The sequence below is a fragment of the Shewanella phaeophyticola genome (assembly GCF_025398315.1).
GTDB lineage: Bacteria > Pseudomonadota > Gammaproteobacteria > Enterobacterales > Shewanellaceae > Shewanella > Shewanella phaeophyticola.
Map to the genome: position 1 here is coordinate 2,018,499 of NZ_JAODOQ010000001.1, position 57,671 is coordinate 2,076,169.

Genomic DNA, 57,671 nt, shown 5'->3' on the forward strand with positions numbered 1-57,671 from the left:
GCTGTATTTACCAGAAGATCAACGCGTGCGTATTTGGTAATCAAATATCGACTTAGATATTTGCGTTATCAATCAAAAAAGCCAATCAGATAATGATTGGCTTTTTTACATTTGTAGCTGAATTAGCACTGTGATGCTGTCAGCCATTAAATGCCAACTTCATCAATATCATTGTATAATCTCGCGGATATCCATTGGAGTGAAATATTATCATATCGATGGTGAAAAGATTTCGTTTTGAGTAAGAAGATATTATGTTTGAATATGCCGAGTAGATATTGAGTAGTACGGAAGTCCATTATGACAGCACTGACGATTTTAGACGGCGGTATGGGGCGTGAGCTCAAACGTATCGGCGCGCCTTTTTCTCAACCACTGTGGAGTGCGCAAGCACTGATTGAATCCCCACAATTTGTAGCGCAAGCACATCAAAACTTTATCGAAGCTGGGGCGCAGATTATTACCGTCAATAGCTATGCCTGTGTACCGTTTCATTTAGGTGAAGGACTGTATGCCGAGCAAGGTGCAACACTTGCTGAAAAAGCGGCAAATATTGCACGTGAGGTTGTAGCTCAATCTCAACAAGAGGTACTTGTTGCTGGCTCAATCCCCCCTGCTTTAGGATCCTATCGTCCCGAGTTATTTGAGGCAAAGCGAGCCTATGAGATCTGTTCTACCTTATTTAACTCTCAAGATAAGCACGTCGATATCTGGCTTGCAGAGACAATTGCCAGTATTGCTGAAGCACAGGTGATAGCTAAAGTGCTAGCCAAGACCGATAAACCCTGTTATTTAGCTTATACTCTGATTGATGAAGTTGACCAGCCGGTTCGACTACGTTCAGGAGAGTTGCTAACCGATGCTGTTGCGGCATTGTTGGCAACCAATGCAACAGGGATTTTATTTAACTGTTCTATCCCAGAGGTGATCGAGCAAGCCATTAAGGATGTGGTACAGGTATTAGCGCAACACAATAAAACGCTCGCGATTGGTGTCTTTGCAAACAGTTTTACGCCAATCAAATCGGGGCATCAAGCCAATGGCACCTTTCAAACGTTACGTCATGTTTCTGAGAACGAATATCTTGAGTTTGCCAAGTGCTGGCATCAATTAGGAGCAACCATTATCGGTGGATGTTGTGGCATTTACCCGAGCCACATTAACACGCTGGCAAGATGGCGAGAAAGCCTGGAATAAAAAAGCTCACCAGAGCCTTGGTCAGAAGTGCACCGCCGCTTGCTGAGTAGTAAGCTGGTTTGAGTGGGGCTGGAGGCTAATACCTCCAGCTACCCTATATTTAATCCACTTTAGTTGCTTCAATAACGATTGAACGACAATCTCCAGTGACATAGTGCTATAAGCAAACTTTAATGATGAAAAATGATATGCTAAATCACAATGTTGGTATATCGATTCTATTGGGGAACCTTTGGTATTAAACCGTGCAACAATAAGTTTTTTACTTTGTTGAATAATTAACGCTGAATTTGATGATATCGCATTTTTAACGTCTTCTTGTAACGTCCCGACTTGTGGCTTTGGCGCGTTAACGAAAGTGGCAATTAAAGCATCTTTTACCATCAAAGGGTTCTGTTGTTCAACTTTCATCACTTCGTTAAGTTCGGGCTTGTCAGTAGATGAACATCCACTGATTAGCAATATTAATATCGTCCCTAAACCCAATCCAATTTTTTGCACAAAATACTCCTTAAAATAAAACGTTCAAAAACAGTGGTTAACCAAATCAATAATCTAAACTTCTATGATTAGTCACCATTTTGCGGTTCATCTCAGTAACGTTTGCATCATTGATGAATGCAAACCAACTTAATGACATTTATGACAGTCAAATAATACAGTAATAGACATTTATGACAAATCATATGCATTACCTATTGCTAATACATTACATCAACAATGACACTAATAAAAAAACGTAAATACATTATTCATATAAAACAAGTGGTTAGATATTTAATTAACTCATTTGTTGAAAAAACTCAAAGTTAGCTCAGTCATTGCTATTACAAAGTATGTTTGTAATCTAGTTTTCAGATTTAGACATCCTTAATTTAAAACCATTTGGAGTAATAACATGACTGAATCAATCATATCGTTTCCACAACTTAACCGCCCTGCACCTGCATTCAATACTAAAACAACGCACGGTATGCGTTCATTGAATGATTATAAAGGTAAGTGGTTAGTTTTATTCTCTCACCCTGCTGACTTTACTCCAGTATGTACTACTGAGTTTATGGGATTTGCACAACGAGCTGAAGAATTTGCGCAATTAAATACTGAACTACTAGGCCTATCTATTGACAGTATCCACTCTCACATTGCCTGGGTACGTAACATTGAAGAGAACTTTGGTGTTGAAATTACTTTCCCAATCATTTCTGACTTATCAATGGAAGTGGCCAAAGCATACGGCATGATCCAACCAGGTGCTAGTGATACCGCTGCGGTAAGAGCCACATTCATTATCGATCCAGAAGGTGTACTGCGTGCGATGGTGTACTACCCAATGAGCAATGGCCGTTCAGTCGATGAATTTGTACGCCTAGTTAAAGCACTTCAAACAAGCGATGCCAATGCGGTAGCAACCCCAGAAAACTGGCAGCCTGGTGACGACGTGATTGTTCCACCACCAGCAACAACAGCCGATGCAAAAGCACGTTTAGAACAAGGATTCGACTACGTTGATTGGTACTTCAGCAAGAAGTCTCTTTAAACCATTATTGCACAGGGGCTCCCCCGACCCCTGTGCATCATTTGTAAAGGAGGTTTGTAATGAACTCAACATTTAGCGTTCATGAATTTTTAGATGATGACAGCGAAACATTTACTTACGTGGTTGCAGATAATGCCACCCGTTTTGCAGTCATTATTGATCCGGTTTTAGACTTTGATTATAAGTCTGGCCGAACAGATACTCGCAGTGCTCAACGAGTGATACATTGGGTTAAACGCCAAGAGTTAAGTGTTAAATGGATACTTGAGACACATGCACATGCCGATCATTTGTCTGCTGCCAGTTATATTCGTGAACAAATTGGTGGGCAAATTGGTATTGGAGAACATATCACTCAAGTACAACAAACATTTAAAAAAGTCTTTAATTTAGAACGTGATTTTTTACCCAATGGCAGCCAGTTTGACCGATTATTCAAACATAACGAATTATTGCAAGTCGGCAATATGGCCATTCGTATCATGCATACCCCAGGGCACACTCCAGCCGATCTCGCTTATGTCATTAATGAGCAAGCAGCTTTTGTAGGTGACACTATCTTTATGCCAGATGTCGGCACGGCACGTTGCGACTTCCCTGGTGGTGATGCCAACACCTTATATGACTCGATTCAATCATTGTTTAGCTTACCAGACTCAACCGATATTTATGTTTGTCATGACTACCCTACAGCGGGTCGTAGCCATCAATTTAAAACTCAGGTCGGCGAACAGAAAGCACACAACATCCATGTTAAAAATGGCATAAATAAAGCAGATTTTGTCGAGCTTCGTCAAACGCGCGATGCCACCTTACCCATGCCAAGACTGATATTACCATCAATTCAGGTCAACATTCGTGCCGGTAATATGCCCGCACCTGAAGACAATGGCACCGTGTACTTAAAAGTACCAATCAACTTACTTTAAAACTAAGGTTGTCAATATGATACAAGCTGTTTTAGGTGCGTTAGTGATTGGCTTAGTATTGAGCATGCTGGGCTCTGGTGGCTCAATACTCACGGTGCCAGTACTGTTATACCTTGTGGGTATGCAGCCCGAAGTCGCAATTGCATCGTCACTTTGTATCGTTGCCGCCATCAGTTTATTTAGCAGTATCAGTTTTATTAAACAAAAGCTGGTTTCTTGGACGCATGTATTGATGTTTGGCCTTCCAGGAATGGCGGGTACATATCTCGGTGCTTGGATGAGCACGTTTGCAACAAGTCAAATTCAACTCAGTGTATTTGTTGCGTTAATGCTGATTGGCGCAGTGATGATGTGGCGCAAACATACTAACAGCCTCACTCAAGGGAAATTGGTTCTCACAAATGTATTACTGCAAGGCTTATTAGTAGGCGTAGTAACCGGGTTTGTAGGTGTTGGTGGTGGCTTTTTAATTATCCCCGCTCTGGTGTTATTAGGCGGTATTGAAATGACATTAGCTGTGGGCACCAGTTTATTAATTATCACCATGAACTCTTCTATCGGGTTTATTAAGTATTACAGCTTATTTTCAGCTCAGGGCGTGCAATTTGATTGGCCTGTTATCGCCATCATGATTGGCGGTGGCTTTATTGGCAGCCTAGCTGGAGGAAAAATCACTCAATATCTCCCCAAAGCGATTTTACAAAAAGTATTCGCCGTATTTTTAGTGGTAATGGCGACGTTTATTACCACTCAATCCATTATTTAGTTTCACGAGGTACACATGAAAACTGCACAACAATATATTAGTGAAGTTAAAAGCAACATTATTGAAGTCTCGACTCAACAATTGTTATCAGCAATGTTAAACCCAGAAGTGATTATTATTGATGTGCGTGAACATGAAGAGTTTTTGACTGGACATGTAGAAGGCGCGATTAATTTACCGCGCGGGGTGTTAGAAATGAAAATTCATGAGCATCCATCAGTGAGTCATCATTGTGAATGGGAATTAGCTTTGAACGAGTTAGCGAATAAAGAAATCTATCTCATTTGTCGTACAGGTGGACGTTCGGCATTGGCTGCTGCCTCATTACAAAATATGGGGTTTACCCAACCTATATCGGTTGCGGGCGGCATGATGCAGTGGCAACAAGATGGTTTTCCAGTGATACCGCATAAAGCATAGAAATGAATTGATAGAATGAGCCTTAATGGGCTCATTTTTTTACCATTGATTGACTGGAATTTTGAGAAAATAATTATCTTCGCCTTCAGGCGGTGGTAAGTGACCCGCTCTTATATTGAGTTGTATCGCTGGCAATAGTAATTGCGGCATGGTGGCATTGTGATGTTGCTGTTGATGTAACTTAACAAACTCTTGTAAATCAACCTTACCGCCTACCACTTTATTGGTGCGTTTTTGAGCAATGATTGACGATTCATACATCGGGTTTTGAGTATGAGCTAAATGTGGATTATGACCCACAAATACACGAGTGCTGTTGGGTAAAGCCAATATCTTTTGAATAGATTGATATAAGGTTGTCACACTGCAATTGGGAAAATCTAGGTTAACGGTACCGACGTCAGGTGACGCTATCACGTCCCCGACAAATATTGCATCTTCAATTAAATAGCTCACACATGCTGGAGTATGTCCAGGAGTGTGCATCACTTGAACATCTAAATGACCGAGTTTAATCAGTTCTTCATCGGCAAATAAGTGATCAAACTGCTCACCATTACAATGAAAGTTGTCATCGAGGTTAAGAATACGCTTAAACATATGCTGAACTTTAACAATATGCTCTCCTATTCCGCTATTACCACCTCGTTGTTGTTTAATATAACAGGCTGCAGAGATATGGTCGCAATGGGCATGAGTTTCTAAAATCCATTCAAGTTCATAACCATTTTTATCTAGATGCTCAATGATACTGTCGGCAAACTCAGTGGTAATTTTACCTGACGAAATATCAAAATCTAAAACAGGGTCAATAACCGCGCTTTGTCGTGAGGCAAGATCGGTCACCACATAACTAATTGACTGGCTGTCTTGATGATAAAATGGATCAATACGGATTTTACTCATGGCTTATACACTCACAACAAAATACACAATGTTTTTGCAAGTCCTCATTAGGCCTATTTGTTGAACCTGTTGAGGTGATGCTAACGTCAGTAAAATAGTAAATGATAATGCATCAATAAACTGCGGCTAACCTCGCAACAAAGAGTCTGCATAACCGCAAAATATTGATAAATGCTCTATGAGTCAAACATTTTAATCCCAGCCCGATAATAAATCGTAAACCTTGTTAAGGTTTTGCGGTGATACTGTGCTGTTGATTGCCAATGACTTTTTGCAATGAAAATGCACCGCATATATCGCCCAATTCAAAGTTTATCGCTTTATCATCTGGATAAGCTTGTTTAATCAATGTACTTAGCTCTGGAGTAATATTGCTACCATGGCAACCTAAGCACAGCTCTTGGGTTGGTATGGCTTTCATATACCTAAAGGTTGTGGTATCCCCCTTAGCAACATATTCGCTAGCCACAATGGGAGTGTGTGTTTGCGGCACACTGGCAGCTTTTATTTGCTCAAACTGATTTAATTGCGCTAACTCCCATGCATCTGGGCTGTTATTACTGTTTCTCATGCGTAAGCTGGTACGTTTTAAGACCCAACCATCAGTTGAGTTCTGTACTGCAATAGAAGGAGCAACAGATTGACAAACTGACACGCCTGCAGGGAGTCCACCTTGTTTTATTGCCGCTTGTAATTGCCCTTTCAACGCTTGGCTAAACTCAGCAATTTTTTGGTTCGCCTCTAGCTCAAGTTGTTGTTGCTCTGACAATGATTGAGCATTGGCGCTTAAGCTTGCCAATAAAGTCATCGTGCCTATGGTGATTAACTTAACCCGTTGACGCTTTACATTATGTTTATTTTTCATGACTCTTCATCCTCTTCTAGACGTGTTATTCCCATTAGTTTTAGGGCGTACTTTTCATAAAGTGGTTCGCTACTTCCACTCTTCATTTTCAATAGAAAATATTTTTCAAAACCTATTTTGGCTAAGTGCGCCCATTTTCCTGTTGCAAACCAAGACACATTGCGAGGGGCAATTTGTGGCGTGGCAATAAATACTGCACCGGTGTCGCCCATGTCGGCGATACAAACGGCATTCCAGGTGCCTTTATGTGTAGGTTCAACGTTATTAACGATAATACTGTGTAAATTATGTGCGATCGCGGTCATCATCGACTCAATCATATAGCCTGTTTTCGGCATGCCCGTTGGTACTGGTGTACTTTGAGCAGGAGGAATAGCAACACAAACGCCACCCGCAAAAATGTTACTGTATTTTGTTGAGCGCTGATGCTCATCGGTAATCACAAAACCTTTTTTATTACACAGCCCATCAACATTTGCCACTGCATCAATACCCACAAACGGAGGGATAAACATTGCATGATGAAAAGGCAGTGAATATTTAAAATCGATATTTCCTTTACGATCTAGCTCATCAATATGCATGATGTCTTTTTCGATGTAATCAACGCTGGCATTGCATATCCACTTTATATCTCGTTGGCGTAATGCTGATTCCAACATCGATTTAGAATCACCCACACCATCAAGCCCCAAATGCCCGATATAAGGTTCGCTGGTAATAAATTGGATGGGTACGTGCTTTCGTATGCCGGCATCACGTAATACCTTATCGAGGATAAACACATATTCATAAGCAGAGCCAAAACAGCTGGCACCTTGAAATGCCCCCACTAATACAGGCTCTGGATTAGCAATGAGTGCATCGATATTATCTTTACAGGACAATGCATGTTCAAGAGAGCACACCGACTGAGTAAAGTGCTCTGGATATGCCCCAGGAATTGTATCAAATGCCAATTTGAGTCAGAGGCAATCACCAAATAATCGTAATCGATAACGTCATGTTCAGCGGTGATCAATTGGTTATTGTCAGCATCAATTTTAGTGACAAAAGCACAGATAAAATCAATGTGTTTTTTGGCTAAATGTTTAGCAATAGGAATGCTTATCGCATCAGGCTCACGCCAACCAACAGCTACCCAAGGGTTAGAAGGAATAAAGCGGAAATTTTCTCGTTCATTGACCATCAACACTTGATGCTCTTGACCCAGCAGGTGTTTAATTTCATAAGCGGCAGGCATGCCACCTGTACCTGCACCTAGCACTACAATTTTTGCCATTGCACTAACACTCCCATTACCTTCTCTGTAAACGCTATTGTCAGCAGAGTGATGTAAGGTAAAGCTATACAAAGCTTGTGCCACGTCACAAAATAAAATTAATATCAATATTTACAATAAGTTAAAAAATGTTGCAAGAATTAATCTAAATCTGCTAGGGAAAACAATTGACAAAAATGACACTCAATGCCATTTTTGAAGATAAATATGACATTCTTATGTAAAAAGATCCTATCCTTATGAAAAACACTACCGTAGTACAGTCGATGATCAATGCAATTGATAAACCTGCCATCTTTATCACGCCAGATTATGTTATACATGCGGTAAATGAAGCCTACCTCGAAACCTATGACACTGAAGTCACATTAGGGCAAAGCCGTTGCCATCAGATATCGCACCACAGTAATGAGCCTTGCGACAAACACGGAGAGCAATGTCCCTTGCAGCAATGCCAAAACACTGCGCGAGCCGCAAATGCTGTGCATATTCACAATACAACTGATGGCAAATCGTATTGCGATATTTTGATGAAACCAATTAAAGACGATAACGGCAAAATCATGGGCTTTCTTGAGATTTTAGATGCTATTGACTATGCATCCACCGAGTCTAAAAAAGACACAATGATTGGCCAGTCAGCGCCATTTAAACAGATGCTCAATAAAATTAATCGGGCATCTCAGTCTAATATCGCCGTGTTATTACAGGGTGAAACAGGCGCAGGTAAAGAACTTGTGGCAAAAGCAGTTCACGCCGCAAGCGACAGAAATGACAAACCTTTTGTGGTGATTGAATGTACCGGATTGAGCGAAAGTTTATTTGAAAGCGAACTATTTGGTTATGAAAAAGGCGCCTTTACTGGGGCAACAACTACTAAAAAAGGCTTAATTGAAATCGCACATGGCGGCACAGTCTTCTTTGATGAAATTGGTGATATTCCAATGAATATGCAGGTTAAACTGCTCAGGTTATTAGAAACACAATGTTATCGTGCCGTGGGGGGATTAAAGCAAAAAAGATCCGATTTTAGATTAGTCAGCGCCAGCCATAAAAACTTACTCGATTTAGTCGAAAAAGGTGAATTTCGCCGCGACCTTTATTATCGAATAGCCGGTTTTCCTATTTACCTGCCCTCACTGCGTGAACGTCAGGAAGATATTCCAGTCCTCGCCAATCACTTTATAAGATTATCAGAATACAAACATAAGAAGTTTTCCAACAATGCATTAACGCTATTAAGCCAGTATCCGTTTCCAGGCAATATTCGTGAACTCAAAAATATCATTGAACAATCTGCGTTAATAGCAAACGAAGATATTATCCACAGAAGTGATCTGCCCGAGAGCATTACCTATTCTAAAACAACAACGGTTAATCAGGCTCAGGCTGTCGACACTGCAGTGATCAGTTTAGATGATGTTGAAGCAGAATATTTGTCTAAAGTTTGCCAACAATATCAAGGTTCGCCTGCTGAATTAGCCATCATGCTTAATGTGAGCGTACGAACCTTATACCGAAAATTGCAACGTTATGGCTTAAAACTGCCTGTAGCAAATTAGTTGTGACGTAATAAAGAATGTTTTTTCTGGCAACACCGCTTCATGTGCATGCCCTCTGGTCGCTCAATATCACTTGCATGATGTTCGTGGGAGTCGCAATGTCCACCATGACAACCACCTTCACCATGTTCATGATCGCAACAACCACCATTGGCTTGTTTAGCTAAATGCTTCATTGATGGTCTGCCTTGTGTCACCTCACTAAATTGCTCACATTGTGGTAAATGATCACTGGCTAAATCTTCAATGGCCGTACGACCATTTTTAACATGAAATACATTAAGTTGTTGATTCAGTATTTTAGACAGTAATTGTTGACCAATATTTCGCACAATAACCCGCTCTGCGCCATGAGTCACAATCAAATTCAATAGTTGTTTTTTACCATCACAGCCAGCAGCTAAAGCTGGGTTAGCAAAACGCGCTATCACTTCGGCCTGTTCATTAATAATAAGCATGCTATCTGCACGGCTAAAATGGCTGGCAATATGGTCATCTTTTATCGGTATGGCTGTAATCATTTTATTCTCTCTTGCAGTATTGGTACTGCTTTATTCTGTGAGTGTTATTCAGTTTATCAGTGATCGCTGGTTAATTAGCATGGTTGTTAATTAGCCCCAAATTACTGGCATATGCTATTTATACACCTATTAATGGCATATGCCAATTATATTTTATTAAGTGTGATCTTTGCCCATGCCTGCTGACTCACTAAGTCATAATTTAACGAGTCGCTTAACTGATTATGCCAATTAATGCTTCACAACTTAGCAGCCAGTGCCATGTTACTAAGTTAATGTCATTACCAGATTGACTTAAATAGCAATAGCTAAAAATCATTACAGTTAAAATGAATTAAAAATTAATTACTTTAGTATTTCGTTAAGTTCAATATAAATAAACGTTTTATTAACAATAACTTATTAGCTATAACACAAATTTAAAACCGTTTGCCAAGAGTGCTTTTTATGATCTAGATCAAATAAAGACTTGATAGTTAGAACCCTAATCATTAGGATCGTTATTAATTGAACGTTCAATTAATAACGTTTAAGCGATAAAAAGGGAGTTATTTATGCCAAGACCTGCAATGAAAAACGTCAGACAACAACAGCTCATCGATGCCACGTTAATGTCTGTCGAACGTCATGGATTACAGCACACCACCATCAACACGATTAGTGGTTTAGCGGGGATGTCATCGGGGATCATCAGTCATTATTTTGGTGGTAAACAAGGGTTAATCGAAGCCACGCTAAAATTCTTATTAGAAGAATTAAAGCAAGCCTTACTGGCAAAAACGTCAGGCAAATCGTTAACCGCTCCAGAGCGCTTGTCGATCATAGTCGAAGCCAACTTTACCGAGCTGCAACGTTCAAATGCGGCCACTAAAACATGGCTAAGCTTTTGGTCTCAAGCCATGCACGACCCTGGATTGGCAAGATTGCAAAACATTAATAACCATCGTCTTTACAGCAACCTGCTCTACTCATTTAAACAGTTATTGCCTAAGGCTGAGGCAGTAAATGCCGCCAAGCAAACTGCGGCAATCATTGACGGTTTTTGGTTACGAAGTGCGTTAAGCACCAACCCCTCTGAAGAATTTAAGCAAGCCCAGACGCTATCAAAAGCCTTTATAGAGTCTGTATTAGTGCAACACGGAGAAATTGAATGTCAGCGTTAGTCACTTATCAAAATTATGTGCATGGTCAATACATTTCAAATGGCAGCGGAGAAACCTTCGAAGTCATCAACCCTGCTACTGGCAGTGTGAGTTATTTAGTTGAAGTCGCCACCGAAAAAGTAAAGCAAGCCGCCATCGACAGTGCAAAAGCAGGCTTTGCTGTATGGTCAAAAATGACCCCAATGGAACGCAGTCGTATTTTATTAAAAGCAGTAGCCTTATTGCGCGAGCACAATGATGAGCTTGCCGCGGGCGAAGTACTCGACACAGGTAAACCTTGGCAAGAAGCTTCAGTGGTCGACATTGTCACTGGCGCAGATTCAATTGAATTCTTCGCGGGCCTTGCCCCCAGCATTGAAGGGAATCAACAACCTGTTGGCCAAGACTTTTACTACACTCGTCGCGAACCATTAGGCATTTGTGCCGGTATTGGCGCATGGAACTACCCATTACAAATTGCATGTTGGAAAGCGGCTCCTGCTTTAGCTTGCGGCAATGTGATGATTTTTAAGCCTTCTGAAGAAACCCCACGCGGTGCAATGCGTTTAGCAGAAATTTTCACCCAAGCTGGCGTACCTAATGGCGTATTTAACGTGGTTCAAGGCGACGGTCGTGTGGGTGCGTGGTTAACCACCCATGATGATATCGCTAAAGTGTCATTTACTGGTGAAGTTGGCACAGGCACAAAAGTGATGGCTGCCGCGTCTAGCACCTTAAAAGAAGTCACCATGGAACTTGGCGGTAAATCGCCGTTAATTATCTTCAATGATGCCGATGTCGAAAACGCAGTGTCTGCTGCCATGCTAGCCAATTTTTACACTCAAGGTGAAGTGTGTACCAATGGCACACGTATATTTGTGCAAAAAGACATGTACCCCACATTTATTGAACGCTTAAAGCAACGCACAGAAAACAATATTGTGTGTGGCGACCCCATGGATGCTGAAACTAACTTTGGTGCATTGATCTCACGAGGTCATCAACAAAAAGTGCTTGAGTATATCGCTATTGGTAAAAAAGAAGGCGCAACACTACTGACAGGCGGCACTGCGTTGCAACCAGAAAATGCGCCCCTTGGTTTTTTTGTTGCGCCGACCATTTTCACCGATTGCACCGATGATATGACCATTGCTAAAGAAGAAATTTTTGGCTCTGTGATGTCGGTGTTTACCTTTGAAGATGAACAAGAAGTCATTCAACGAGCTAACAATACTCACTTAGGCCTTGCGGCTGGCGTATTTACTCAAGACATTACCCGTGCTCACCGCGTAATACATCAATTACAAGCAGGTATTTGTTGGATTAATGCTTATGGCGCATCTCCTGCAGAAATGCCAGTAGGTGGTTACAAAATGTCGGGCATCGGCCGCGAAAACGGCAGCGAAACATTAAAAGCATACACTCAAATCAAAGCTGTTTATGTTGGCATGCAGCCACTTGAAAGCCCATTTTAAGGAGTGACGCAACGTATGTCTCATCAATATGATTATATTATTGTCGGTGCCGGTAGCGCAGGTTGTGTATTAGCCAACCGTTTAACTGAAAACCCAGACAATAACGTCTTGATTTTAGAAACCGGTGGCAGCGATAAAAGCATTTTCATTCAAATGCCTACTGCATTGTCTATTCCGATGAACACTAAAAAGTATGCCTGGCAGTTTGAAACCCAAGCAGAGCCACATTTAGATAATCGCCGTATGCACTGCCCTCGCGGTAAAGTATTGGGCGGTTCATCGTCAATTAACGGCATGGTCTATGTGCGTGGTCATGCGCGTGATTTTGACGAGTGGCAACAACATGGCGCTAAAGACTGGAACTATGCCCATTGCTTGCCGTATTTCAAAAAAGCAGAAACATGGTCATTTGGTGGCAATGTTTACCGTGGTGATAACGAGTCGTTAGGGGTTAATAACGGTAACGAGATGAAAAATCCATTGTATCAAGCCTTTGTTGATGCCGGGGTTGATGCCGGATATTTAGCGACCGACGACTACAACGCCAGCCAACAAGAAGGCTTTGGTCCAATGCACATGACCGTTAAAAATGGTGTGCGCTGGTCAACCGCAAATGCATATTTACGCCCAGCAATGAAGCGTGACAACTTAACTGTTGTAACGCATGCGCTGGTTCATAATGTCATTATGCAAGGCAAAACCGCTGTAGGTGTACGTTACGAGCGTAAAGGCCAAATGGAAGATGTAATGTGCAATAAAGAGGTTGTGTTGTCTGCAGGCTCTATTGGTTCGCCGCATATTTTGCAATTGTCTGGTATTGGCAACAAGCAAACCCTTGAAGATGCCGGTATTGAGCCTATACATCATTTACCTGGCGTGGGTCAAAACCTGCAGACACCACCTGGAGTTTTACTTTCAATTTAAGTGCTTAAAGCCAATTTCACTCAACGGCAAATTAGATCCATTGAATAAATTATTCATTGGTACCCGTTGGATATTAAATAAATCGGGCTTAGGAGCCACAAATCACTTTGAGTCTTGTGGTTTTATCCGTTCAAAACCTGGGCTTGAATGGCACCGATCTGCAATACCACTTTTTGCCTGCCGCAATGCGTTATGACGGTAAAGAAGCCTTTGCAGGCCATGGTTTCCATATTCACATTGGCCATAACAAACCTAAAAGCCGTGGTGCGGTAACGGTGGTATCAAAAGATGCCAAAGTTGCACCACAAATTCAGTTTAATTATTTATCACATCAAGATGATATTGAAGGCTTTAGAGCTTGTGTACGCCTCACTCGTGAAATTATTAACCAACCGGCATTAGATGAATACCGTGGTGAAGAAATTCAACCTGGTTTAGCCGTTCAAACTGACGAGCAAATTGATGCCTTTGTGCGCAGTGCGGTTGAGAGCGCTTATCACCCTTCTTGTTCATGCAAAATGGGCGAAGACGATATGGCGGTAGTGGATTCTGAAACTAAAGTCCATGGTATTAAGGGATTACGCGTTGTTGACTCGTCAATATTCCCAACAATCCCCAATGGAAATTTAAATTCACCCACCATTATGGTTGCTGAACGTGCCGCCGACATCATTTTAGGTAACAAGCCTTTAGCACCAAGCTTGGCCAAAGTGACTATCGCTAATGATTGGCAGCAACAACAACGCCAACAAGCACCAAAGAGAGCGTTGAGTTAATTAATATCATCTGTTTTAAGGGTTACTGGCCAACCTACATATTTGTAAATGGCCAATTTAAGCCAAGTTCAATCTATCAGGGTTTAACTATCGACAGCGATATTTAAGGCTTGAGGGCGTGATTGTCTTTAAAAATTGTTCTATGGCGAAATAAAAACATAAAACAAGGAGCTAACACTATGTTTGCAAACACTATAAAAGCAGGAGCTAAGTAATGACGACCTGGTTATCAATAGGCATTTTATTTACTTTTGCCGCCATCGCCTTTGTAATTTACCGTTGGGGTAATATGCAATGTATCGGGGTCACACCGGTACGTAAATTTACCTTTATCGCGATTTTATTTACTTCTGGTTTAGATGTGGGACTGATTATGTTCCCGCTAACGGAATTTGCTGGGTATGCAGATTTGGCTGCTAGTCCTGAATACGGTTTTACTAATCCACTTGCCATTGAGTTTGGCTTTTGGTCTGTTTAATTTGGGCTTTCTACTTTTTAACCTGTTTCTATTTTTGTGTGATAGAACCAAGAGTGAAGTTCTTTGAAATTCCATTAATTAAATTTATCAATAACCTCGTCATTATTGGTACCTGTGCGTTTACCGCTTACTTATTACTGTCTAATTTACCTTGGTATTTACCTAACCTTGGCGACGGTGAAACCATTGTCAGCTCATTCTACTTAATTGTATTTATGGTGATTGCCGCTGCAGTTTATTCAAGTACCAGCATTAAATATGTGCGCTACTTAAGTTTAGGCAGTACTTGGTTATTCTTTGGCTTAATCGCCATTATGTGGTCTGGGGCATTTTTGTCTGACGATTCAAGTGTCGGTGAGTTCTTTAGTACCTTTGCGCTAATTGGTGGTTATTTTTCAAATATGCACGAATTTGTATTACCGATGAATGATTACCATGAGTTTTACCTATTCTGGTGGTTTGCCTGGAGCATCATGATTGGCCAATTTACCTCACGTTTTGTGGGCGGCATGAAAACCTACCAAGTGTTATTAGCGATGATGATTTTCCCGTCTATACCCATTGCGATTTGGTTTACTGTACTTTATTACTACAGTGCAAATGGCATTGATACCACGGGGTTCTATAATCTTGCGATGGTGATTGTCGGCATTACCTTTGTGATCAATTCATTAGACTCACTAGTGCGCTTATACACAGACAACTTAAACATGACCGTTGAGCGTTTAGGTAAAGTACCTTACATCATTGGCAATATCGTAGTGTTGAGTGGCTTAACGTTATTATTCAAATTAGATTTCTTAGCCATTCAATGGGTTGGTGCATTAGCTATCACGCTCATTTTAGGATGCTTTGTTTATATTCTTAAAGGTCACTTATCGAAAGTGGCAGACATTGAGCGCTCGCCAAAAGCCAACAAAATTGATTTTACAAAAATCGAACTACTTGATTAATACAATAACCAAAACAGGGATTGAAAATGAACACTAAAATAAAAACACTTGCGCTATTAAGCTTATTTGCACTGCCGACAACATTAATGGCAGATGAATTAAGTACCACAATTAATGCGACATCTGATTACACTTTTAACGGTGTGAGCCAAACTGACAACGATCCTGCATTACAAGCTAGTCTTGATTATGCATTAGACAGTGGTTGGTACATGGGTGCATGGGCATCGAATGTTGATTTTGGTGACGGCGAAGATACTTGGCTTGAATTAGATTTTTATGTGGGTAAATACATGGAGCTTACCGACCGAGTGTCACTCGATGCCGGTATCGCTTATTACACTTACCATGGTGATGATGCGTCTGATGATTATTACTATCCAGAAGTTTACAGTAAATTTGGCTATACCTCTTCGTTAGGTCAAAGTGAGTTAAATTTTTGGTATTCATGGGATTACTTTGGCCTAGATGCGGGTCATTACATTGCTATGGTAGCCCATACTTTCAGTGTTGCTGAAGGACATGACATCCGCGTGAGTTTTGACCGTTCAACATCAAACGATAAAAACAAGTGGTCATGGGATGGTGATAAGTCTTACAACCATTACCGTGCAGAATACATGACCAGCTGGGAAGGCTTTGACTTTAATGTAGCCGTTGAGGACACCAGCATGGACACCGACTTAAGCGACACACGTGCAGTTTTATCTGTGTCACGTACATTCTCACTATAATATGATCTAATCGTCAAAAGCAGAATAGCTGCATGCAGTTATTCTGCTTTTTTGATTTTGCGCATGAGTAATAGGCCGATTTCTGTTAAGGTGCTGGCTTAATTATTCTCAGACTAACCAAGTGATTGGTAAGAGGACATGATGGAAAAGTACGAACAACTATTAATTTCATTGCGCAGAGTGATTAGAGCCATTGATATTCATTCTCGTCAATTGAACAAACTGTCTGGTCTCACTGAGCTCACAGCTTATGGTGATGAAAAAGTCAATGAGTTGGATGCGCCGTTAGCCAAGCAGATTGCTCAAGAAATTAATTTAAGCGCAGCCACTGTCACCACCATTATTGATCGCTTAGAAAGCCGTAATCTAGTGATCCGTACTCGCAGTGAAACCGATAAACGCAAAGTACATTTGTCGTTAAGCGAGGCCGGTGAAGAGCTACTCAGTGGATCACCTAAACCTCTTCAAGAGCATTTTATTAAGCATTATCAAAATCTTGAAGAGTGGGAGCAAAGCCAACTTTTATCAGCAGTAGAACGCATCGCCTCAATGATGGATGCAGATGAAATAGACGCCGCCCCCGTATTATTAGTTGGCCAAATCCAGCCAGAAGTGCCGCAGTAAACAGCCCTACTTTATTGTTAAGCATTCAGCCAGAGACACAAACGCGAGCATGAGCTCGCGTTTTTTTATGTCTGATTTATATTCATGTTACCAAGGCAGTTCATGACCATTAGAGTGTTTAAATACACCAGAGCTTGCCAGGGTTAACTCGTCAATGAGGCCAATCAATCGAGAAGCTGACTCAGTGGCAGAAATATCACCACCGTGATTCACCATCTCAGTTTGTACATAACCTGGATGATAAATGCCCACGGCAATCTCTCTTGGGGCTAAATCATGAGCTAATGACATTGACGCTGCATTTAACGCTGCTTTTGACATGCGATAACCATAACGGCCACCTGATGTATTGTCGGTGATTGACCCCATGCGTGAGGTAATCATCGCCACTTTGGCTCCATTAACTAAATTGGCTTGCAACGTGGCCACAACATGCAAAGGCGCTAACGCATTAATCTCAAATTGCTGACGTATGGTATCGAGGTTTAGGTGTCCTAATTTTTCGTCACGTAAAATACCGGCATTACAAATTAACAGGTCAATTTGTACCCCATGTAAACTGTGTTGCATGGTTTCTATACCTGAGTTTTCAGCCACGTCAACGCCTTCAATCACGTTAACATTATTGCCTAAGGCGGCGAGTTCTACCGATGATTGTCGACAAAGCGCATAAACAACATGGTTTTGCTGTGCGTATAATGTCGCAAACGCTAGGCCGATGCCTCGGTTTGCCCCGGTAATCACAATCGTTTTCATGTTAAATCCTTATTATCAGTTGTATCGGCTACAATCATTTTGCCTTTAAATACACCGAACAGCGCAATACAGGCACCTGCAAAAGCGGCAAATGAACACATTAACCGGTAATCACTGTTTTCAAGAAAAAAATTAGTCACACTGAATACGAGCAACATCAGCATTCCGATATTTTTTACTAGCATCATTTTAGGCTCAAACATCAGCCAGGTATCGCATTTAGGGCATTGGGCTTCAACGCCATGTTGACCTTTACGAACCACTTTTAGTGCGCGTCTTGCAAATTGACTTTTGCAGTTAGGACATTCCATTCATATTCACCTTGATTCACTCTTTGGCAATATGATAGCGCGACCTAACTGTCTGATAAAGTTACAATGCCGTTAAATTCATCATATTAACAATCTTCAAACCTAATTTGAATACTTGTTCAATATTATATTGAACACTTGATATAGTTGGTTTATAGTCTGGCCATTGATATACAGATCCAAAAAGAATGTCTACAGTAAATAGACATTTGGGGTATGCAGGAATGGAAGAGCCTATGAACTATTCGATTGGTTTTGATGTGTATGGCACGTTAGTCGACCCTGTTGATATGGGGCTACATCTTGAAAATCTTATTGGCGACAAAGCATCAGAATTTGGCCAGTTATGGCACGATAAAAAAGTAGAATATGCCTTTAGACGTGGATTAATGCAACAATATGCTGACTTTACGGTTTGCACTCAACAGGCGCTACAATATTGTTTAAATGTATATCAGCTATCCTTATCATCTACAGAACAGCAACAATTAATGGCAAAGTTTGCCGAGTTAAGTGCTTTTGATGATGTGATACCAGGACTCATGGCATTGGCAAAACAAGGGCATAAACTGGCAGCATTTTCTAATGGCTCTGAAGCCTCAGTTCGAAAACTGTTGAGCAATGCTCAAGTGTTACCGCACTTACATCACGTGATTAGTGTTGATGATTTGCAGACTTACAAACCCAACCCTGACGTTTATCAATATTTAATGAGACGAATGCACGCAAATATGAACTCGTGCATGATGGTATCAAGTAATCCCTGGGACGTTATTGGGGCAAAATCGGCTGGCTTACAAGCCGTTTGGGTAAAACGAAGCCCCACTAAAATATTTGACCCATGGGAAATACAACCGGATTTAATTGTGAGTGATTTATGTGAATTAGCTATCGAACTCAATCGAAAATAGCTGAATGAATAAAATCTTATTAGCAACTTAACTATGACAATAATATTTTAATTAAACGCAATAACTTATCTCCAAAAAAGCAGCAATGACTTTCGACACTCACTGACCAAGTATTAGGAGTTTTTATGAGTAACCAATATGTCCCACCTAAAGTGTGGGTAAACGAACCAAGCAGTGCCAACAAATGGGCTAACATAAACAGCCCCGTTTCTGGCGCGCGGTTCGACAGAGCACTGCCGGTTGGTGAGCATGCTTTACAGTTGTATTCACTTGGTACGCCTAATGGGCAAAAAGTGACTATTATGCTTGAAGAGCTATTGGCTCTTGGGATCAAAGAAGCTGAATACGATGCATATTTAATCAACATTAGCGAGCTTGATCAATTCTCATCAGGTTTTGTTGCGGTTAACCCTAACTCGAAAATCCCAGCCCTAGTCGATAATTCAGGTAATGAAGCCGTTAATGTATTTGAGTCAGCGTCTATCCTTGTGCATTTGGCCGAAAAATTTGGCCACTTCCTACCCCACTCAGATTCTGCACGCACGCAAACCTTTAACTGGTTATTTTGGGCACAAGGTTCTGCGCCGTTTCTTGGCGGCGGATTTGGCCACTTTTATGCTTATGCCGATGAAAAGCAAGAATACCCGATTAACCGTTTTTCGATGGAAGCTAAGCGTCAGTTAGATGTACTAGACAAACAACTCGCCAACAACACCTTTATTGCCGGTGAAGAATTTACCGTAGCTGATATGGCTATTTGGCCTTGGTATGGCAACTTAGTGTTAGGCAACTTATACAGCGCAGCAGAGTTTTTAGATGTTGCCAGTTATAAAAATGTTATGCGTTGGGCAAAACTTGTATTACAACGCCCTGGTGTACAGCGTGGCAAAATTGTTAATACATCATGGGGTGATGTGAATTTAGTTGAACGTCACAGTGCCGCAGACATTGATGCTGCTCTTAACAGTGAAAAATAGCCTGTACTAAATACGACTGGTATTTTCAAACCAATAAAAAAACCTAGGGTCTGTTGATCTTTGCGGGTTGAATTTTGTTCGAGTTAAAAACGTTTTAATCGAGGCGAATGGATTGATGCCTAGCAATCTAAGCAAAATCCATTTAACAAAGAGTAAAACGTTTTTAGCCGAACCCTTCGGGCAGCGTTTGTTGGCCACTTTTACTGCGTTATCGACTTTTTATGTAGAATAACTACACCTCAAAGTCTCTGCCTTGTAAAAATGGCCAATAATTCGCTGCAAAAATAACCTTGAAAGATCAACAGACCCTAGCAATCATTGCTAGGTTTTTTGTTGGTTAACGGCTTAACTTGGCTTAAATCACCATGGCCAATTCGGCACCTTGACGAATAGCACGTTTAGCATCAAGTTCAGCGGCAACATCAACACCGCCAATAAGATGCACAGGCAATCCTGTGGCTTTCATTTCGTCAACCAGTGTGGTGTTCGACTCTTGTCCAGCACACAAGACAACATTATCAACTGCAAGTACTTCAGCTTGCTCACCCACTTTAATGTGTAAGCCTTGCTCATCAAACTTCTCGTAACTTACACCGGTTTTCATTTTGACTTCATGCTGCTTTAGCACGCTACGGTGGATCCAGCCGGTGGTTTTACCCAAACCTTTACCCATTTTAGTGGTTTTACGTTGCAGTAAATACACATCGCGACCAGGATGGTGTTCACCTTCTTCCGTTAAGCCGCCAGCATGTTGATACGTTTTATCAATGCCCCACTGCGCTAACCATTTGTCGGTTTGTAAACTGGTTGACTCACGTTCACATAAGAAGTGCGCAATATCAAAACCAATACCACCCGCACCAATAAGTGCAACGGTTTGACCAATTTCAACCTGACCATTAAGCACTTGTTGATAATCAACCACTTTAGGATTATCAAAACCTGGAAGTGTCAGTTCGCGGGGTACTACACCCGATGAAATAACCACTTCATCAAATTTTTCAGTTGCAAGTACCGACGCATCCAGTTTGGTATTTAAGCGTAAATCGATGTTATGTAGCTTAATCTGGTTAATAAAATAACGAATCGTTTCGTTAAATTCTTCTTTACCTGGAATTTTTCGTGCCAGATTAAATTGGCCGCCAACTTCAGATTTGGCTTCAAACAATACCACTTCATGACCACGAGAGGCCGCATACACGGAGAATGCCATACCCGCAGAGGTAAGCGCCCATTACTGCTATACGTTTTTTATTGGTCGTTGGTATGAAGTTAATTTCAGTTTCGTAACAGGCACGAGGATTGACTAAGCACGTTGCCCGTTTCATTGAGAAGGTATGGTCTAAACAGGCTTGGTTACAGCCAATACAGGTGTTAATAAGTTCGGGCGTATTAGCAGCGGCTTTATTAACAAAATCTGCATCGGCTAAGAATGGACGTGCCATTGACACCATATCAGCCTGACCAGAAGCAATAATCGACTCGCCAATTTCAGGCGTATTAATCCGATTGGTGGCAATTAGTGGCACTTTGACTTCTTTTTTAAGCTTTTCAGTTACCCATGCAAATGCACCGCGCGGAACGCTGGTCGCAATAGTGGGTACACGCGCTTCATGCCAACCAATACCTGTGTTAATTATGCTAACACCTGCTTGTTCTAACCATTTAGCTAACTTAACCACTTCGTCCCATGTTGAGCCGTTATCGACTAAATCGAGCATCGACAAACGGAACACAATGATAAAATCCTTACCGACCTTTTCACGAATGGCTTCAACAATTTTTACCGGAAATTGAGCACGATTTTCAAACTTACCGCCCCATTCATCGGTGCGTTTGTTGGTGCGAGAGCTGATAAATTGGTTAATTAAGTAGCCTTCTGAGCCCATGACTTCAACACCGTCATAACCCGCTTTTTTCGCTAATACAGCACTGGTGGCATAGTCTTTAATGGTGCTACGTACTTGACGGCCAGACATGGCTGATGGTGTAAAAGGCGTAATAGGAGATTTAATTTTGCTCGGCGCTAAACTAAATGGATGGTAGCTGTAACGGCCGCATGTAAAATTTGCATACAAATTTTACCGCCCGCTTCATGCACAGCATCGGTAACAATTTTATGCTTACCCACTTGCCATGAAAAACTCAGTTGACAAGCATTAGGCGCTAAGCGGCCGCGTAAATTGGGGGCGATACCACCGGTGACAATTAAGCCAACCCCGCCTTGAGCGCGCTCTTTATAAAACGCTGCCAGTTTCTCAAATCCGCCTTTTTCTTCTTCTAAGCCTGTGTGCATTGAGCCCATTAACACGCGATTTTTCAGCTGTGTAAAGCCTAGATCTAAAGGTTCTAATAAGTGTGGAAACGACATTCAAACATCCTTTTTAAACAAGTGATTTAAACCAGCATACAACGACATTACCGTTTGCTCAATCATTTAAACGCTCGTTTGTTAAAAACCTTTACAATTCAATTTCACATTTAAATTGATTTTCAGTTAGGATGACTATATTAGACTGATAAAGGAGTGGCTAATGTCCGCTAAACCCTCGTTTTTAAAAAGGATGTTTTTACTGTTGTGGAACACGGTAAACACTATTCGCAAGCTTATTATTAACTTCATTTTTTTTGGTATCCTCGCCATCATCGGTGTGGTGCTACTGAACAGTGGTGACGAAATCATCGTCGAAGACCAATCAGCATTAGTACTAAACCTCTCTGGTAGCATTGTTGACCAAAAACATTACGTGAATCCTTTCGAAGCAGCATTGACCCAAGGCCAAGAAAACGATCCCAATGGTGAAATCTTATTATCTGACGTGCTTTACAGCATTAATAATGCCACTGAAGATGAGCGCATCACCACCATAGTATTAGACTTAGCCAACCTGCAAAGTGCAGGGATAAGTAAAATGACAGCAATTGGCGAAGCATTAACCCAATTTAAAGCCGCCAATAAATCAGTTGTAGCCATGGCCAATGGTTATGATCAAAACCAATATTTTTTAGCCAGCTTTGCTGACAAAATTTACCTTAACAATAAAGGTATGGTGTCACTCGATGGCCTAAGTCGTTATCGCCTTTATTACAAAGCCGCCTTAGAAAAACTCAAAATCACCACACATGTTTTCCGTGTTGGTACCTTTAAGTCTGCAGTAGAGCCTTTTATTCGTGATGATATGTCTCAAGCAGACAAAGAAGCCAGTAAAGTGCTACTCGGCGACATATGGCAGAGTTATTCAACCATAGTGGCCAGTAACCGCCAGATATCACCCGACCAATTAGTATTGAGCACAGATGCTTATTTGGAACAGCTTGAACAAGCTGATGGTGATAGCGCTCAAATGGCTATTAATATGAAATGGGTTGATGAGTTAGTCACTGCTGATGCATTTCGTTTAGCCATGATGGAACGTGTTGGTAGCGACAAAGAAGGCAAAACCTTTAGACAAATTAGCTTTAACGACTATCGCAGTGTCACCGCACCTCTACCTAACTTTGTTGAAAATGACTCCGTTGCAGTGATTGTGGCCAAGGGTAATATTTTAAACGGTAAGCAGCCAGCGGGTCAGATTGGCGGCGAAAGTACCTCTGATTTATTAATGAAAGCACGCTTTGACCCTGTTGTTAAAGCGGTCGTGTTACGTGTTGACAGCCCTGGCGGAAGTGCATTTGCATCAGAACAAATTCGCCAAGAAGTATTAGCATTAAAAGCGGCTGGTAAACCGGTTGTAGTGAGCATGGGCAGTTTAGCGGCATCTGGAGGCTATTGGATCTCAGCTAGCGCAGATTACATTGTTGCGACGCCAACAACGTTAACCGGCTCTATCGGTATTTTTGGTATGTTTGCCACGTTTGAACAAGCATTGACACATATTGGTGTGACATCTGATGGCGTGGCGACATCTGACTGGGCAGGATTATCGCCAGCGCGTGAACTTAGTCCGCAAGTAGCAGCCGTTATTCAGCGTCATATTGAACGTGGGTATCATGAGTTTATTTCGTTAGTGGCAAAAGAACGTCATATGACCCTTGAGCAAGTTGATAATATTGCCCAAGGCCGTGTATGGATCGGTAAACGCGCCCTCACCTTAGGTCTAGTTGATGAACTCGGTGATATGGACGTTGCACTGACTAAAGCGGCAGAGCTGGCTAACATGGATAAGTATGATGTTAAGTTGATTGAGCAAGAACTCAGTGCAGAACAACAACTGATGCAAGAAATCTTTAATGCTACTGCGTCTTATATGCCAAGCAGCTTTAGCCAAAGCACTGTCGTTGAGAAGATGGTTCAGCAATGGGCGAGCGTTTATGAGGAATTTTCAAAATTTGACGACCCTAATAATGCTTACCTATATTGTGAAGGTTGCAGTTATTAATCGATGCGTTGACACGACAATGTCTCACTGTTAAAAATTCATATTTTTACTAATATGAAGATTATTCAAAAAAGGCCTGCTTAGCAGGCTTTTTTATTGGGGATCTGCAAATAAACTCGTATAATTTGAATTATCTTCATTTACAGACCCTTTCGAGTACACTCTTCATGACAAAACGTTCAATCTATGTAGCGTATACTGGCGGTACTATCGGTATGCAAAAGACAGCTAATGGCTTTGTGCCTGTCGCAGGTTTTTTAACTGATTGTGTTCAATCTATGCCTGAATTTTACCATGACGAAATGCCATCATTTGTCATCCATGAGTATAGCCCACTGATTGACTCATCGAACATGGCCCCTACAGACTGGCAAATGATTGCTAATGATATACATGCTAATTATGACAAATACGATGGCTTTGTGATTTTGCATGGTACTGACACTATGGCTTATACCGCATCGGCCTTATCATTTATGCTACAAGGGTTATCTAAACCAGTTATTGTCACAGGGTCGCAAATTCCACTAGCGCAATTACGCTCTGACGGGCAAACCAATTTACTCAATTCGTTATACATTGCTGCTAACTATCCTGTAGCTGAAGTATGCTTGTTTTTTAATAATAAATTGTTCCGTGGTAACCGCTCAACGAAAGCACATGCTGATGGTTTTGATGCATTTGCCTCGCCTAACTTTCCGATATTATTAGAAGCTGGAATTAAGATTAATGTCAAAGCAGGCAAGATTACAGTGCCGACGGAACAACCTTTAGAAGTGGTCACCATTAGCCCACAACCTGTTGGTGTGGTGACCTTATACCCTGGTATTTCTACTGAAATTTTTATGAATATTTTGCAACAGCCCGTAAAGGCCTTGATCATGCTGACCTTTGGTGTGGGGAATGCTCCACAAGATAAAAACTTATTAGACACGTTAAAACAAGCTGATGAGCGCGGAATTGTATTGGTTAACTTAACCCAATGTTTTCAAGGTAAAGTGAATATGGGAGGCTATGCTACCGGTAATGCGTTAGCGCAAGCTGGAGTGATCAGCGGTTCAGACATGACCATTGAAGCAGCATTAGCTAAATTGCATTATTTGCTATCAATTGGTTTAACACCAAATCAAATAAAGCAACGTATGCAGCAAAACTTAGAAGGTGAACTTACCGAGGGGTGATAAGTTAAGACGCTGATTTATAAATACTTAACAAATAAAAGCGCGAACCAAATGGTTCGCGCTTTTTGATTAAAAAAATTCATACAATTTACAAGTCTGCTTCTTTAAACTCAGCAATCGCTTCGCCTTTAAATTGTTTTTTTAATTCAGTCTTAGACAATTCGTTAATGTTGCCGCCTGCGGCAATGGTAAAGTGCCCAGTTTGATTTAGCTTTCTCGCTTGATACAGCATGACCACTTGTAAGGTTGATTCACGCTGTTGCTCAGTTAGCACTGTACCGTCATCCCATTTACCGAGTTCTGTGGCCGACAATAAACGCTGATACACTTCTTGTGGCATTTCATCGATGACTTTATTGATATCGTTCATACTGACTTCCGTTTATGTAACACAATTCTGACTCGAGTAATCAAGTACCCTGTAAACCCTGCAACAAAACTTGCAATGGCTATATAGGACGTTAAACCTTGAGCTGGCTCGCCGCCCCAAAACCACACCACAACGCCTGCAATAAACAAGGTTAAATAGATAAAGCTCTGATTCATTAAACTGTTTGAGCGCTCAATGTGGCTAATAATAGACAATGATTCGGTGTTTCCGGTCAAGTCTGTTTTGCAATGTGGGCATTGCTTAGCTTGGCTAGAAATACGCTTTTGACATTTAGGGCATGCAATTAACGCCATGATGATTTTACCTGTTATATCAACTGAATGATTACAAGCTGTCGACAACGGCCAACATGGCCACTAACGACGCTTCGCCTAAATAAATGCTGCGCTCAGGAGACCAACCTACAAATGGGTCAGCCAGGTTAGCATTATCTTTAAATGGCATTTCTAATGTATTTGATAAGCACGAGAAAGTATTTGCAACCCAGTTAGAACCCACGGTTAAATTTGCTTTACCAGGCTCGTCTTTGTCATAGCCAAACTCTGTTTGGAAGTCTGCACTGGCAATGGTTAAGGCGCTCACAAATTGTTGTTGTAACGCGGCCATTTTATCAGTGTAGTTTGGTACCCCTTCGCATCCTGCTAAAAACACATAAGGTAAACCTTCATCACCGTGAACATCGTAAAATAGATCTACGCCGGTTTGGTGCATTTTGTTCACTACGTAGTAAACTTCTGGGCTTTTTTCTAGACTTGGAGTTTGCCATTCACGGTTCAAGTTGGTGCCCACGGCATTAGTACGTAAGTGGCCACGTGCACTTCCATCTGGGTTCATGTTAGGTACAACATAAAAATTTGCTTTGTCTAACAGCGCTTTAGATGTTGGGCAATCACCATCGAGTAAACGATTAAGTAAGCCTTCGACTAACCATTCAGCCATGGTTTCGCCTGGATGTTGGCGTGCTGTGATCCAAATGTTTTTCTTGTCAGGATTGCCATCACCGATTTTCAGTAAACTCATATCACGGCCATCCAAAGTTAAGCCTAAATGCTCCAAGCTGACTGCTGGGTGTAGCTGTACTTCGCTGATAAGATCTAAATGACGTTCGTAACTGTATGGAGCAAAGTAAGCAATTTGAATAGCTTCACAATCTAATTCAACTTGAATCGTTAAGACACCATTTTCATATTGCGTTGGCAGTCTAAACCATGTTGCACGGTCATAACTGGCCACCGCTTGATAGTCTTCCCATCCTGCAGGATAAGATGCGCTGCCGGCATTAAGAATATTCATGGTGTAGGTCTGACCGACCTCACCTTCTAAACGGAAATTGAACCACTGGTAAAATTCATCACCAAAATCAGGACGAATAGCGAGTTGAATGTCATCGTGTTTGTCGATATTGATGACGTTAATATTGCCACCGTCAAAGTTTGCACTGATCCGCATTAGGGCGTTCCTTTAATTTGCTTGCGCTTATATTTCGACATGTATATGCCTTATTTTATGCGCCATAGCTTATCAAATGCGGCTAATAGTGTGAACCTTTAAAAGCTAAAGCTGTAGCCTTGTCCTCTGACGGTATTGATTAAATCACGCGGTAAATTGCCTTTAGCTAATTTACGTCGAGTATTACTGATGTGCATGTCTAAATTACGATCAAATTGTCCAAGTTTTTTATGTAAAACACGTTGTTGTAATTCCGCTTTTGTCACTACAGCACCTTGGCGTTCATATAAATATTTAAACAGGCGATATTCAGTTTGGGTAAGTGTTAATGGTTTATCTTCGAGATAGACAGTGTAATTAACATCATCAAAATGTATTTTTTGCTCGGTAATATCATTGAGCGGCATTTGAGTTCGGCGTTTGAGAATATTAAGGCGTAATTGTAATTCACGTACGTTAACGGGTTGACTTAGGTAGTCATCAGCACCCAACTCGAGCGCATTAATTCGCTCTAACTCATTATTGGCATCGGCAATAACGATTATTGGCGTCGGCGCTTGTCTCGCGACTAACAACCAAAATGAATCCATTTTCGGTACGGAAAAGTCCAATAAAATGGCTTCTAAGGTCAAGGTTTCCATTTTGATCAACGCATCAAAGGCATTATTTACTTGATGGACGTAGTACCCTTGCGCTGTAAGTTGATAAAATAACTCATGAGACGCAGAATGTAGATCAATTAATAGAATATGTTTCATTGCAAACCACTTAATGATAACGATTTCTATTTAGATTATCACAAGAGATAACAACTAACCATGTAGCAACATCACATTATCAACATATTTTTGGCTTAGGTACAAAAATGGCCTGAAATATCAGGCCATTTTTACAATACTGACTGTGATGATTATTTATCAGTCATTAACTGTTTAATAAACTTGACTGGTGCACTGCCGTAGCTTAAAAACTGTTCATGGAACTGTTTTAAGTCAAAATCATCGCCTAGTTTGGCTTTTTGCTGCTCACGGAAATCATAAATCTCACGATAGCCCGCATAATAGCTAGTAAGCTGCACTTGGCTTAATGTTGCACGGCGCCATTTACCTTCTGCCTCAGCACGTTGTTGGAAGGCTTCGTTTTCAAGTAGGTTTATCACCTCTTGCTCACCCATGCCTTTAACCTGAATGCTGTAATCTAAAATTGTGTTACATATTACTCGCAGGTTCCATTTGTAATACATTAACCACATTTCAGGTTCAAAATCGCCATAGCCCTCTTCGAGCATCATGCGCTCGGTGTAAACGGCTCCATCCTTCAATCATGGCACCATTACCAAATAAGCTTTTCACTAGGCTTGGAGATTGATTTGAGTATACAAGCTGGGTGTAATGGCCTGGGATCGCCTCGTGAATATTCAGTACCTGTAAAATCCAGTGGTTATATTCACGTAAATAGCTTTCGGCTGACTCATCACTCATGCTATCTAATGGCGACACGTTATAATAGGTATTACCGCCTTGATCATACGGCTCAGGGAGCGCTAATAGACGCTCCAGCAAACCCGCGCATATACTCAGGTGTTTCACGTACAATTAATGGTTTGTCAGGGTCAAGGGTAACGAGTTGCTTGTCGTTGACAAATTTGATCAATGCGGGGATCTGTTTACGCACTTCTTCAACAAAGTTCTCTCGCTTAACATGTTTTGCTGATAACACATCGATTAACTGACGAATCGCTACCTTGTCATCTGCAGGTTTTGGTGTATCGATGTAAGTGGATCAAATTTTTGTGGTGATTTTAGCCATTTCTTGCTGGATGTGATTTTTATCCGCCACGGCTTTGTCATAAAGCTGTTTTGCTGTCATGCCTGACTGAATATCAAAGGCAAACTTTTCTTCGTATAGGGTTTCACCAATACGAAAATCACGCGCACCGTCTTTTGTCAGTTTTGCTTCAAGTTCGGTTAGCCACTCAATATGCTGTGTTATTGCGGCGGCCGCGGCCTCAAAGCGCGTGGTAAATAATGCTTTTTGCTCTGCGGTTAACCCTGAGTCTGCAACTTGCTTGACTAGCGCATCAGATAATACCGAAAACGCCCCTTTGTTTTGCATGATGGCTAATTGGGTGTGTTCTAAGGTTGGGTCACTGATGTTTGCTCTGGCAGCCTCATAATAGGCAGGTACATTTTCAAGGCGGGCAATAACTGACGCTAGGCGTTCATCAAGCGGAGCAAAGTCTTCGTTGATAATTTGCGCAAAGCCACCAGAAACATTGTAGTTAGACGGATCCCATTGCCAGCTTTTATAACGTTGTACATCCCATTTCATTGACTCTACGAGGTTAACCAAGAGTTTATAGTCAATCTGTTGATTAGGGCTGAGTGTCAACGGGTCAAATTGCGCTAATGCCGTTTGCTGTTTATCGACAAAAGCCAACGTGTTATCACGGCTTTGTTTGTTTGGGATCTCTAAATAGCCGTCGTTAACGTGTTTGCCACTGTAAAGCGCCCAGGTGGGCGACAACTGCCATAATTCATCAATAAACTGTTGTGAGTATTGGTCAAAGTCTACAGTTTTTGGGGCGACCACAGAGGTAACGTCTTTTGTTGCTGCGGTTTGTTCAGTTGCAACACTCGTTTGATTGTCACTACAGCCTAGCAAACTTGCTAGCGCTAAAGAGATGGCCATAGGCAATAATGCTTTGTTCATATTATGTCCCTAAATTTATTGTTTTTGTATTTTTGATTGGTGTTTATGGTGTTATGCATGTAGTTAACACCAAAGCCTTAAATGATTTTTTACTATCCATATAGTTAACCATGTTCGTCGCTGTTTTGCAGCAACTAGACACCTTTTGTGACACAAATTAACTTTGATAACGGCAATAGTTTTTGAGTAGCTGAGGAATTGAATCGGGCGAGCGTTTAGCCGTAGGTATAATAAAAGGGTCGAGCGTAGCCCTTAAGGTCAATTGCGTTAATCTAATGGTAAAAGGCGTGTGGCAGACCAGCAGGTGACAAGATTAATAGGCATGACTTAAGCGCATGGCAGCGCTTAAGTCATCATCAAAGCGTTACAAATTCCAAGGATTAGGCTTAGGCTATTTTTTGACTGGCGCCTTTTGCGTTTTGGCTTTTCTAAAATCAGTGTTGTCGCCTTTAGACTTACCCAAACTTAAGGTGGGTCTTTCATCTTGAGTTTTGGGTTTATTTTGACGGCTTTTCGGTACATGATTGAGTATTGACTCAGGTACCGGCTTTTTCGGCTCAAACCCTTCAATCACTTTACGTTCTAGCAAATGGCCTAATCGACTTTCAATCATGCACAGATTTTTAAAGTCATCTTTAGAAACAAACGATATCGCCTCACCAACGGCACCTGCCCGCCCAGTACGACCAATGCGATGAATGTAATCATCAGCAGGATACGGTAAGTCGTAGTTTATGACGCGTGATAAATCGTCAATATCGATACCACGAGACGCTATGCCAGTTGCCACAAGATATTTAATCTTCCTCGATTTAAAATCCGCTAAAATTTGTTCACGTACTGGCTGGCTGCGGCCACTGTGAATGCATTCTGCCTCAATGTCGCGCTTTTCGAGCTGACTCACTAACTTGGCAGCACCTTGCTTGGTTTCTATGAAAATCAGCGCTTGATCCCAAGCTTGTGTTTTAATTAAATGACTCAATAATGCTGATTTTTTGTCTTTATCAACCGTGGTTAACCATTGTGAAATTTTGGGTGCTGAGCTTTTATCAGCAATGACAGAGATTTCAACCGGACGATGAATGGCGGTTTTTGCAAGTGCACGAACTTGGTTTGATAGCGTCGCAGAAAACAACAAACTTTGGCGCTCTGATGGCAGTTTGTCGATGATTTTATTGATGTCTTCAATAAAGCCCATGTCTAACATGCGATCAGCTTCATCAAGCACTAACACTTCTAGCTCATCAAAATGCACTGCGCGCTGGGTGTATAAATCCAGTAAACGCCCAGGGGTTGCCACCAAAATATCAACGCCATCAATTAACGCTTGTTTTTGCGGCTTTTCATCAACACCACCGTATATCACAAACGATGACACCCCCACATGTTTAGCATACGCCACAATATTACTTTGAACCTGCACGGCAAGTTCACGAGTAGGTGTTAAAATAAGCGCGCGAATACGCTTTTTGCGTTGAGTTTGTGTGTCGGCTAAACGCTCTAATATTGGCAGCACAAAACTGGCGGTTTTACCGGTACCGGTTTGCGCGGCCGCAAGCAAGTTTTTGCCTTGTAAAATCACCGGAATGGTTTGTTGTTGGATAGGTGTTGGGTTGCTGTAACCCACTTCAGCTAAGGCTTTGACAATAGTGTCGCGTAATCCAAGTGTCGAAAATGGCATGAAATGAGTACTCAATAATAGAACAAATAATAGCGTGGTGTCAGTATAGCATTCACTCAAGGATCAAGTGAAAAACGCTTATAAATAACCGTTCGGAAATGAAAAAAGACGTCCGAAGACGTCTTTTTTCAAGTTTGGCGGTGAGCGAGAGATTCGAACTCTCGTTAGGGATTAACCTAAACACACTTTCCAGGCGTGCGCCTTCAGCCACTCAGCCAGCTCACCAATTTTGCGGATTTAAATACATTTTGTATGTAAATCCAAATATTGTTTGTTTACCGCTCTGTACGCCCGTTTACGATATAATGCTTGCAAGAGCCATCAGTAAACCATCATTGCCGTTTTTTTGTCGTTATATTCTCGTTAAATGAGATAAATCATAACTAGCGGTGATGTCGAACGTGGCGTACTTTACGCAAATGCCGATAGCGGGTCAAGCTAAATCACCCCACTATCAAACGTTTGCACAAATGCTCGACAACTTAAGCAAAATCTATCCAATCAAACTTGGAAACAAGCCTTTTACACCCGCTGAAATAACCTCAATGCCTAACGACAGCATTAATAAGCCCATCAGACGAGTAATCACGTTAATACCTGTTTTTCCTAAAAATTTAAATAACACCGGTGCCATGCGGAATAATCCCCAGCTCACTAAACCTAAAGTGACAATGGTTAAAAACATCCCGATGAAGTTAACCATTTTGTTGTGCTCAGCTGCAAATACAATCACCGAACTAATGGCACCCGAGCGCCATTAAAGGCAGCGCTAAAGGTACAACCGCGACAGACTCCATGCCCGAAGACTCACGGTCCTCTTCTTGGTTGCGTTTAACTTCACTGATTTTACCTTGCAACATCGACATCGCGATAATACAAATCAAGCTACCGCCGGCAATTCGAAAGGCAGAGAGTGAAATACTAAACATACTCAAAATATGCTGACCGGCAAACATAGTCACCAATAAAATGACCACCACAGCAAAGTTTGCCACCCGATTGGTATGTTGACGCTCAATTTCGGTTTGATGGCTCGTCAAGCTGACAAAAACAGGTAATAACCCTACCGGATTGATAATCGCTAACAGTCCTAAGAAGAACTTGATATAAAGCATAAAATCCACTAACTGAACCCTCTTGATATAACCTGTTTTGACGCTCGATTCTGAGCGCGCTAATGTAGCCGAAACATGTTGATTTACATAATGAGATTTTTTGCTATTTTAATGCCACTTTGCCTTAGAAAAGCTAATGCGATTTACTTAAAAATCCCCTGATAACCATTATCACCAAATGTTTATAATAATGTTTTGCGTATTTTTATTTCATCATTCGCGTTTCTGCCGTGTTTTTATGGTTTTAATACACAATTAGTGCTGAAAAATCACACAAATCAGCATTATTGATCGCGTTCTCTTTTTTAGATCTGTATCTTTGCCATACAACACTAAGCTGAACATAAAATAACCATGATGAAAAATACTAACGTTAAGGTAAACGTAGACATAAAAAAAGAGATGCCATCTATGATGACATCTCTTGCTTAATCCGTAATACCGTTTTGAGTGATATTAACGTTATCGATTTAGCTCATGGTAATACCAATTCCACTAATTATCTGGTCATTCAGCGGGAGTTCTGTGTCTTCTAGGCAAGTAATAGGATTGTAGGCATAGTTGCTCTACGTCAAAATACTATTAAGCAGCATAGAAGGCACAGAAACCCGCCTTGCAGGAGGCGCTCAGACTGTCCATTTCTTTGTTGCATTGCCTTAGAAGGGAATAACCATTATTTCAACAATGCGCCTCAAACTGAACAGTCTGAGCGACTCTGATTGTTCACATAATTAATGGAAATGGTATAATAACTATTTTGCTGTCCAGCGATCCATCCAACCGAGTACATTTTTGTACCACTGTTGTAAATTGTCTTGATTTAAAATCCAGTGGTTTTCATCTGGGAACACTAACAATTCTGATGGAATACCATTACGTTGCATGTAAGTGTAAGCCGCTAAGCCTTGACCATAGGGGACACGGTAATCTTTTTCACCGTGGATCACTAACATTGGCGTTTTCCAGTTTTCAACATAGTTCACTGGGTTAAACTTCTCAAACAGTGCTTTATTTTTGTCGTACGTGCCACCAAATTCATATTCAGGGAACCATAGTTCTTCAGTCACGTAATACATTGAGCGCATATCAAATAAACCTGCGTGGTTAACAAGACATTGGAAACCGTCGTTCCAGTTACCTTGGAACCAGTTCATCATGTAGCCTCCGTATGAACCTCCTAAGGCACATGCATTATTCGCATCTAACCAAGGTTGTTGCGCGGTAACAGACGCCAAGCCCTTTTTAAGATCTTCTAGTGGTTTTCCGCCCCAGTCTTTACCAATAGAGTCGGTAAATGCCTGGCCATAACCAGTAGAACCGTGGAAGTCGACCATCACGACGCCATAACCTGCACCGGCTCCAAAGCTGTGCGTTCCAACGACCACTAAAACTGTTACCAAATGACCCTTGTGCATGCACCGTGTACTAAATACGCAATCGGGTATTGTTTACCTTCGACATAGTTAGCCGGTTTAATCCAGTAGCCATGCACGGTTTCATCATTCCAACCTTTAAAGTTGAACTGCTCATACTCACCAAATTTGATGTTAGCTAGTTTGTCTTTGTTGACGTCAGTTAGCTGTGTAAGGTGCTCACCCTCTGTTGTTACGCTAAATAAATCACCCGGTTCAATTAAAGATGATTTTTTGAAAATCAATTGGTTGTTCGTCACGGCGATTAAACTGTTACTGCCTTGGTTGTAAATTGGACGCACATCACCAAATTGGGTGTTCACTTCAAAAATTGACACTTGCCCAACATCTTGTGCGGTAACGTACAGAGTACGGCCATCGGCACTGAATGTCAGTGAACTTGGGCTGCGATCCCACAGGGGGGCGACTTCTTTTTCTTGGCCAGTAACATTGTCACGTAGCATGATGCGGTAACGATCCGCTTCGTAACCTGGCTTGGTCATGGCTAAGTACGCTAAATAACGGCCATCAGCTGAGAACGTTGGCTGTGAGTCCCATGCAGCGTTTGCTTCGGTTAAGTTAACGGTTTCACCACCGGTAACAGGCACTTGCCATAAATCGTAATTAGTGGTCCAGGCTTGATCGCGACTTGGCGCTTTAGCACTATATACCACGTGTTTACCATCAGGGGTAAAGGTCACCTCTTCCATGCCAGAAAACGGCTTGGGCGGCGTTTCTGTATCGCGATTAGCGGTAACGTTGGTAGGCTCAGTGATTTTTTTACCGTTTAATTGGCCAACAAATAAATGATTGCGGGCATGGTCTTCCCAAGTATCCCAGTGACGAACCATTAATTGCTTATATTCGCGCCCCGAAGTTTTGCTTTCATCAATGGCGGTAAACTTGTCTTTAGAACAAGCTAAGTCTTTGCATTCAGGGAACACACGCAGGGTCATGACCACTTGCTTACCATCTTGCGACAATTTATAACCATTTACATCTAATGGTAAATCGGTAACAGCCATGGCTTCACCGCCATTAAGGCCAATTGATATAACTGGCTGGTGCCCGTGCGGCTCGCAAGGAAATAAATCGATTTATTGTCGGCAGAAAAACTCACATCATGTTCAGTACCTGCCGCAGCGGTTATCTGTTTAGGCTGTGCATTTTTATTGGTTAAATCGAGTAGATACAGATCTGAGCTGGCTTCACCTTGGTCATCAACCACTTTAACGCCATAAACTAGGCTTTTACCGTCATTTGATACTGCGGCAGAATGCAATTTATTTAAATTAACTAATTGCTGCACATTAAAAGGTGTCGGCTCAGCCGCAAGCGCTGATGTTGCCATTCCGGCGGCAACCAGTGCAAATAATACAGAGGACTTTTTCATTGTTATGGAGTCTCAGTTGTTTTAGTAGTGATTGTGAGCCGTGTTGTGCATGGCTTACGATAAATATGTATTGCAGACTAGCGAAAGCAAAACGCTCAGGCAACAGGCCTTTTGTAAAAAGCTGTAAACCTGAGCGTCTTATCACATTGACACTGTAGTGAGTCTATGTGTTTGCCGTAAATAACGCCGATTATTTGGCTTTGCTATTGGCAATATTCACTTTCCATATTGCAGTAGCCAGTCTCGTGAGCATTAACGCCATTAGAATCTACAGCAACGGTTACAGGCATATCTTGTACTTCAAACTCGTAAATAGCTTCCATTCCCAAGTCTTCAAATGCCACAACACGGGCTTTTTTAATGGCTTTAGACACTAAATAAGCCGCGCCGCCCACTGCCATTAAATACACAGCTTTATGCTTTTTAATTGACGCTACGGTTTCAGCGATCACGCTCAGATTTACCAATCATGCCCATTAGACCGGTTTTGTCTAACATCATGTCGGTAAATTTATCCATACGGGTTGCTGTTGTTGGGCCTGCTGGGCCAACCACTTCTTCACGCACAGGATCAACATGAGCCGACGTAGTAAATAAACTTACCTGTAAAATCGACACCCTCAGGTAGACCTTCGCCTGAATCTAACAGCGATTGGATGCGTTTATGCGCTGCATCGCGACCGGTTAACATTTTACCGTTAAGCAATAAGGTATCACCACTGTTCCAAGTTTCGATTTCAGCTTGAGTGATGTTATCCAGGTTAACACGGTGAGTATTCTCGCCCGCTTCACGAGTGATTTCTGGCCAATCAGATAATGATGGTGGTGTTAAATCAACTGGACCTGTACCGTCTAAATGAAAATGCACATGGCGGGTTGCTGCACAATTTGGGATCATCACGACAGGCTTAGAAGCCGCATGAGTTGGCGCTGATTTGATTTTAATGTCTAGCACGGTTGTTAAACCACCTAAACCTTGCGCACCTATACCTAAGTTGTTAGCGCGCTCAAAAATATCTACACGTAACTTCTCTTCAGTTGTTTCTGCGCCGCGCGCCATTAACTCGTGAATATCAACAGGATCCATTAGCGACTCTTTTGCCATTACCGCGGCTTTTTCAGCCGTGCCGCCAATACCTATGCCGAGCATGCCTGGTGGACACCAACCCGCACCCATTGTCGGTAAGGTTTTTTCTACCCAAGCTGCAATGTCATCAGATGGGTTTAACATCGCCATTTTTGATTTGTTTTCAGAGCCGCCGCCTTTAGCTGCAATCATCACTTCAACCTGATTACCCGCAACCATGTCAATATGTACCACCGACGGGGTATTGTCTTTGGTGTTTTTGCGCGCGCCAGCAGGATCTGCGACAATCGATGCACGTAATGGATTATCTGGATTAGTGTAAGCACGGCGTACACCTTCATCAACCATTTCTTGTACTGTCATATCGGTTTTGTCCCACTGTACCGACATACCAATTTTAACAAATGTAGTCACAATCCCCGTGTCTTGACACAAAGGACGCTTACCTTCTGCTGACATACGCGAGTTAATTAAGATTTGCGCTATCGCATCTTTGGCCGCTGCACTTTGTTCACGCTTGTAAGCATTGTACATCGCATCAACAAAATCTTTCGGGTGATAGTAAGAAATGTATTGTAGTGAATCGGCGATACTTTCAATAAAGTCGGCCTGTTTAATTACAACAGGAGTATTGGAAGTAGTTGTAGGGGTATTGCTCGACATATGGGGCGCTCCAGCAGCCATTGCGGCCTAACATTATTATCTTTATCAACACAATCGTTTGAGTAGCCATCTCGTTATTATTAACCGACTCAATCACGCGTCATTAAACGATTACCAAACGAGGTTAACTATTTAGACCAATATGATACTCTTTCCATCCTTTTTGGGCTACATCACATTTTTAGATAAGGGTTATCGATGTTTGCGCGGGTAAAAAACACACTCTATGGGCAAAAATTAGATTGGAAAATTGACACTAAACAATTGTTTGCATTATTTAGTGATGACCCTTGAGGCCATATTACTCGACTCTGCCAGTGCCGTGCATCCAGATGCGAAGTTTGACATTATTGCCATTAACCCTATTGCGACCTTAACCAGTGATGATGGCCTGTGCCAATTTACCCCTATCCATCACGATATTTGGCAACTTAATATTACGCCTTCTGCTGCGCTGTCGCCCCTTGAAAACTTAGCCCATATTCATACTTTGCTTTATCCCACTCAACAAGCGTGTGAACACCCTTTTAATGTCGGTGCCGTCGGCGCATGGGGTTATGATTTAGGCCGCAGTATAGAGAAACTGCCACATTCAGCCAACAAAGATATTCACCTACAAGAGATGAATATCGGGTTTTATGATTTTTGCTTGCTTTACAGTTATGAAGATAACTGCTGGTATGCTTATCATTATGACGGAAATGAGGCGCTTGAAACTGAAGTGAATTTAATTCAATCAAAAATAAGGCCTCAGTCTAACAGCAATAAATCGTCTCATGCGACCACACACAATTTTACCTTAACCTCAACATGGCAAAATCAACTCACTCAGCAACAATACCAGCAAAAATTTGCTCAGGTGCAGCAGTATTTACTCAGCGGTGATTGCTATCAAATCAATTTAACTCAGCGTTTTGAAGCACATTATCAAGGTGATGAATGGCAAGCTTATTGTGCATTGTCGCATGTTAACCAAGCGCCCTTTTCAGCATTTATGCGTTTGCCCGAGCATTGTGTGTTATCGATATCGCCTGAGCGCTTTATTCGGTTACAGCAAAAACAGATAGAAACAAAGCCCATTAAAGGCACCATGCCACGCAGTATTGACCCCGTTCAGGATCAACTTGCTGCCGACACGCTAAGCCATTCTGTAAAAGATCGCGCTGAAAATGTCATGATTGTGGATTTACTGCGTAACGATATAGGTAAAGTAGCAGCGCCTGGTAGTGTTAAGGTGCCGTCGTTATTTGCTATTGAGAGCTTTCCTGCGGTGCACCATTTAGTGAGCACAGTCACAGCCACACTGGCAGCCGATCATAATGCCTTTGATTTACTCCAGGCCGCCTTTCCTGGCGGCTCAATAACCGGTGCGCCCAAAATACGCGCCATGCAAATTATTGAAGAGTTAGAACCATCAAGACGTAATCTTTATTGCGGCAGTATTGGTTACATCAGCCAGAACGGTAATATGGACACCAGCATTACCATTCGCACCTTAGTGACCGAGCAAAACAACATTTACTGTTGGGCGGGCGGCGGTATTGTGGCAGATTCTGATGCGAAAGCTGAATACCAAGAAAGCTTTGATAAAGTCAGTAAAATCTTGCCCTTGTTAGAGAATCTTAATAAACAATAATACGCTGATATTTTCTAAGCCGTTAAATCTCAGTACTTAATTGAGCCAAAAAGCTTTTCATATACTTAATTCTTTTGCTGGCTTCTATTTTTGCAGATTCGGTGTGCATGGTGTCAGCAAGCTTAAATAATTTTGTGAAGAAGTGGTCAATCGCAAAAAGCCGATCATTAGCTTGTCTGTTTATACAAAATGGATCATCAAGATGATATAAGCTCACACCAAGACTGGTGCTGACTTGAAGACACCTTGCAATACCGATTGCGCCTAATGCATCTAACCTGTCGGCATCTTGAACAACTTTCGCTTCGACACTTTGTGGCGCTACATTGGCGCTAAAGCTGTGCGCAACTATCGCATGGTGAATGGCAGGTAAAAATTGAGTAGGATAATTAATACTCTCTAAAAACGCGATGGCTTTATCTGCCGCATAAATCGAACTTTGAGCACGGTCTGGATGGTTTTTAGCAAATGAGAAGCAATCGTGTAAATAAGCTGCGGGTATGACTACCGCAAGATCAGCGCTTTCACTCAAACATAGTGTTTTTGCTGTGTTAACCACTCGACTCACATGATTAAGATCATGCGCCAAGTCTTGTTGCATTTCTGCATTAATAAACCCAATGAAATGGGTTTCATACATTTCAATCATTTACTCCCTCTTAATTAATCTTTTATTAGCGTGATTTAGCATACCTTAAGTTGACAAACACATCACAATAACACCATTTATTATTTAAAATTTAACCTAGCCGAACTTTCATTTCAAAGTGAAACTGACCAATTGCTCAAATACATCTTGAGCATTCACTCAAAACCTGTTTCAATATCATCATTAATAGAAAAGGAGTTAGTCATGCTTAAGTTTTATTTCCATCCTGGCTCTAATCCAATGAAAGTCGCGTTATTCCTTGCTGAAACCGGTTTACCATATGAACTCGTGCCTGTAGATACCCTTAAAGGTGAGCAACATACTGCTGAGTTTAAAGCGATTAACCCGAATGCAAAGACGCCTGCCATTGATGATAATGGCGTTAGAGTGTTCGACTCGAATGCTATTTTATTATACTTGGCAGAAAAATCGGGTCAGTTACAAGGTAAAGTGCAACACCGTGGTGAGTTATTGTCTTGGTTAATGTTTATCGCCACAGGGTTAGGTCCTTTTTCTGGTCAATCTGTTCATTTTAGACACCATGCACCTGAGAAAATCGCCTATGCAACCAACCGTTATTTACGTGAAGTCCAACGTCATTATGAAGTGCTAAACGATCACTTAGCAGGGCGTGAATACTTAGTGGGTGACGAATATACCATTGCTGACGTATCTGCATGGGGCTGGATTGATAAAGCAACGGTAGTATTAGGTGAAGAAGGTTTAGCACCGTATCCTTATCTACAAGGTTGGTACAATCGTGTGAGCGCCCGCCCGGCCGTTGAAGTGGCACGCAATATTGGTAAAGATATCGCCTTTAAAGGTGAGTTTGATGATGAAGCTAAACGAGCTTTCTTCCCGCAAAATTTTCCAAAAGCTTAACTAAATCCAGATTCAGTTTATCAAGCTCAAGTCATTAAAAACGCGTAATGCCCTGCACTACGCGTTTTTATTTGGCCATTTTCACTATAAACACCACAACGCGATGAGTGAGGGAGTTAATATGCCACGTTGTGATTATTTACTATTGGTATAGTACGATTTAACTTGTTCTTATCAGGTTATTTTTCTACTGTTAGTATAGCCTTTGAAAATGATTATCAATGAGGTTGATCATGAATACTCACTTGCAACATCAAGTTAACCAATGGTTACAGCAAGACCCAGACCCAAAAACCCAACAAGCATTACACACCCTAGTCGACAACCAAGATGAAGATGCATTAACGGCGATGTTTTCTGGCCGTCTAGCATTTGGTACAGCCGGACTGCGTGGTGTAGTAGGCCATGGCCAATGGCCATGAATCGTTTAGTTATCAGGCAAACAACCGCAGGTTTAGGTGCATATTTGTTATCACAAATTAGTTATGCGGCAACGCGCGGTGTCATTATTGGTTATGACGGCCGCCATGATTCATACACTTTTGCTCATGATGCTGCCAGCGTGCTCACCGCAATGGGGATTACCGTGCGCTTAACCACACAAGTAGCAGCAACGCCACTAGTCGCATTTGGCGTAAAACACTTTAATGCAGCGGCAGGTATTGTGGTTACGGCAAGCCACAACCCACCACAATATAATGGTTATAAAGTGTATTGGGAAAATGGCGCACAGATTATTCCACCGCACGACTCAGGTATTGCAGCCAGAATTGCACAGGCTGCAACTCAAGCTATTCCATTTATGGAGCTCAGTGCCGCCAAAGCACAAGATAAACTCATTTGGCTTAAAGATGATTTTTATCAGACGTATCGTCAAGGGGTACACAGTGCCAGTGAATTACAACAACATTCAGATCCAAAAGGCGTCAGTTTAGCCTATACCGCCATGCATGGCGTTGGAGCTAATATGGCTGAAGCAGTGTTACACGATGCTGGCTTCAAACAAGTGTATTCTGTAGCGGCGCAGCGCGAACCAGACGGTGACTTCCCTACGGTGAACTTCCCTAATCCAGAAGAAAAAGGTGCTATGGATTTAGTCATTGCTGAGGCTCAAAAGCATCAAGCCATGCTTGCATGCGCAAACGATCCTGATGCCGATCGCTTTGCTGTAGCGGCTCGCACGGCAAACAACGACTATAAAATGCTAACCGGCGATCAAGTTGGCGTGTTATTTGGTGAGTATTTATTATCACATGCGCCAGCACACCAGCGGTTAGTGGGCACCACAATTGTGTCTTCTAGTTTATTGTCTAAAGTGGCTCAGTCGTTACATGCAAGCTGTTACACCACCCTTACCGGCTTTAAATGGTTAATGAATGTCGGGATCAACAAATGCGAAGCCGACAATCAATTCTTGTTCGCTTATGAAGAAGCGCTTGGTTATACCGTAGGCAGTATGGTGTGGGACAAAGATGGTTTATCTGCTTTAGTGGCTTTTGCCCAACTTTGTGCTGAATTAACCGAAAAAGGTCAAACAGTTTGGGATAAATTAGAACACATTTATCGCCAGCATGGCTTTCACCTTAATGCTCAAGTCAGTATTGCCCTTAAACCTGACACGCCTAATATAGGCGAGCACTTACGCCAACACCCACCTGCAAACATTGCCGATTATGCAGTGCTGTCATGTGATGATTTAAGTCAGTCGCTACGCACTTTTGCTAATGGCGCGACTGCCGTTATTGATTTACCTAAAAGCGATGTTTTAATTTATTGTCTCGAGAATGGCGCTCGCGTTATTGTAAGGCACTCGGGAACAGAGCCTAAAATTAAGTGCTATTACGAAGTAGTAGAAACCATGAATGTGACTGATACCTGGGAAAGCGCACAACAACGTGCTGAACAAGCAATGTCGCAATTTATTCAAGCTCATCAAGCAAGTTTGCCAAACTAGCTTAATAGAAATAACCCATCACTAAAAGCATTAATGTTAAACGCCCGTTAACAAAACGGGCGTTTTTAATCTGTTTTAAACACCTTGTTAACAGTCTGTAATCATGAGTAAATTTCACTATAACTGTGTGTCATTAGTTATGCATCTTTAAACTAATTGACACTAGATGAAACTGATCTATTAAACGATAAAAGTGCTCTATAATGTTATAAAAATTACCGTAACGTTAAAGCAGGATGACTAAATGTATAAAAGTCTCGTCAGTTTGGCAGTTATTGCCAGTATTACCGCACCGACAGCATATGCCGCTGAGCAAAGTGAAAATGTAGAGCGCATTGAAGTCATTGGTTCACGTATTGCCCTACGCACAGCAACTGACAGCCCTACGCCAGTTGACATTATTACCTCTGAGCAACTTGAAGCGACAGGTATTACTGAAACCGCAAAAGCCCTTCAGTTTGCCGCGCCAAGTTACAGCGTGCCGTTTTCATCGATTACTGATGGTAGCGATGCAGTACGTCCTGCGAGTTTACGAGGCATGTCACCGAATACACTTTAGTGTTAGTGAACGGTAAGCGCCGTCATGGTTCAGCACTAGTGCATTTATCCGGTACTGTGGGTAAAGGCTCGTCAAACGTTGACTTAAATGCTATTCCGATGACAGCGATTAAACGCATTGAAATTCTACGTGATGGTGCTTCTGCTTTGTATGGCTCTGACGCCATTGCCGGTGTCATTAACGTTGTTCTCAAAGACAGCGACGAAGGCGGCAGTATCTCAACCCAAATAGGCCAAACCTACGAAGGTGACGGTGAGCAAGTCCGTATAGGTGTAAACCAAGGTTTTAGTTTTAGCGATGATGGCTTTGTGAATGTGTCTTTAGAAGCACATCAAAAAAATGCCACAAACCGTGCAGGTCTTGATAGCCGTCAACAATACCCAACGTTAGCAGATGGTAGTTTAGATCCACGCGAAGAAACCTTTGATCGTCAAAACCATCACGTTGGCGACAGCGAATATGAAAACTATGGTTTATTTGTTAATGCTGAACAAGCCATTAATGACACCAGTAAAGTCTATGCTTTTGGTGGCGTAAGCCAACGTGAATCAACCTCAGGTGCTTTTTACCGTCGCGCATTAGATTCACGTAATATTATTGAAGTATACCCAGACGGTTATTTACCGCAAATTAGCCCGGAGATCCTCGATTACTCATTTGTAATGGGTTATGACGCTGAGCTAGGAGATTGGAACATTGATGCCTCTGCCGGTTACGGTAGCAACAGCTTCGAATACCACGTTGAAAACACCATTAACGCATCTTTAGGTCCAACCAGTCCAACCGATTTTTATGCAGGCACCCTGTCTAATAGTGAGTTAAACCTCAATCTTGATGCGTCTACCTATTATGATTTTTACAATGATTCAGAAATCATGGTCGCAACCGGTTTTACTTTCCGCGAAAGTGGCTATGAAATTGAAGCTGGCCAAGAAGAGTCATACATTCAAGGTGATTACGAAGATAAAGCGGGTGGTAGCCAAGGCTTTGGTGGTTTTACTGAAGAATCTGAAGTGGATGAAGACCGTACAAACACAGGTATATATGTTGAGCTAGAAAACCAACTAACTGATAATTTTTATTGGGCTGCAGCTGTACGTTACGAAGACTATTCTGACTTTGGTGGCAACACGAGTTGGAAATTATCCGGCCGTTATAACTTAACAGACAACTTAGCATTTCGTGTGACCACAGATACGGGGTTCCGTGCACCGAGTGTACAGCAACTTTACTTTAGAAACGTATCAACCTTCTTTGATCCTGATCCGGTCACCGGGGAGTTTGTACCACGCGAATCGGGTACGTTTAACCAGTTATCGCCCATCAAAGATGCATTAGATATTCCAGATCTTAAAGCTGAGATCTCGCACTCATTCAGTGCAGGTTTAGTATATAACGGTGGGAATGGCTTTACTGCAACTTTGGATGCGTATCAAATTAACGTTGATGACCGTATTATTTTATCGGGTTCGGTAGACCAAGAAAGTTCACCTGTGATTGCTGAAGCCTTAGCCGGTACCAATGCCGACTCAGCGCGTTTCTTTATGAACGCAGTTGATACTGAAACTCAAGGTGTTGATTTGGTCATGACTCAAGAGTTTGACCTTGGCCAATTTGGTGATGTGAGTGCAAACCTCGCTTATTCATACAAAAAAACCAAAATCGAATCAATTAACTTACCGTCTATTCTGGATGGATTAGAAGATGAGTTATTTGATCGTATTGAAGTTATCCGTATGACTGAAGCAACGCCTAAAAACACTGGTAATATTGGCTTTACTCATCATTATGATGACTTTACCACTAACTTACGCTTTAGTTACTTTGGCAAATACACCGTAGGCTATTCGTCAAGTGAAGTAGAATATGACGCCAAATGGGTGACAGATATCAGCACACGTTACCAAGCAACTGATTCATTAGCGTTATCCCTAGGTGTACAAAACCTGTTTGATGTTTATCCTGAAAAGCGCCCTGAAGACAATAACTTCAATGGTATTTTCGTTTATCCATTAACCAATACACCATTTGGGTTTAACGGTGGATATTACTACTTAGATCTACGTTACACTTACTAAACTCACTTTGAGATTAAGTTAAAACGAAAAAGCACCGACGCATCGGTGCTTTTTATTTAGCTGTATTTAAAGTCTGTTTCAGTAATCAATTATAAACTAGAGTCGATAAAGTTTTTCAATATAGTCTTTCGCCACACAGTCCCAGGTGAAACGCTGTTTTGCCGCATTTTTCGCAACTTTTCGCCATGTCGGTGTTCCGTACAAAGCCAGCACTTGTCTGAAGCGCTCAACCAATGCTTCACTTTGCTCAGGCAAAGATGCACCTGTAAATGCCCAACCACTGACATTGTCTTCAATGGTATCTTTAAGTCCACCAACGGCATGCACTAAACATGGTTGCCCTTCCCGCATCGCAAGCATTTGGCTAATGCCACAAGGCTCAAATGAACTTGGCATTAAAAACAAATCACCTTGTTGATATAAACGGTCAGACAATAATTCATCATAACCATGCATAAATACCAGATTATCAAATCGCGCCGCGACCATTTGCAAATCCTTGGCGATTTGATCATCACCACTGCCTAACAACAATAATACGCCATTAGGTTGCTGTTGCTTAAACGCTTGCAACAATGCTTCAAGTACTGTGATATCAGATTGGCCATTGGGGCTGTCATACGGTTGTAGCAATAGCAGCACTTTTTGCTCTGTTAAACGGCCGACAGAGGTCAATAAAAAAGGGGTGGCATCCTTTTCAGCTAAACTCATTGCCATTTTTAATTGTGATATGCGTGATAATGCAATGCTGTCTAACGCCGACACATGCTCTACCTTTGTTTGCCAAGATAAAATGGCATTTTCAGCTAACCGGAGTAGATCCAACACGGTATTATCTGCAGCTGATGTTTGTGTCTGCGAACTGTCGTCATACATACAGCCATTAATAATGCCGATTAATTGCTGATGCTCGGCTTTAACCGCTAAATCGGCTTCTAAACCTTCACCGCCAAAAAAGCCCTTTTGATGATCGGACGGCAATAACACTTCTTGGGCATAAGTCGGTGACACTAAATGCACTTTATCGCTCAGTACAATTCCCATTCGCATTGGATTAATGCAATTAGAATAACGCGGATCGTAAATACTTTGGTTAGCGACAGGTTTAAGCTGACTTGCATATTGCGGAAACCAAGCTTGAAACGATGATTGATCGCCACTAAAAGGCCGAACACCTTGCAAAGCTAAATTATGAATGGTGTAAATACACTCCATGGAATTAAGGCTATCAAAGTAATCGACACATTTTCTGAGCATTGCCACCATGGCAGCATGCCAATCATGCAAATGAAGCACATCGTAACGCGGTAAAATATTGTCGACTAAACACGTAGCAACACTAAGTGAAAACAAAGCAAATTTAGTCGCATCTTCTGCAAATGGGCGGTCATGGGCACCATTACAATACACTTGGCCGTTATGATTAAATAAGGGATGGTCAAATAAATACACCATCGGCGGATTGGTTTGCAGCTGTTGGGGCTGTAAATCTGCATCTGACATCCTGCTCATGGCAGAGGCGTCCGTTTTATGTTTGGGTCTCGGCATGCAAAACACTTTAACGGTGTGTTTTGAGCCTGCAAAATCTAACGAAATATTAGCAAAATGCTTAGCATGGTAGTGTTCAGCCAAAAAACCATAATTTGGCATTGCGACATCAGCAATGACTCCGCATTGCGCTAATGCAGGCGGTAGATCGCGGATCACATCCGCCATCCCGCCAACTTTCGCCCCATACAATGCATCGTTTTCTGCTGCCACCAGCAAAACGCGGTTGACATTTTCTTGGGTCATTCAGGGTTCCTTATTAGTAACCTTCGGGTAAACCTAACATTTTACGGGTCACCAGGGTGACTCCCTTCTCTGATACTCTAAATCCACGAGCAATATCGTGCTCTTGGCTATGCCCAATAAAGGTGCCTTCAGGAATGATACAACCTCGGTCAATAATTGCATTTTGAATGTTACAATTTTTTAATACCACGACATCAGGAAGCAGTACCGAATCTTTAACCAATGAGTATGAACACACTCGTACTTCGTCAAACAATACGCTGCGTTTCACTTTGGCACCAGAAATAATACAACCGCCTGACACGATTGAGTCAACAGCCATACCCCGACGATCGTCATCATCAAAGACAAATTTTGCAGGTGGCAATTGTTCCTGATAAGTCCAAATAGGCCATTTAGCATCATATAAGTTCAGCTGTGGCGTAGGGGACAATAGCTCCATATTCGCCTGAAAAAATGAGTCAAGGGTACCCACATCTCGCCAGTATGCTGGTTGTTCTGGTACAGCACTGGTAAATGGAAAAGCGTAAACATTAAACTGTTCAATAATGGACGGAATAATGTCTTTCCCAAAATCGCGATCAGAGGCGACGTTGTCAGCATCTTTTTTTAATTGATCAAACAAAAACTTGGTATTAAAGACATAATTACCCATCGATGCTAAACATTTTTCAGGATCATTAGGCGTAGGTTTAGGGTGTTCAGGTTTTTCTTGAAAGCCAATCACTCGCATATTTTCGTCAACTTCCATGACACCAAATGCCCCCGCGGCTTCAGGTATGGGCGTTTCTAAACAACATACGGTCATATCAGCACCCGACTCGGCATGTGCAGCCAATAAACCGGCATAGTCCATCCGATAGACATGATCGCCAGATAAAATCATCACGTACTTAGGGATCTCATGACGAATAATATCGATATTTTGAAACACGGCATCAGCAGTGCCTTGATACCAATTACCGGACGTTTGTTGTGAAGCCGGTAAAATTTCAACCGATTCACCCAGTTCTTTTTTAAAGTGGCTCTAACCACGTGTGACATGTCGTATCAGTGAATGAGACTTGTATTGTGTTACCACACCCACACGACGAATACCTGAGTTAATACAATTTGATAGCGGAAAATCGATAATTCGAAATTTCCCCCCAAAGTACAACGCAGGCTTTGCACGCCAATCGGTTAACTCATACAAACGCGAACCACGGCCACCAGCAAGAATAATTGCATAGGTATCACGGGTTAAATTACTAATATAACGAACATTACTCATAAACAGACTCCATTCGGCTTTAATCAAAGCCACGATTATTAAGCATATATCCACGTTTACTGTGCATATTTTGCGGTGCGAACACCGCAGATTTGCAGTTTATTTTTTCATCCAGATATCATCGCGGTAGCCCGCTATGGTGTTATCACTAGAGAAACGGCCACTGGCGGCACTGTTTCTAATACTGATTTGTTGCCAAGTGTCTTGGTCTAAATAAGTTTGCGCGACTTTTTCTTGTGCAATGCGATAACTCTCAAAATCTGCTGCGGTCATCCATTGATCATATGGGTCGATAATCGAGGCAATAATATGATCAAAGATACCCGGCTCAACCAAATTAAAGTGGCCACTTTTAAGCATACTCAATACGCCATTTAATGCTTCAGATTGAGCAACAATTTGTTGTGGTTGATAATTCACCTTGGCTTGTGCAACCTGGGCTGCGTCTAAACCAAACAGGAAGAAGTTTTCGTGCCCTACCTCTTCTAACATTTCAATGTTTGCACCATCTAACGTACCTATGGTCAATGCACCGTTCATCATAAATTTCATATTGCCTGTGCCAGATGCTTCTTTACCTGCGGTAGAAATTTGTTCAGACAAATCGGTTCCAGGACAAATTTTTTCCATTGCACTGACATTATAGTTTGGTAAAAATGCCATCCGAAGATAAGGCGTCACTAATGGATCTGAATTGACCATATGGGCAACATTGTTGGCTAGTTTGATGATTTGTTTCGCCATGGCATAACCCGGTGCCGCTTTACCGCCAATTAATACACAGCGCGGTACCATACCTTCGGTATCCCCATTTAAAATACGACGGTACAAATGAATCACATGCAAAATATTTAACAGTTGGCGCTTATATTCGTGTATGCGCTTAACCTGCACATCAAACATCATGCTTGGGTCAAATTTAACCCCGCATTCTTGTTCAACAAATTCACTTAAGGCTTGTTTATTTGCGAGCTTAATTTCGGCCACTCCTTCACAAAGTCTTTGTCGCTGGTAAAGGCATTCAATGCAGCAAGGCGTGATAAATCAGTGATCCATTCTTTACCTAAACGACGTGTAATTAAGCTTGCTAACTTTGGATTACAATAAGCAAGCCAGCGCCTTGGCGTGACACCATTGGTTTTGTTATTAAATTTCTCTGGCCATAATTGATAGAAATCACTAAACAAACCGTCTTTTAATAATTGCGTATGTAAACCGGCAACGCCATTGACAGAGAAACTTGCCACTATGGCAAGGTAGGCCATTCTGATGTGTTGCTCTAGTCCTTCTTCGATAATTGACATACTCGTCAATTTTTCAATATTTCCTGGCCAGTGATGTGCGACTTGTTCAAGGTAACGTGAGTTGATTTCAAAAATGATTTCAACAATACGAGGCAACATGTATTTCATCATCGGCACTGACCATCGCTCTAACGCTTCTGGTAGTAGTGTGTGATTAGTGTAGGCCATAGATTCGCTGGTAATAGCCCAGGCTTCATCCCAAGTGAGTTCGTATTGGTCGAGTAGTAGGCGCATAAGCTCAGGCACCGCAATACTTGGGTGTGTATCGTTGAGCTGCAAAACGTTATGCTGACTAAATTGGCTGAAATCTTTGCCATAATGGGCAACATAACGCGCTAACAAATCTTGTAAACTGGCTGACGATAAAAAGTACTGTTGTCTTAATCTTAGCTCTTTACCATTCACACTGGCGTCATTTGGATACAGTACCATGGTGATTTGCTCGGCCAAATTTTTAGTGGCAACGGCTTCAGCGTAATCGCCTTCATTAAATTCAGCTAAGTCAAACTCATCGTTTGCTTCTGCTTTCCATAACCTAAGCGTATTGATCCTGCCATTATTAAAGCCTGGAATGGGCACGTCGTAAGGTACTGCTAATACATTTTGGGTGTCTGTCCATACATGATGTCGGCGTCCGTGTTTATCCACATAGTTTTCGGTATGACCAAAAAATGGCACCGTAACAATCTTATGGGCAATTCGGACTTCCCAGGGATTACCGTGACGTAACCAACGATCGGGCTGTTCAATTTGATAACCGTCGACAATTTTTTGCATAAACATGCCATATTGATAACGAATACCATATCCGGTCACCGATAAATCCAGGCTGGCACAACTGTCTAAAAAGCAAGCGGCCAAACGCCCTAAGCCACCATTACCTAAACCTGCATCATGTTCAACTTGTTCAATATCTTCTAGGGTTGTTGCGTAATCGGTTAATACTGCTTTAGCTTCGTCGGTTAAATTTAGACTCAGTAACGCATTGCCTAACGCTCTGCCCATTAAAAACTCAAGCGATAAGTAGGCCACTTGCTTTTGCTGGTATTGGTTGTCTTTAATCCGCGTTTGTCGCCACTCATCGAGCATTTGTTCTTTGACACTTTCACCTACTGCGGTGAATAGTTCTTCAGGATCATGGTCATCACGGCATAAACCGTAACGAATATGCCGCGCAAGTGATGCTCCTAAGGTATCACATGGTTCACATATGTCTGCCGCAGGCTCAGTGATGGGCTCAGCTTTTGCCTTGCTCGTGTTAATCGTTTTTTTGCGTGGCGCAGGGGGCTGCTTTTTACTAGCACTTTCTTTAGCTGTGGTCATCCATCACTCCTTGGTAAATTCGGTATGAAATAACATTAAACTGCGATCAATTAGCGTCACTTGTTGATTGTTATCAACGGCAGGCTCAGAGGATTGGGTGTGTATTAAACAGTGCCAATGCTTAAGGTGAGCGAGTTGCGGTAATGTGAACGTGTGAGATTGATAATCTACATTAATGAGTAACAATAATGCTTCGGTACTTTCAGGCTCTGCACCTATGTCTGCATGACCTAAATTGCCGGTAATAATGACACTGAGTGTGCGAGTATGGTGTTCGCACCAATGAGATTTAGTCATCACTTCACCTTGGCGATTAAACCAAGCTAAGCCGTTGTCAAAGAGCGCTTCAGGTTTATGAATAAACGCCTGATGACATAACATAGGAAATCGTTTGCGTAAGTTTATTAATTGCGATGTGTAACTCACCAATGACCAATCAATCACATCCCAATCAAACCACCCTATTGGGTTGTCCTGACAGTAGGCGTTATTATTTCCTTGTTGGCTTTGACCTGATTCATCACCGGCAAGCAACATAGGCACCCCCTGAGACAACAATAAACAGGTGAGTAAATTACGTTTTTGACGATCACGAATGGCATTAATTTCTTCGTCATTGGTTTCACCTTCAACGCCGTAGTTATCACTGCAATTTTCTTGGTGTCCGTCACGATTTTCTTCACCATTGGCTAAGTTGTGTCGTTGCTGGTAACTCACTAAATCATGCAAGGTAAAGCCATCATGACTAGTGATAAAGTTGATACTGGCAGAGGGTAGCCACGACCATTGTGCTCAAAAAAGTCACTTGATCCATGAAAACGTTTGGCAAACTCAGGAAGCATCCCACTGTCACCACGCCAAAAACGGCGCATAGCATCACGGTAGCGATCATTCCATTCACTAAAGGCAACAGGATAGTTACCTAATTGATAACCGCCTGAGCCAATATCCCATGGCTCTGCAATCAGTTTGACTTTGCACAACACGGGGTCTTGGGTAATGGCATCAAAAAAACCACTGCCTGGGTCAAAACCATAGACTTCCCGGCCAAGACAACTGGCTAGATCGAAACGAAAACCGTCAACTCCCATCACTTCAACCCAATAACGTAATGAGTCCATAACTAACATAAGCACTTGGGGATGATTTAAGTTGAAGGTGTTTCCACAGCCAGTGTCGTTAATGTTAAAGCGCTTATCATTGGGCAATAATCGATAATAGCTGGCGTTATCTATGCCACGAAAACTGTATGTGGAAGCCAAGATGGTTTCCCTCTGCGGTATGGTTAAATACCACATCGAGTATCACTTCAATGCCGGCATGATGAAGACGAGAGACCATGTGTCTAAACTCGGCAATATCACCATTTTTATTGGCTAAATAACCACTGTGTGGCGCCATAAATGCGATGCTATTGTACCCCCAATAATTGTTAAGGCCTTTTTCAGTTAAAAAGGGCTCATCAAAAAATCCGTGTACTGGGAGCAATTCTACCCCGGTAACGCCAAGCTCTTGCAAATAATCAATAACCGCCTGGCTTGAAAGCCCTGCAAAAGTGCCTTGTTTTGCGGTGTCGACTAATGGGTGTTGCTTAGTAAACCCTTTTATATGGGTTTCAAATAGCACGCTTTTGTAAAGTGGTGTCTGTAAAGGCGTGATAGGAATCTCATCAACGAAATGATGGTCTAGGGTACCTCGCATTTCGGCATATATGCTGCACTGTCTTGGGTATCAAATGACAAGTCTTCTGTTCGGTCATCAACATCATAGCCATATAACGCTGGATGTTGGATTACCTCACCCACCAGTTTTTTTGCGTAAGGGTCGAGCAGTAATTTATGATGATTAAATCTGTGTCCTAGCTCTGGCTGATAAGGTCAAACACGCGATAACCATATAACAAGCCAGCTTTTGCCCCTGCAAGATGGCAATGCCAAATTTGGCGAGTGCTGTCTCGCATAATATATTGTGCCACTTCAACTTGTCCGCTAGGGTCAAATAGACATAACACCACCTTGGTTGCGTGGGCTGAAAACAACGAAAAGTTGACTCCGTTGTCATCAATCGTTGCCCCTAAAGGATAAGGGTAACCACTGGTCATATCCATACTGAATCCCTACATGTAAATAAACCTAAAGACTGTTCAGCGCTAATGTTACTCAGCGGGTACGAGTGCTTCTGGCACAAAAATGGTACAACCTAGAGGGGGAACAGTAATCACGATACTGTTATCCATACCCTGCCATTGCGTGGTTTGTGTTTCAAATGGACCTTCATTAATTACATGACTGCCACCGTAATAACGATGATCACTGTTAAGTGCTTCGGTGTATTGCCATGCACTGGGTACCCCAAGACGGAAACCCTCATGCACTTGCGGAGACATATTCACTACAATTATCGCGTGTTGTTGTTTATCTTTAGCGTAACGGCAATAAACTAAAATGTTGTTGTCTGCATTATTGCAATCAAACCAGGCAAACCCGTCACTTTGATGGTCACATTCGTATAAAGCGGGTGTTTGTTGGTAAAGCTGATTAAGGTCACGAACCCAATCTTGCATGCCTTGATGAGGGGCGTAGTCGAGTAAATGCCAATCTAGGCTTTGGTTATGGTTCCATTCATTACGTTGAGCAAACTCATTGCCCATAAACAGCAGTTTTTTCCCCGGATGTGACCACATATAGCCATAATAGGCGCGTAATGTGGCAAATTTTTGCCAATCATCACCCGGAATTTTGTGCAGTAAAGACCCTTTGCCATGCACCACTTCATCGTGACTTAACGATAAAATGAATTGTTCAGTAAAGGCATACACTAAGCTAAATGTGAGCTCACCATGATGAAAACGACGGTAAAGCGGATCGCAACTGATATAACGTAACGTGTCATTCATCCAACCCATGTTCCACTTAAACCCAAAACCTAACCCATTTTGGTCAGTTGCTTGGGTGACACCTGGCCATGCGGTGGATTCTTCAGCAATCATATTGATCCCCGGAAAACACTGGTACATACGCGCATTCAACTCTTGTAAAAATTGAATGGCTTGCAGGTTTTCACGCCCGCCAAATTCATTGGGTACCCATTGATCAGCATTACGGCTGTAATCAAGGTATAACATCGATGACACAGCATCTAAACGCAGGCCATCAAAATGGAATTCATCGAGCCAATAATGGGCATTACTGTATAAAAAGCTGCGCACTTCAGCGCGGCCATAGTTATAAATTAACGTGTCCCAATCAGGGTGCTCACCTTTACGTGGGTCTTGATGCTCGTACAAACAACTGCCATCAAAACGCACTAGGCCATGGGGATCGCGAGGAAAATGCGCCGGTACCCAGTCGAGTAACACGGCAATATCTTGCTGATGGCAAGCATCAATAAACCTTTTAAGGCCGTTAGCATCACCAAAACGATACGTTGGCGCATATAGGCCAACGGGTTGATACCCCCATGAACCGTCAAAGGGAAACTCGCTAATAGGCATCAATTGTAAATGGGTAAACCCCATTTCTTTTACATAGGGCACCAACTCATTAATTAACTGCACATAATCTGTGTATTCTTGGCCTTCATCGCCAGTTCTGCGCCAAGACGCTAAATGCACCTCATAAATCGACATTGGTTGATTATGGTTATGGCTTTGGCTACGATCCTTAAGCCATTGCACGTCTTGCCATTGATATAATGCAGGTGAAGGAATTTTAGAAGCATTATGTGGCGATGGTTGCATCGATACGGCATAAGGGTCTGACTTTACGACCACATGACCATGTTCATCAGTAATCGCAAATTTGTAATGCTGATCGGCTTCGACTTCAACGATAAAGATATCCCACAAACCACTCGCTGGGTGAAAGCGTAGAATATGTCGTTTTTGATCCCATGAGTTAAAATCACCAATTAATGCGACTTTTTTAGCATTTGGCGCCCAAACACAAAAATGCACGCCAGTGACACCTTCATGTTCACGCCAGTTAGCCCCTTGAAAACGGTATGTCTGTAACTGACTGCCCTCACCAAATAAATACACATCTTGTGGGTCTAATAAACTGTCGTATTGATAGGGGTCACAGATCAGTTGCTCACAAAGTGGAAATTGTACCCGCAGTTGATAAGTAAAAGGTTTCACTCTGCGGCTCATTTTGCCGGCAAATAATCCCTGATCATTTAGCTGTTCAAGGCTCGCTACTTTACGGCCATCTTTAAGGCTAATGACATCAATGGATGTTGCACCGGGTAAATAGCAACGGACGATTAATCCTTTGCCGTCATTACTAGTGTGCATGCCCAGCAATGAAAACACATCTGTGTAATCACCATTTAATAACGCTATATCGCTACCTTGATGAAAATATGCAGTCGCTACAGTCATATACAATGATCCATTATTGTTCTGAATTGTTGGATGAAGACATCTTGGCAGCAAATTGTTGACCGCTAGCCTGTCTTGATTGATTAATTGCATTCAACCTTTGTTGTACTTTAACGCTTTGTGACATTTGTTGAATGCTCAATGGCAAACGACGTTGCCAGTTTGGAAACTCTTTCCATGTACCAGGAATATTAACCCCGTGCTTATCTGCGACTAAATCACTTAATTGCACGCTGAATAATTGTGCATTGCCTTGAGCTGCAACCGATATCCACGCGAGTAATAACACCTCAAAATCAACTTGATCAATATTGTCATCAGCAACAGGAGCAATCGCCTTCTGCTCAACCAATAAATGAATTAACTGTTGCTTTTCAAGCTGACGAGTATGCAAAACTTGAAGTAATCGTTCGTCGTTATTAATTAACTGCAGCTGTCGTCGTAACTTAAGATCATCACCCATCCACCACGCTTTAATGGTGGGCACATCATGATTAGCGAGCATCATTAAACTTTGATGTTTGTAATCTTTTGGTGGTTTAAAGCGGTCGTAATCTTTGCAGAAATAAAACAGCTCATTAGAGAACACGCCAGCTTGTGCTAAGCGCGATACAATTTCTGGCGGTACAATGCCAAGATCCTCACCAATGACCACACAACGGGCTCGCTGGCTTTCAAGACACACTATGGCTAATAACGTTTCGACCGGGTAATACACGTAACTCCCTTCGCCTAAATCGCGATTAAGTGGCCACCACCATAAACGTAACAAGCCCATGACATGGTCAATCCGTAATGCGCCGCAATGTTGCATATTACTGCGGATAAATTGGATAAAGTGAGTAAAATCATGTTGTTTTAATTTTACCGGGTCAAATGGAGTTAATCCCCAATTTTGCCCTTGCTCAGCAAAAGGATCTGGTGGTGCACCAATACTGGCGTTATCACAAAAAAACGATAAATTGGCACTCACTTCAGCACCATGGCTGACTGCACCTACGGCTAAATCACGTATAAGGCCAATGCTCATACCGCATTGTTTTGCGTTAAGCTGACACGCTTCTAATTGTTCACTTGCAACAAATTGCAAGTACAAATAAAAGCCTTCTTCTTGAGTGAAATATTTTGAAGCTAAGTCAATTTCTTTATGAGCAAACTGCATCAATGCAGATTTATCCTGTTCAATAAAATGCAAATAGGCATGATATCTGGTGGTTTCATGCTTCACATGTTGCTGACAAAATATTTGATACAACTTTTCATAAGCTGCGTATTTGAGTAATTGTACTTCTTCATAATTAATCAATTGCGCTTGATTTAACGCTTGTTTTTTTGTAACCACTGTTGAGTCGAGAGCTCTTTTTGCACTGCTTTGTATTCATAAACCGCTTCAATTTGAATATACAAAGGATTCAAACGTCGGCGATCGGTAGGACTATATGGACTCGGGTTTTCTGGCTGACTGATGTCTAACGCGTGCAATGGATTAAGCAGAATAAAATCGGCTCCTGCATGGGCTGCATAGTCGATAAGTTCAGCGAGGTTGCCGAAATCACCTACTCCCCATTGTTGATCGCTGCGCATTGCATACAATTGTGCATTTAAGCCCCAAGGCTGCTTTGGTGCTTGAGAATGCGCCGTAAGACGACCTTGATATGCGGTTTGTGGTGCCAGCATAATTTGACCGTATAAGGTATTTACCCGAGTAGAATCCCCAATAAACGCTAAGCTAATATGGTGGTAACCTAAGTGTAAATTGGGTTTGTCTAACACTAAACGATACTGACAATAACGTTGCCCACCATAATAGTACTCACCGACGACAGCACAATCTTGACAATGAGCTGTCACTGTTAATGTGTCTATGCCTTCACCATATACAGTGACTTTAAACGCAAAAGGATAATTGTCGGGTAATTGCACATCAATGTGTGGTTTGTCGATTTCACACCATTGAAAACGGTGTAATGGCAACAACCAAGGATTGACATCTAACTGCTCAATACGTTGAGCCATTTTATTTTCGGTCAGTAAATGTGGATATTCGGACGGATCACATTGATGTTGATTGAATGATGTGGGTATTAACATCGTGGTTAATATGCCCTGCCTATCCTTAGCAGGTATGTGAACCAGTTTACCGACACAATCGATAAACTCTGCTCCAACGCCTTGCAAATACAGCAACTTCTCCAGTCCCATATTTGTCTTCCCTCGCGATTATTAACTACATGAATTCCAGCAGTTACCATGCCAGTTAATAGTAACAATATAGCGACAAATTAATGGCAGATAAATGACAAGAATAAGTTATTACAAATCAGAA

At 41.9% G+C, this 57,671-nt stretch carries 32 protein-coding genes, 1 tRNA gene and 14 pseudogenes (1 of these 47 only partly in view); 21 read left to right on the top strand and 26 right to left on the bottom strand.

Going from position 1 to position 57,671, the window contains the following annotated elements; all coding sequences use genetic code 11:
* Positions 1-40, top strand: partial view of a M13 family metallopeptidase gene (locus N4T56_RS09400; RefSeq protein WP_261733047.1) — the final stretch only. It extends 2,036 nt beyond the left edge of the window; the window shows 40 of its 2,076 coding nt (coding positions 2,037-2,076); its start codon lies off the left edge, out of view; the stop codon is at positions 38-40.
* A 260-nt stretch (positions 41-300) separates the two neighbouring features.
* Positions 301-1,197 carry a homocysteine S-methyltransferase family protein gene (locus tag N4T56_RS09405; protein ID WP_261733048.1) on the top strand — a complete coding sequence of 299 codons (897 nt, stop codon included), beginning with the start codon at positions 301-303 and terminating at the stop codon, positions 1,195-1,197.
* Between the two features lie 21 nt (positions 1,198-1,218).
* Here N4T56_RS09405 and N4T56_RS09410 read toward each other — a convergent pair whose 3' ends face one another.
* Positions 1,219-1,698 carry a hypothetical protein gene (locus N4T56_RS09410; RefSeq protein ID WP_261733049.1) on the bottom strand — a complete coding sequence of 160 codons (480 nt, stop codon included), beginning with the start codon at positions 1,696-1,698 and terminating at the stop codon, positions 1,219-1,221.
* 397 nt (positions 1,699-2,095) lie between these two features.
* On the opposite strand from N4T56_RS09410, the gene N4T56_RS09415 reads away from it, so the two are divergent.
* From N4T56_RS09415 to N4T56_RS09430, 4 genes are read left to right on the top strand one after another with little or no spacing between them, the layout of a single operon-like run.
* Entirely contained in the window at positions 2,096-2,737 is a 642-nt protein-coding gene (locus N4T56_RS09415) for a peroxiredoxin (protein ID WP_261733050.1), read from the top strand.
* Between the two features lie 59 nt (positions 2,738-2,796).
* Positions 2,797-3,666: an MBL fold metallo-hydrolase gene (locus N4T56_RS09420; RefSeq protein WP_261733051.1), complete on the top strand. Its 870-nt coding sequence runs from the start codon at positions 2,797-2,799 to the stop codon at positions 3,664-3,666.
* Between the two features lie 16 nt (positions 3,667-3,682).
* Positions 3,683-4,432 (top strand): sulfite exporter TauE/SafE family protein, encoded by a 750-nt coding sequence (locus N4T56_RS09425; RefSeq protein WP_261733052.1) that lies wholly within the window; start codon positions 3,683-3,685, stop codon positions 4,430-4,432.
* Between the two features lie 15 nt (positions 4,433-4,447).
* Positions 4,448-4,852: a rhodanese-like domain-containing protein gene (locus tag N4T56_RS09430; protein ID WP_261733053.1), complete on the top strand. Its 405-nt coding sequence runs from the start codon at positions 4,448-4,450 to the stop codon at positions 4,850-4,852.
* A 39-nt stretch (positions 4,853-4,891) separates the two neighbouring features.
* On the opposite strand, the gene N4T56_RS09435 is transcribed toward N4T56_RS09430, so the two are convergent.
* The 4 genes from N4T56_RS09435 to N4T56_RS09450 form a co-directional block, all read right to left on the bottom strand.
* Positions 4,892-5,758 carry an MBL fold metallo-hydrolase gene (locus N4T56_RS09435; RefSeq protein WP_261733054.1) on the bottom strand — a complete coding sequence of 289 codons (867 nt, stop codon included), beginning with the start codon at positions 5,756-5,758 and terminating at the stop codon, positions 4,892-4,894.
* 226 nt (positions 5,759-5,984) lie between these two features.
* Positions 5,985-6,623, bottom strand: a complete 639-nt coding sequence (locus N4T56_RS09440; RefSeq protein WP_261733055.1) for a Tll0287-like domain-containing protein — start codon at positions 6,621-6,623, stop codon at positions 5,985-5,987.
* Positions 6,620-7,510 (bottom strand): NAD(P)/FAD-dependent oxidoreductase, encoded by an 891-nt coding sequence (locus N4T56_RS09445; protein ID WP_261733056.1) that lies wholly within the window; start codon positions 7,508-7,510, stop codon positions 6,620-6,622. Before N4T56_RS09445 ends, N4T56_RS09440 begins: the two co-directional genes overlap by 4 nt.
* Positions 7,456-7,905 (bottom strand): NAD(P)/FAD-dependent oxidoreductase, encoded by a 450-nt coding sequence (locus tag N4T56_RS09450; RefSeq protein ID WP_261733057.1) that lies wholly within the window; start codon positions 7,903-7,905, stop codon positions 7,456-7,458. Before N4T56_RS09450 ends, N4T56_RS09445 begins: the two co-directional genes overlap by 55 nt.
* Before the next feature lie 239 nt (positions 7,906-8,144).
* Between N4T56_RS09450 and N4T56_RS09455 the strand changes: the two genes are divergently transcribed.
* Positions 8,145-9,467 (top strand): sigma-54 interaction domain-containing protein, encoded by a 1,323-nt coding sequence (locus N4T56_RS09455; RefSeq protein WP_261733058.1) that lies wholly within the window; start codon positions 8,145-8,147, stop codon positions 9,465-9,467.
* Here the strand turns inward: N4T56_RS09455 and N4T56_RS09460 are convergent.
* Positions 9,464-9,988 (bottom strand): NifB/NifX family molybdenum-iron cluster-binding protein, encoded by a 525-nt coding sequence (locus tag N4T56_RS09460; protein WP_261733059.1) that lies wholly within the window; start codon positions 9,986-9,988, stop codon positions 9,464-9,466. The genes N4T56_RS09455 and N4T56_RS09460 overlap by 4 nt on opposite strands.
* A gap of 554 nt (positions 9,989-10,542) precedes the next feature.
* On the opposite strand from N4T56_RS09460, the gene betI reads away from it, so the two are divergent.
* The 6 genes and pseudogenes from betI to N4T56_RS09490 all read left to right on the top strand — a co-directional run bounded on the left by betI (position 10,543) and on the right by N4T56_RS09490 (position 17,094).
* Positions 10,543-11,151: a transcriptional regulator BetI gene (betI, locus tag N4T56_RS09465; protein WP_261733060.1), complete on the top strand. Its 609-nt coding sequence runs from the start codon at positions 10,543-10,545 to the stop codon at positions 11,149-11,151.
* Positions 11,139-12,605 carry a betaine-aldehyde dehydrogenase gene (betB, locus tag N4T56_RS09470; RefSeq protein WP_261733061.1) on the top strand — a complete coding sequence of 489 codons (1,467 nt, stop codon included), beginning with the start codon at positions 11,139-11,141 and terminating at the stop codon, positions 12,603-12,605. The genes betI and betB overlap by 13 nt, the downstream gene beginning before the upstream one ends.
* A 15-nt stretch (positions 12,606-12,620) precedes the next feature.
* Positions 12,621-14,305: pseudogene (gene betA, locus N4T56_RS09475) on the top strand (choline dehydrogenase).
* A gap of 214 nt (positions 14,306-14,519) precedes the next feature.
* Positions 14,520-15,736 (top strand): annotated as a pseudogene (locus N4T56_RS09480) (BCCT family transporter).
* Positions 15,737-15,762: 26 nt separating this feature from the next.
* Positions 15,763-16,470 (top strand): TorF family putative porin, encoded by a 708-nt coding sequence (locus N4T56_RS09485; RefSeq protein ID WP_261733062.1) that lies wholly within the window; start codon positions 15,763-15,765, stop codon positions 16,468-16,470.
* Between the two features lie 141 nt (positions 16,471-16,611).
* On the top strand, positions 16,612-17,094 hold the full coding sequence (locus N4T56_RS09490) for a MarR family winged helix-turn-helix transcriptional regulator (protein WP_261734787.1): 483 nt from the start codon (positions 16,612-16,614) through the stop codon (positions 17,092-17,094).
* An 87-nt stretch (positions 17,095-17,181) separates the two neighbouring features.
* Here the strand turns inward: N4T56_RS09490 and N4T56_RS09495 are convergent, their stop codons facing one another.
* Complete coding sequence (locus N4T56_RS09495) at positions 17,182-17,850, bottom strand: SDR family oxidoreductase (protein WP_261733063.1); 669 nt, start codon at positions 17,848-17,850, stop codon at positions 17,182-17,184.
* Positions 17,847-18,161 (bottom strand): zinc-ribbon domain-containing protein, encoded by a 315-nt coding sequence (locus tag N4T56_RS09500; RefSeq protein ID WP_261733064.1) that lies wholly within the window; start codon positions 18,159-18,161, stop codon positions 17,847-17,849. The genes N4T56_RS09495 and N4T56_RS09500 overlap by 4 nt, the downstream gene beginning before the upstream one ends.
* Positions 18,162-18,397: 236 nt before the next feature.
* On the opposite strand from N4T56_RS09500, the gene N4T56_RS09505 reads away from it, so the two are divergent.
* Both N4T56_RS09505 and yghU read left to right on the top strand, forming a co-directional pair.
* On the top strand, positions 18,398-19,072 hold the full coding sequence (locus N4T56_RS09505; protein ID WP_261733065.1) for a haloacid dehalogenase type II: 675 nt from the start codon (positions 18,398-18,400) through the stop codon (positions 19,070-19,072).
* Positions 19,073-19,197: 125 nt separating this feature from the next.
* On the top strand, positions 19,198-20,049 hold the full coding sequence (gene yghU / locus N4T56_RS09510) for a glutathione-dependent disulfide-bond oxidoreductase (RefSeq protein ID WP_261733066.1): 852 nt from the start codon (positions 19,198-19,200) through the stop codon (positions 20,047-20,049).
* Positions 20,050-20,404: 355 nt separating this feature from the next.
* Here the strand turns inward: yghU and N4T56_RS09515 are convergent.
* Positions 20,405-22,420 (bottom strand): annotated as a pseudogene (locus N4T56_RS09515) (oxidoreductase).
* 163 nt (positions 22,421-22,583) lie between these two features.
* Between N4T56_RS09515 and sppA the strand changes: the two are divergent.
* Positions 22,584-24,428, top strand: a complete 1,845-nt coding sequence (sppA, locus tag N4T56_RS09520) for a signal peptide peptidase SppA (protein WP_261733067.1) — start codon at positions 22,584-22,586, stop codon at positions 24,426-24,428.
* Positions 24,429-24,595: 167 nt separating this feature from the next.
* Positions 24,596-25,609, top strand: coding sequence for an asparaginase (ansA, locus tag N4T56_RS09525; RefSeq protein WP_261733068.1), 1,014 nt, complete (start codon positions 24,596-24,598; stop codon positions 25,607-25,609).
* Between the two features lie 88 nt (positions 25,610-25,697).
* Here ansA and N4T56_RS09530 read toward each other — a convergent pair whose 3' ends face one another.
* The 10 genes and pseudogenes from N4T56_RS09530 to N4T56_RS09575 form a co-directional block, all read right to left on the bottom strand.
* Positions 25,698-25,979, bottom strand: coding sequence for a YeaC family protein (locus tag N4T56_RS09530; protein ID WP_261733069.1), 282 nt, complete (start codon positions 25,977-25,979; stop codon positions 25,698-25,700).
* Positions 25,976-26,293 carry a zinc ribbon domain-containing protein gene (locus tag N4T56_RS09535; protein ID WP_261733070.1) on the bottom strand — a complete coding sequence of 106 codons (318 nt, stop codon included), beginning with the start codon at positions 26,291-26,293 and terminating at the stop codon, positions 25,976-25,978. Before N4T56_RS09535 ends, N4T56_RS09530 begins: the two co-directional genes overlap by 4 nt.
* Before the next feature lie 31 nt (positions 26,294-26,324).
* Positions 26,325-27,449 (bottom strand): M14 family metallopeptidase, encoded by a 1,125-nt coding sequence (locus N4T56_RS09540; protein WP_261733071.1) that lies wholly within the window; start codon positions 27,447-27,449, stop codon positions 26,325-26,327.
* A gap of 98 nt (positions 27,450-27,547) precedes the next feature.
* A complete protein-coding gene (locus tag N4T56_RS09545) occupies positions 27,548-28,207 on the bottom strand; it encodes a response regulator transcription factor (RefSeq protein ID WP_261733072.1) in 660 nt (219 codons plus the stop codon).
* A 152-nt stretch (positions 28,208-28,359) separates the two neighbouring features.
* Positions 28,360-30,161, bottom strand: a pseudogene (locus tag N4T56_RS09550) (DUF885 domain-containing protein).
* Positions 30,162-30,552: 391 nt separating this feature from the next.
* Positions 30,553-31,842, bottom strand: coding sequence for a DEAD/DEAH box helicase (locus N4T56_RS09555; RefSeq protein WP_261733073.1), 1,290 nt, complete (start codon positions 31,840-31,842; stop codon positions 30,553-30,555).
* Between the two features lie 135 nt (positions 31,843-31,977).
* Positions 31,978-32,067, bottom strand: a tRNA-Ser gene (locus N4T56_RS09560).
* A 268-nt stretch (positions 32,068-32,335) separates the two neighbouring features.
* Positions 32,336-32,957, bottom strand: a pseudogene (locus N4T56_RS09565) (YchE family NAAT transporter).
* A 752-nt stretch (positions 32,958-33,709) separates the two neighbouring features.
* A pseudogene (locus N4T56_RS09570) lies at positions 33,710-35,762 on the bottom strand (dipeptidyl-peptidase 5).
* 190 nt (positions 35,763-35,952) lie between these two features.
* Positions 35,953-37,512 (bottom strand): annotated as a pseudogene (locus N4T56_RS09575) (fumarate hydratase).
* 198 nt (positions 37,513-37,710) lie between these two features.
* Here N4T56_RS09575 and pabB point away from each other — a divergent pair.
* Positions 37,711-39,148, top strand: a pseudogene (gene pabB, locus N4T56_RS09580) (aminodeoxychorismate synthase component I).
* Between the two features lie 22 nt (positions 39,149-39,170).
* Here the strand turns inward: pabB and N4T56_RS09585 are convergent.
* The gene (locus N4T56_RS09585) at positions 39,171-39,797 is read right to left on the bottom strand and encodes an HD domain-containing protein (RefSeq protein WP_261733074.1); all 627 of its coding nucleotides are present in this window, start codon (positions 39,795-39,797) and stop codon (positions 39,171-39,173) included.
* A gap of 204 nt (positions 39,798-40,001) precedes the next feature.
* Between N4T56_RS09585 and N4T56_RS09590 the strand changes: the two genes are divergently transcribed.
* The 3 genes and pseudogenes from N4T56_RS09590 to N4T56_RS09600 all read left to right on the top strand — a co-directional run bounded on the left by N4T56_RS09590 (position 40,002) and on the right by N4T56_RS09600 (position 45,270).
* Positions 40,002-40,679 carry a glutathione S-transferase family protein gene (locus N4T56_RS09590; protein WP_261733075.1) on the top strand — a complete coding sequence of 226 codons (678 nt, stop codon included), beginning with the start codon at positions 40,002-40,004 and terminating at the stop codon, positions 40,677-40,679.
* Positions 40,680-40,912: 233 nt separating this feature from the next.
* Positions 40,913-42,633: pseudogene (locus N4T56_RS09595) on the top strand (phospho-sugar mutase).
* Between the two features lie 244 nt (positions 42,634-42,877).
* Positions 42,878-45,270: pseudogene (locus N4T56_RS09600) on the top strand (TonB-dependent receptor plug domain-containing protein).
* Positions 45,271-45,366: 96 nt separating this feature from the next.
* On the opposite strand, the gene N4T56_RS09605 reads toward N4T56_RS09600, so the two are convergent.
* The 6 genes and pseudogenes from N4T56_RS09605 to malQ all read right to left on the bottom strand — a co-directional run bounded on the left by N4T56_RS09605 (position 45,367) and on the right by malQ (position 57,547).
* Complete coding sequence (locus tag N4T56_RS09605) at positions 45,367-47,064, bottom strand: glycogen synthase (protein ID WP_261733076.1); 1,698 nt, start codon at positions 47,062-47,064, stop codon at positions 45,367-45,369.
* Positions 47,065-47,077: 13 nt separating this feature from the next.
* A pseudogene (glgC, locus tag N4T56_RS09610) lies at positions 47,078-48,337 on the bottom strand (glucose-1-phosphate adenylyltransferase).
* 99 nt (positions 48,338-48,436) lie between these two features.
* Positions 48,437-50,964, bottom strand: a pseudogene (locus N4T56_RS09615) (glycogen/starch/alpha-glucan phosphorylase).
* Positions 50,965-50,967: 3 nt separating this feature from the next.
* Positions 50,968-53,071: pseudogene (glgX, locus tag N4T56_RS22450) on the bottom strand (glycogen debranching protein GlgX).
* A gap of 48 nt (positions 53,072-53,119) precedes the next feature.
* The gene (gene glgB / locus N4T56_RS09640; RefSeq protein ID WP_261733081.1) at positions 53,120-55,345 is read right to left on the bottom strand and encodes a 1,4-alpha-glucan branching protein GlgB; all 2,226 of its coding nucleotides are present in this window, start codon (positions 55,343-55,345) and stop codon (positions 53,120-53,122) included.
* A 13-nt stretch (positions 55,346-55,358) separates the two neighbouring features.
* Positions 55,359-57,547 (bottom strand): annotated as a pseudogene (malQ, locus tag N4T56_RS22930) (4-alpha-glucanotransferase).
* Positions 57,548-57,671 lie beyond the last annotated feature (124 nt).

Excerpts from the sequence above, each read along its gene's own strand:
- ansA (WP_261733068.1), top strand. The coding sequence starts at position 24,596 with ATGACAAAACGTTCAATCTATGTAGCGTATACTGGCGGTACTATCGGT.
- N4T56_RS09420 (WP_261733051.1), top strand. The coding sequence starts at position 2,797 with ATGAACTCAACATTTAGCGTTCATGAATTTTTAGATGATGACAGCGAA.
- N4T56_RS09430 (WP_261733053.1), top strand. The coding sequence starts at position 4,448 with ATGAAAACTGCACAACAATATATTAGTGAAGTTAAAAGCAACATTATT.
- N4T56_RS09415 (WP_261733050.1), top strand. The coding sequence starts at position 2,096 with ATGACTGAATCAATCATATCGTTTCCACAACTTAACCGCCCTGCACCT.
- N4T56_RS09450 (WP_261733057.1), bottom strand. The coding sequence starts at position 7,905 with ATGGCAAAAATTGTAGTGCTAGGTGCAGGTACAGGTGGCATGCCTGCC.
- N4T56_RS09425 (WP_261733052.1), top strand. The coding sequence starts at position 3,683 with ATGATACAAGCTGTTTTAGGTGCGTTAGTGATTGGCTTAGTATTGAGC.
- N4T56_RS09535 (WP_261733070.1), bottom strand. The coding sequence starts at position 26,293 with ATGGCGTTAATTGCATGCCCTAAATGTCAAAAGCGTATTTCTAGCCAA.
- glgB (WP_261733081.1), bottom strand. The coding sequence starts at position 55,345 with ATGACTGTAGCGACTGCATATTTTCATCAAGGTAGCGATATAGCGTTA.
- N4T56_RS09435 (WP_261733054.1), bottom strand. The coding sequence starts at position 5,758 with ATGAGTAAAATCCGTATTGATCCATTTTATCATCAAGACAGCCAGTCA.
- N4T56_RS09495 (WP_261733063.1), bottom strand. The coding sequence starts at position 17,850 with ATGAAAACGATTGTGATTACCGGGGCAAACCGAGGCATCGGCCTAGCG.
- betB (WP_261733061.1), top strand. The coding sequence starts at position 11,139 with ATGTCAGCGTTAGTCACTTATCAAAATTATGTGCATGGTCAATACATT.
- N4T56_RS09605 (WP_261733076.1), bottom strand. The coding sequence starts at position 47,064 with ATGACCCAAGAAAATGTCAACCGCGTTTTGCTGGTGGCAGCAGAAAAC.
- N4T56_RS09405 (WP_261733048.1), top strand. The coding sequence starts at position 301 with ATGACAGCACTGACGATTTTAGACGGCGGTATGGGGCGTGAGCTCAAA.
- N4T56_RS09440 (WP_261733055.1), bottom strand. The coding sequence starts at position 6,623 with ATGAAAAATAAACATAATGTAAAGCGTCAACGGGTTAAGTTAATCACC.
- N4T56_RS09590 (WP_261733075.1), top strand. The coding sequence starts at position 40,002 with ATGCTTAAGTTTTATTTCCATCCTGGCTCTAATCCAATGAAAGTCGCG.
- N4T56_RS09485 (WP_261733062.1), top strand. The coding sequence starts at position 15,763 with ATGAACACTAAAATAAAAACACTTGCGCTATTAAGCTTATTTGCACTG.
- N4T56_RS09460 (WP_261733059.1), bottom strand. The coding sequence starts at position 9,988 with ATGATTACAGCCATACCGATAAAAGATGACCATATTGCCAGCCATTTT.
- N4T56_RS09505 (WP_261733065.1), top strand. The coding sequence starts at position 18,398 with ATGAACTATTCGATTGGTTTTGATGTGTATGGCACGTTAGTCGACCCT.
- N4T56_RS09500 (WP_261733064.1), bottom strand. The coding sequence starts at position 18,161 with ATGGAATGTCCTAACTGCAAAAGTCAATTTGCAAGACGCGCACTAAAA.
- N4T56_RS09545 (WP_261733072.1), bottom strand. The coding sequence starts at position 28,207 with ATGAAACATATTCTATTAATTGATCTACATTCTGCGTCTCATGAGTTA.
- yghU (WP_261733066.1), top strand. The coding sequence starts at position 19,198 with ATGAGTAACCAATATGTCCCACCTAAAGTGTGGGTAAACGAACCAAGC.
- N4T56_RS09490 (WP_261734787.1), top strand. The coding sequence starts at position 16,612 with ATGGAAAAGTACGAACAACTATTAATTTCATTGCGCAGAGTGATTAGA.
- sppA (WP_261733067.1), top strand. The coding sequence starts at position 22,584 with ATGTCCGCTAAACCCTCGTTTTTAAAAAGGATGTTTTTACTGTTGTGG.
- N4T56_RS09555 (WP_261733073.1), bottom strand. The coding sequence starts at position 31,842 with ATGCCATTTTCGACACTTGGATTACGCGACACTATTGTCAAAGCCTTA.
- betI (WP_261733060.1), top strand. The coding sequence starts at position 10,543 with ATGCCAAGACCTGCAATGAAAAACGTCAGACAACAACAGCTCATCGAT.
- N4T56_RS09530 (WP_261733069.1), bottom strand. The coding sequence starts at position 25,979 with ATGAACGATATCAATAAAGTCATCGATGAAATGCCACAAGAAGTGTAT.
- N4T56_RS09540 (WP_261733071.1), bottom strand. The coding sequence starts at position 27,449 with ATGCGGATCAGTGCAAACTTTGACGGTGGCAATATTAACGTCATCAAT.
- N4T56_RS09585 (WP_261733074.1), bottom strand. The coding sequence starts at position 39,797 with ATGATTGAAATGTATGAAACCCATTTCATTGGGTTTATTAATGCAGAA.
- N4T56_RS09455 (WP_261733058.1), top strand. The coding sequence starts at position 8,145 with ATGAAAAACACTACCGTAGTACAGTCGATGATCAATGCAATTGATAAA.